Annotated in this window: 46 protein-coding genes and 4 tRNA genes (2 of these 50 running past the window's edge); 22 read left to right on the top strand and 28 right to left on the bottom strand. The window is 71.5% G+C overall.

Annotated features, from left to right (window positions below):
- The 4 genes from OG875_RS16180 to OG875_RS16165 form a co-directional block, all read right to left on the bottom strand.
- On the bottom strand, positions 1–1,603 hold the 5' portion of the coding sequence (locus tag OG875_RS16180) for an asparagine synthetase B family protein (RefSeq protein WP_330174942.1). Its footprint begins 158 nt before the window's first position; 1,603 of the gene's 1,761 nt are visible here — the first part of the coding sequence; the start codon lies at positions 1,601–1,603; its stop codon lies off the left edge, out of view.
- A gap of 265 nt (positions 1,604–1,868) precedes the next feature.
- Positions 1,869–2,396 (bottom strand): hypothetical protein, encoded by a 528-nt coding sequence (locus OG875_RS16175; protein ID WP_330174941.1) that lies wholly within the window; start codon positions 2,394–2,396, stop codon positions 1,869–1,871.
- A gap of 11 nt (positions 2,397–2,407) precedes the next feature.
- Complete coding sequence (locus tag OG875_RS16170) at positions 2,408–3,436, bottom strand: hypothetical protein (protein ID WP_330174940.1); 1,029 nt, start codon at positions 3,434–3,436, stop codon at positions 2,408–2,410.
- Between the two features lie 29 nt (positions 3,437–3,465).
- Entirely contained in the window at positions 3,466–4,530 is a 1,065-nt protein-coding gene (locus OG875_RS16165; protein WP_330174939.1) for a hypothetical protein, read from the bottom strand.
- Between the two features lie 104 nt (positions 4,531–4,634).
- Between OG875_RS16165 and OG875_RS16160 the strand changes: the two genes are divergently transcribed.
- The 3 genes from OG875_RS16160 (at position 4,635) to OG875_RS16150 (ending at position 7,594) form a co-directional block, all read left to right on the top strand.
- The gene (locus OG875_RS16160; protein WP_330174938.1) at positions 4,635–5,363 is read left to right on the top strand and encodes a hypothetical protein; all 729 of its coding nucleotides are present in this window, start codon (positions 4,635–4,637) and stop codon (positions 5,361–5,363) included.
- A gap of 331 nt (positions 5,364–5,694) precedes the next feature.
- Entirely contained in the window at positions 5,695–6,111 is a 417-nt protein-coding gene (locus tag OG875_RS16155) for a YciI family protein (RefSeq protein WP_330174937.1), read from the top strand.
- A gap of 211 nt (positions 6,112–6,322) precedes the next feature.
- Positions 6,323–7,594, top strand: a complete 1,272-nt coding sequence (locus OG875_RS16150; RefSeq protein WP_443079121.1) for an RNA polymerase sigma factor — start codon at positions 6,323–6,325, stop codon at positions 7,592–7,594.
- Positions 7,595–7,651: 57 nt separating this feature from the next.
- Here the strand turns inward: OG875_RS16150 and OG875_RS16145 are convergent, their stop codons facing one another.
- The 3 genes from OG875_RS16145 to OG875_RS16135 form a co-directional block, all read right to left on the bottom strand.
- Positions 7,652–8,557 (bottom strand): SDR family oxidoreductase, encoded by a 906-nt coding sequence (locus OG875_RS16145; RefSeq protein WP_330174935.1) that lies wholly within the window; start codon positions 8,555–8,557, stop codon positions 7,652–7,654.
- Between the two features lie 57 nt (positions 8,558–8,614).
- Positions 8,615–10,921 (bottom strand): TerD family protein, encoded by a 2,307-nt coding sequence (locus tag OG875_RS16140; RefSeq protein WP_330177762.1) that lies wholly within the window; start codon positions 10,919–10,921, stop codon positions 8,615–8,617.
- Positions 10,922–11,092: 171 nt separating this feature from the next.
- Positions 11,093–13,372: a terpene synthase family protein gene (locus OG875_RS16135; protein ID WP_330174934.1), complete on the bottom strand. Its 2,280-nt coding sequence runs from the start codon at positions 13,370–13,372 to the stop codon at positions 11,093–11,095.
- A 176-nt stretch (positions 13,373–13,548) separates the two neighbouring features.
- Here OG875_RS16135 and OG875_RS16130 point away from each other — a divergent pair, with 176 nt between their 5' ends.
- The 4 genes from OG875_RS16130 to OG875_RS16115 all read left to right on the top strand — a co-directional run bounded on the left by OG875_RS16130 (position 13,549) and on the right by OG875_RS16115 (position 17,416).
- Complete coding sequence (locus OG875_RS16130; RefSeq protein WP_330174933.1) at positions 13,549–14,169, top strand: HhH-GPD-type base excision DNA repair protein; 621 nt, start codon at positions 13,549–13,551, stop codon at positions 14,167–14,169.
- A gap of 199 nt (positions 14,170–14,368) precedes the next feature.
- Positions 14,369–15,931 carry a M28 family metallopeptidase gene (locus tag OG875_RS16125; protein WP_330174932.1) on the top strand — a complete coding sequence of 521 codons (1,563 nt, stop codon included), beginning with the start codon at positions 14,369–14,371 and terminating at the stop codon, positions 15,929–15,931.
- Between the two features lie 286 nt (positions 15,932–16,217).
- Positions 16,218–16,520 (top strand): type II toxin-antitoxin system VapB family antitoxin, encoded by a 303-nt coding sequence (locus OG875_RS16120; protein ID WP_330174931.1) that lies wholly within the window; start codon positions 16,218–16,220, stop codon positions 16,518–16,520.
- A gap of 263 nt (positions 16,521–16,783) precedes the next feature.
- Positions 16,784–17,416, top strand: a complete 633-nt coding sequence (locus OG875_RS16115) for a LytR C-terminal domain-containing protein (protein WP_330174930.1) — start codon at positions 16,784–16,786, stop codon at positions 17,414–17,416.
- A gap of 31 nt (positions 17,417–17,447) precedes the next feature.
- Here OG875_RS16115 and upp read toward each other — a convergent pair whose 3' ends face one another.
- Complete coding sequence (upp, locus tag OG875_RS16110; protein ID WP_330174929.1) at positions 17,448–18,083, bottom strand: uracil phosphoribosyltransferase; 636 nt, start codon at positions 18,081–18,083, stop codon at positions 17,448–17,450.
- A gap of 972 nt (positions 18,084–19,055) precedes the next feature.
- Here upp and OG875_RS16105 point away from each other — a divergent pair.
- The 3 genes from OG875_RS16105 (at position 19,056) to OG875_RS16095 (ending at position 20,430) form a co-directional block, all read left to right on the top strand.
- Complete coding sequence (locus OG875_RS16105; RefSeq protein ID WP_330174928.1) at positions 19,056–19,619, top strand: tRNA adenosine deaminase-associated protein; 564 nt, start codon at positions 19,056–19,058, stop codon at positions 19,617–19,619.
- A gap of 155 nt (positions 19,620–19,774) precedes the next feature.
- Entirely contained in the window at positions 19,775–20,314 is a 540-nt protein-coding gene (gene tadA / locus OG875_RS16100; RefSeq protein WP_330174927.1) for a tRNA adenosine(34) deaminase TadA, read from the top strand.
- Positions 20,315–20,345: 31 nt separating this feature from the next.
- A tRNA-Ser gene (locus tag OG875_RS16095) sits at positions 20,346–20,430 on the top strand.
- A 293-nt stretch (positions 20,431–20,723) separates the two neighbouring features.
- Here the strand turns inward: OG875_RS16095 and OG875_RS16090 are convergent.
- The gene (locus OG875_RS16090; protein WP_330177761.1) at positions 20,724–22,814 is read right to left on the bottom strand and encodes a discoidin domain-containing protein; all 2,091 of its coding nucleotides are present in this window, start codon (positions 22,812–22,814) and stop codon (positions 20,724–20,726) included.
- A gap of 567 nt (positions 22,815–23,381) precedes the next feature.
- Between OG875_RS16090 and OG875_RS16085 the strand changes: the two genes are divergently transcribed.
- The 4 genes from OG875_RS16085 (at position 23,382) to OG875_RS16070 (ending at position 26,537) form a co-directional block, all read left to right on the top strand.
- Positions 23,382–23,546 (top strand): hypothetical protein, encoded by a 165-nt coding sequence (locus OG875_RS16085; protein WP_330174926.1) that lies wholly within the window; start codon positions 23,382–23,384, stop codon positions 23,544–23,546.
- A gap of 203 nt (positions 23,547–23,749) precedes the next feature.
- Entirely contained in the window at positions 23,750–24,043 is a 294-nt protein-coding gene (locus OG875_RS16080; RefSeq protein WP_330174925.1) for a Dabb family protein, read from the top strand.
- A gap of 584 nt (positions 24,044–24,627) precedes the next feature.
- Entirely contained in the window at positions 24,628–25,431 is an 804-nt protein-coding gene (locus tag OG875_RS16075; protein WP_330174924.1) for an RNA polymerase sigma factor SigF, read from the top strand.
- Positions 25,432–25,652: 221 nt separating this feature from the next.
- Positions 25,653–26,537 (top strand): RNA polymerase sigma factor SigF, encoded by an 885-nt coding sequence (locus OG875_RS16070; RefSeq protein WP_330174923.1) that lies wholly within the window; start codon positions 25,653–25,655, stop codon positions 26,535–26,537.
- 338 nt (positions 26,538–26,875) lie between these two features.
- Here OG875_RS16070 and OG875_RS16065 read toward each other — a convergent pair whose 3' ends face one another.
- Positions 26,876–27,082 (bottom strand): hypothetical protein, encoded by a 207-nt coding sequence (locus OG875_RS16065; protein ID WP_330174922.1) that lies wholly within the window; start codon positions 27,080–27,082, stop codon positions 26,876–26,878.
- A gap of 254 nt (positions 27,083–27,336) precedes the next feature.
- Here OG875_RS16065 and OG875_RS16060 point away from each other — a divergent pair, with 254 nt between their 5' ends.
- The 4 genes from OG875_RS16060 to OG875_RS16045 all read left to right on the top strand — a co-directional run bounded on the left by OG875_RS16060 (position 27,337) and on the right by OG875_RS16045 (position 32,184).
- A complete protein-coding gene (locus OG875_RS16060; protein ID WP_330174921.1) occupies positions 27,337–27,777 on the top strand; it encodes a MarR family winged helix-turn-helix transcriptional regulator in 441 nt (146 codons plus the stop codon).
- A 154-nt stretch (positions 27,778–27,931) separates the two neighbouring features.
- Positions 27,932–30,550: an MFS transporter gene (locus OG875_RS16055; RefSeq protein WP_330174920.1), complete on the top strand. Its 2,619-nt coding sequence runs from the start codon at positions 27,932–27,934 to the stop codon at positions 30,548–30,550.
- A gap of 325 nt (positions 30,551–30,875) precedes the next feature.
- Positions 30,876–31,703, top strand: coding sequence for a YceI family protein (locus tag OG875_RS16050; RefSeq protein WP_330174919.1), 828 nt, complete (start codon positions 30,876–30,878; stop codon positions 31,701–31,703).
- Positions 31,704–31,713: 10 nt separating this feature from the next.
- The gene (locus OG875_RS16045) at positions 31,714–32,184 is read left to right on the top strand and encodes a PPOX class F420-dependent oxidoreductase (protein WP_330174918.1); all 471 of its coding nucleotides are present in this window, start codon (positions 31,714–31,716) and stop codon (positions 32,182–32,184) included.
- 414 nt (positions 32,185–32,598) lie between these two features.
- On the opposite strand, the gene OG875_RS16040 is transcribed toward OG875_RS16045, so the two are convergent.
- The 9 genes from OG875_RS16040 to OG875_RS16000 all read right to left on the bottom strand — a co-directional run bounded on the left by OG875_RS16040 (position 32,599) and on the right by OG875_RS16000 (position 40,013).
- A complete protein-coding gene (locus OG875_RS16040; protein ID WP_330174917.1) occupies positions 32,599–33,390 on the bottom strand; it encodes a response regulator transcription factor in 792 nt (263 codons plus the stop codon).
- Positions 33,391–33,492: 102 nt separating this feature from the next.
- Entirely contained in the window at positions 33,493–33,813 is a 321-nt protein-coding gene (locus tag OG875_RS16035) for a hypothetical protein (RefSeq protein WP_330174916.1), read from the bottom strand.
- Between the two features lie 168 nt (positions 33,814–33,981).
- Entirely contained in the window at positions 33,982–34,893 is a 912-nt protein-coding gene (locus tag OG875_RS16030) for an amidohydrolase family protein (protein ID WP_330174915.1), read from the bottom strand.
- A 174-nt stretch (positions 34,894–35,067) separates the two neighbouring features.
- On the bottom strand, positions 35,068–35,958 hold the full coding sequence (locus OG875_RS16025; RefSeq protein ID WP_330174914.1) for a DUF2797 domain-containing protein: 891 nt from the start codon (positions 35,956–35,958) through the stop codon (positions 35,068–35,070).
- Positions 35,959–36,194: 236 nt separating this feature from the next.
- Complete coding sequence (locus OG875_RS16020) at positions 36,195–36,434, bottom strand: hypothetical protein (protein ID WP_330174913.1); 240 nt, start codon at positions 36,432–36,434, stop codon at positions 36,195–36,197.
- Positions 36,435–36,855: 421 nt separating this feature from the next.
- Positions 36,856–37,857: a hypothetical protein gene (locus OG875_RS16015; protein ID WP_330174912.1), complete on the bottom strand. Its 1,002-nt coding sequence runs from the start codon at positions 37,855–37,857 to the stop codon at positions 36,856–36,858.
- 193 nt (positions 37,858–38,050) lie between these two features.
- The gene (locus OG875_RS16010; RefSeq protein WP_330174911.1) at positions 38,051–38,857 is read right to left on the bottom strand and encodes a hypothetical protein; all 807 of its coding nucleotides are present in this window, start codon (positions 38,855–38,857) and stop codon (positions 38,051–38,053) included.
- A 793-nt stretch (positions 38,858–39,650) separates the two neighbouring features.
- Positions 39,651–39,723 (bottom strand) — tRNA-Arg (locus tag OG875_RS16005).
- Between the two features lie 199 nt (positions 39,724–39,922).
- Positions 39,923–40,013: transfer RNA gene (locus OG875_RS16000), tRNA-Ser, on the bottom strand.
- Between the two features lie 231 nt (positions 40,014–40,244).
- Here OG875_RS16000 and OG875_RS15995 point away from each other — a divergent pair.
- Positions 40,245–40,703 (top strand): SSI family serine proteinase inhibitor, encoded by a 459-nt coding sequence (locus tag OG875_RS15995; protein ID WP_330174910.1) that lies wholly within the window; start codon positions 40,245–40,247, stop codon positions 40,701–40,703.
- Positions 40,704–41,096: 393 nt separating this feature from the next.
- Positions 41,097–45,470, top strand: a complete 4,374-nt coding sequence (locus OG875_RS15990) for a response regulator (protein WP_330174909.1) — start codon at positions 41,097–41,099, stop codon at positions 45,468–45,470.
- A 42-nt stretch (positions 45,471–45,512) separates the two neighbouring features.
- Here OG875_RS15990 and OG875_RS15985 read toward each other — a convergent pair whose 3' ends face one another.
- From OG875_RS15985 to OG875_RS15975, 3 genes are all read right to left on the bottom strand, one after another.
- Positions 45,513–47,165, bottom strand: coding sequence for a long-chain fatty acid--CoA ligase (locus OG875_RS15985; protein ID WP_330174908.1), 1,653 nt, complete (start codon positions 47,163–47,165; stop codon positions 45,513–45,515).
- 256 nt (positions 47,166–47,421) lie between these two features.
- Complete coding sequence (locus OG875_RS15980) at positions 47,422–48,006, bottom strand: SigE family RNA polymerase sigma factor (RefSeq protein ID WP_330174907.1); 585 nt, start codon at positions 48,004–48,006, stop codon at positions 47,422–47,424.
- 748 nt (positions 48,007–48,754) lie between these two features.
- Positions 48,755–49,060 carry a hypothetical protein gene (locus OG875_RS15975; RefSeq protein WP_330174906.1) on the bottom strand — a complete coding sequence of 102 codons (306 nt, stop codon included), beginning with the start codon at positions 49,058–49,060 and terminating at the stop codon, positions 48,755–48,757.
- 350 nt (positions 49,061–49,410) lie between these two features.
- On the opposite strand from OG875_RS15975, the gene OG875_RS15970 reads away from it, so the two are divergent.
- Positions 49,411–50,538: a bifunctional DNA primase/polymerase gene (locus tag OG875_RS15970; protein ID WP_330174905.1), complete on the top strand. Its 1,128-nt coding sequence runs from the start codon at positions 49,411–49,413 to the stop codon at positions 50,536–50,538.
- A gap of 193 nt (positions 50,539–50,731) precedes the next feature.
- Here OG875_RS15970 and OG875_RS15965 read toward each other — a convergent pair whose 3' ends face one another.
- A complete protein-coding gene (locus tag OG875_RS15965) occupies positions 50,732–51,187 on the bottom strand; it encodes a lamin tail domain-containing protein (protein WP_330174904.1) in 456 nt (151 codons plus the stop codon).
- A 187-nt stretch (positions 51,188–51,374) separates the two neighbouring features.
- On the opposite strand from OG875_RS15965, the gene OG875_RS15960 reads away from it, so the two are divergent.
- Positions 51,375–51,962: a shikimate kinase gene (locus OG875_RS15960; RefSeq protein ID WP_330174903.1), complete on the top strand. Its 588-nt coding sequence runs from the start codon at positions 51,375–51,377 to the stop codon at positions 51,960–51,962.
- 123 nt (positions 51,963–52,085) lie between these two features.
- Here the strand turns inward: OG875_RS15960 and OG875_RS15955 are convergent.
- From OG875_RS15955 to pdhA, 5 genes are all read right to left on the bottom strand, one after another.
- A tRNA-Ser gene (locus tag OG875_RS15955) sits at positions 52,086–52,172 on the bottom strand.
- 630 nt (positions 52,173–52,802) lie between these two features.
- Positions 52,803–53,978 (bottom strand): methyltransferase domain-containing protein, encoded by a 1,176-nt coding sequence (locus OG875_RS15950; RefSeq protein WP_330174902.1) that lies wholly within the window; start codon positions 53,976–53,978, stop codon positions 52,803–52,805.
- A gap of 113 nt (positions 53,979–54,091) precedes the next feature.
- Positions 54,092–55,540, bottom strand: a complete 1,449-nt coding sequence (locus OG875_RS15945) for a dihydrolipoamide acetyltransferase family protein (protein WP_330174901.1) — start codon at positions 55,538–55,540, stop codon at positions 54,092–54,094.
- A gap of 14 nt (positions 55,541–55,554) precedes the next feature.
- Positions 55,555–56,535, bottom strand: a complete 981-nt coding sequence (locus OG875_RS15940; protein ID WP_330174900.1) for an alpha-ketoacid dehydrogenase subunit beta — start codon at positions 56,533–56,535, stop codon at positions 55,555–55,557.
- A gap of 2 nt (positions 56,536–56,537) precedes the next feature.
- Positions 56,538–57,671, bottom strand: the 3' portion of a protein-coding gene (pdhA, locus tag OG875_RS15935) for a pyruvate dehydrogenase (acetyl-transferring) E1 component subunit alpha (protein ID WP_330174899.1). Its footprint extends 93 nt past the window's final position; 1,134 of the gene's 1,227 nt are visible here — the last part of the coding sequence; its start codon lies off the right edge, out of view; it ends in the stop codon at positions 56,538–56,540.

The raw sequence follows: 57,671 nt of genomic DNA, 5'->3' as shown, positions 1-57,671 counted from the left end.
GCAGGTCGTGGCCCAGGTCGCGCAGGGGTCCGTCCAGCCACTGCTGCACCGGCACCCGCATACCGCTCTTGGGGCGGTCCACGATCGTCGCCGGCAGCAGGTCGCGTACCGCCTCCTTGAGAATCCACTTCTCAGTCGTCCCGTGGAGCTTCAGCCGGGGCGGCACCCGGAACGCGTGGTCGACGACCGCCCGGTCGAACAGCGGGGCGCGGCCCTCCAGTCCCTGCGAGGCGGTGACGCGCTCCACCTTCGTGAGGATGTGGTGGGCGCCCTTGGTACGGAGGTTGGTGTGCAGCAACTGGTTGAGCAGGCTGGTCATCTGACCTTGCGTCAGATATGGCGCCAGCAGATCCGTCACCGGCGGGGCGTCCGCCAGTTCGGCCAGGACGCCGGGGGTGAGCAGCGTGGGCAGGTCGGCGTGGCACTTGCGGTACGAGTCGACGTAGGCCCGCGCCCGTGAGTCCACGCCCGGTTCGTCGCGGTGCAGTTCGTGGATCAGCATCGGCAGGTTCTTGGGGCCGCCGAAGACCGGGTCGCCGCCCTCCCCGTTGAGCACCACGCTCATGCCGTCCGCAGCGACGGCCTCGGCGAGCATCAGGTTGGGCACGGTCAGCGGGTCGCCGACCGGGCTGTCCAGCAGTGCGACGGTCTCGGGCAGCCGGGCCGCGACCGCCTCGCCGGGCACGGTGAGGACCTGGTGCTCGGTGTGGCAGTGGGCGGCGACCAGTCCGGAGTAGGCGAGTTCGTTGGGGGCGTCGCCGCCGAAGCTGATGGAGTACGACCGGACGGAGTGGTCGTGCAGTTTCGCGGCGAGCGCGGTGACGAGGCTGCTGTCCACCCCGCCGGAGAGCAGCACGCCGGCGGGTTCGGCGGTCGGCAGCCGGCGGGCGGTGGCGGACTCCAGCAACTCGCGCAGTTCTCGGGCGTGTTCGGCGGCCGGGCGCTCGTCGATCGCCTCGGCCGGCTCCCAGTACGTCTCCTCCACCGTGGAACCGTCCGGCTTCAGCCGTACGCACCGGCCCGGCAGCACCTCGTGGATCCCGCGCAACAGGGTGTCCCTGCCGGGGAGATACGCGAACGTGAGGAAGGACCGGACGGCCGGCAGATGCAGTCCGGTGTCCAGCGCGGGCCATCGCTGGAGCGCCCGCAGGGAGGTGGCCGCCGCCCAGGCGGTCCGGCCGCCCGTGCCGGTACGCGCGTGGAAGAGGGTGCGGGCGCCCATGTGGTCCCGTACGAGGACGAGTTCGTCGCGTTCGGCGATGGCCAGGGCGAACATGCCGTCGGCGGCGGCCAGTCCGGCGGCGCCGAACCTGACGTAGACGCGCAGCAGCAGTTCGCCGTCCGGGCAGTCACGGGGGTCCCCGGAGCCGCCCGGGGCACCGTCCGCGCCGAGCCGGGCGCGCAGTTCGGGCGCGTTGTGGAGGGTGACCTCGCCGATCGCGTACACGTCGCCCACCCGGTACGGCCCCGAGGCGGCGCCGGGCCCGTCGAGCAGCCCGAAGGCGTGGCCGCCGCCCTCCCGGGTCCGTACGGGACGGCCGCCCATGGCAGCCACCTGCCCGGCCGGGTCGTCGGCGGTCAGACTCGCGCACCAGCGGGACATCGCGTATCCCCTTTCTTCTCGCTCTTCCGCCACCGGGTGCGGGACAGGGCCTACGGCGTGCGGCGTGCGGCGTGCGGCGTGCGGCGTGCGGCGTGCGGCGTGCGGCGTGCCGCTTGTGGCGTGCCGCGTGCCGCGTGTGGCTTGTGGCGTGTGGCATGCCGCTTGTGGCTCGTGGCTTGTGGCTTGTGGCTTGTGGCTTGTGGCTTGTGGCTTGTGGCTTGTGGCGAGCGTCCCGCCCGGCGCGTGACGCCCGGTGCCCTTTCGCTCAGCCGAAGTCGTCGTCGCCACCGCCGGGGTCGTTGCCCCAGTCGCCGTAGCCGTCGCCGCCGCCGTCGGCGCTCCCGCCGCCGCTGCCGCCGTCGCCCGACGAGGTGGCCTCGGCCTGCCTGCGCAGTTCTTCCTCCTCCTCGAAGGAGAGGACGTCGGGCGGCATCGCCACCGACCCGATGACGACCCCGGCCGTCACCGCGCCCAGCACGGCGCCCAGCCGGCCGCCGAACGACGTCCGGTTGACCGTCAGCACGCCGTCGCTCCACTGCGTCCGGCCGTAGCCGCCCTCGCGGCCGTAGATCGTCCGGCGCCCGTCGTCGAACACGCGCTTGACGATCCGGCGCCCGAGCAGTTCGTCGGTGCCGGTGCGGCCCTGTTCGTCACGCCAGCGGACGACCCGGCGGTGCGGGCCGCCGCCCACGCCGCGCCACTCCTGGCGGCCGTCCGAGTAGCGCCGGTGGACGGAGTGGTCGGCGAGGAGCTCGTCGGTGTAGGTGATCTCCCGCCTCTGCGGCTGCGGCACTGCGGTTCCTCTCATCCGGTGGGCCAGGTCAGGAAACCGGCCCGGCGTGCCTCGCGGAGTTCGGCCAACGGCGAGCGGGGCGGGCGGACTTCCCGTACGAGGCGGTGCACCGTACGGATCAGCGACGCCGGATTCACGGCGGCCAGTTCCACGAATCTGCCACGCCGCAGCCAGTCGCGCTCCCGGCGGCCGAGCGCGAACCCGAGCCCGAGCCCCGGTCCGGCATCCGCTCCGGCGCCTCGTCCGGCACCGGGGCCCGCCTCCGAACCCGCGCCGGGCCCCTTGCCGGGGCTCTTGCCGGGGCTCTTGCCGGGGCTCTTGCCGGGAGCCGTTCCGCCGACGACGACCGGCGCCGGGCCTTCGACGGGCACGGCGGCGTACGCCCACCCCCGGCCGTGCACCAGATGGAGCGCGCCCGCCTGCCGGGGCCGCAGCCCCAGCGGGACGACGCGCACCCCGTCCGGCACGTCGACGGTCCCGGCGAACCGGGCGGGGAAGGTGAGCCCCCGCGCGCTCGCGTCGTGCAGCAGATAGACCGTCGCCCGTTCCGCCCGTGCCAGCATCCGCAACACCCCCTGTTCGAGAGGGAGTTCGGCGACCCCGTACACCGGGCACGCCGACTCCGTCGGCACCCCGTTGGCGCGGAGCATGCCGGCGATGTCGTCGGACTCGCAGACCAGCAGCCTCGGCAGGCCGTAGTCGAACAGGTCCGGCTCCGGGGTGTGCCGCCCCGCCGCCTCCCGGGGTCCCGGCACGACGGGCGGCAGCAGACCGGCCACCGTCCCGGGCCCGAGACGCGACAGCGCGGCCCGGTACGCGGGGTAGCTCAGCGGGGGCGGCGAGGTGAACCGCGTCCGCCGGGGCGCCCGGTGCCACGGCTGGAGCACCCGGCACACCTCGTAGTACAACTGACGTTCGGTGAAGCGCAGTCCGCCCGGTGCCGCGGCCCTCTCGGCCGCCGTCCGCAGGACGCGGTCCAGCACCGCCCGCCGTACCGGCCCGGCGGGCCGCCCCGGCTCCTCGTGTCCCGTCCCCGTCATCCCCCGTGCCCCCTCATGACGCCGTGCGCTCATGACGCCGTCGGCCAGGTGAGGAAGCCGACCTGCTGGGCCCGGCCCCGGTCCGGGTCGGCGATCCCCTCGGCCCGGTCCACGGCCCGGTCGAGCACCGCCAGCAGTTTCGCCGGCGGTACGGCGGCTATCGGCGACCACCAGCCCCGGGACAGCCAGTCGGCCTCCGCCTCGGTCAGCGCCGACGCCGTACGGATCGCTTCCAGGTCGCCCGCGACCAGCGGCTTGCGCAGCCGCAGCGCGGTCGTCCGGTCCATCACCGTGCGCGGCAGCATCCCGGCGACCACGACCCGGCCGCCGAGCGCGGACCTGGCCGCGGAGGCGAAGGCCAGACCCGCCGGGCTGGCGTCGTGGAGGACGATGCCCACCGGGGCCGGTTCCCCGGCCGTGCCGGTGGATATGGTGCCGAGCTGGTCCACCGACTGGGCCAGCGCGAGCGGATGGCGCCGGTGGGCGCCGTTCAGGGCGAGGAAGGCCAGCACCGTACGGTCCGGGCAGAGCAGCACCAGCTTCGGCGGCCGTCCGTCGGGGCCGATCGGGAACCGCAGGCCGCTCTCGTCCGTCAGTCCCGGCGGCGGGGCGCCGTACACCCTGGTCCAGCGGTCGATGACCGAGGTACGGAAGTGCTCGAACGCCATCGGCACCCTCACCGTGCCGGTCCACTTCGCGCGGCGGGCGGCGCGGACGGTCATCCGGAGGAGCAACGCCGTGAGGAGCACGGCGCCGACGAGGACGAACACCATGATGGCCGGATCGAAGCGGGTCACGGCGATGATCACCAGGGAGACCGCCGAGATCACCGCCGTCAGGAAGGCGCCGACGCAGCCGTACGACGTGCCCTTGACGGGGGTGCGGTTGCGCGCCGCCGCGTACCAGAGCTGGACGGGCGTGTAGCGCAGGCCCTCGCCGTTGCCGAGTTTCCAGATGAGCTTGCGCATCCGGACGTCGTGCAGGCGGAGCGGGTTGTCCTTCGGTTCGAGGGCGAACGCCCGCTTGCACTTCGGGCAGGTGCCTCGGACCCGCTCCCGGTGGAGAAGGTTTTTCTCACAGTGCGGGCAGATCACGACGGCCCCCTCCAACTGCCCCGACAAGCGCGTGGTTTCGTTGAGTCAACCGCACAGATCCTAGACGACGGAGCTTGATTCGGATGGACAATTCGCATACACGAATGAAACACGAGGCGAACGACGAGAACGAGGTCCATGACGTCGCCGAATTCACGGACGCGGCGAGAAATGTCGTCACGCCCGTCCTCCAACTTCCCGAAGAAATCGCCCTGGCCGTGGTGGACGCCTTCACCAAGGTCGTACGGGACGCGAAGAGAAGCGAATCGGCGACCACCCGGGACAAGGACGGGATAAGCCGGTTCCAGACCTTCGAGGAGGGCGACGTCTATATGCTCGAAGCGCCCTTCGACGATTTCTTCGCCGACCGCTATCTGATGGATTTCTACAATGTCGAGGAGCGCGGCGTCTGTTCCCGTATGCATATGCACACGGGTCTGCGATTCGTGCGGATGATGACCGGGCCGGACACCCGGATCCGGGTCAGCAGCCTCTCCCCGTTCGAGATCGCCGGTGTCGCCGGGGTGACGCCTTTCTCCCTGCGCGCGTTCGAGGACGTGCTGCCGGACACCCCGCCGGGGGTGGAGCGGACCCGGTACAACGTGGTCGTGCCGCCGTGCTCCTTCGTGGACATGCAGATCCCGCGCGGGGTGAGCCATCAGTTCAACGCCGTCGGCGAGCACGCCGTCATCGATTCCGTCCACCCCGAGGAGTCCGTGGAGACCTTCCGCGAGAAGATGTCCGGCTTCAAGATGATGGCGCAGACGATATTTCTCGCGGACGAGCTTCCCGCGTCGGACACCTGCGCGGATCTCCCCTCGGGACCTGCCTGACCCCTCCTGACCTGGCGGATCTCGTAGGGTCCGCCGGACCTGCGTGCCCCGGCCGGCCGCGTGTGATCCGCCGGACCCGCCGCCGGCCCGTTCCGTACGCGCCCGCCCCGGGGGCGCCCCCGGCCGGTGCCCCGCCCGCGCCCGCCACCCCCCCCCGTACCGTCACCCGCCCGCAGGCGTCATCCGCCCCTGCTCCGGAGCCGACCGGGTGATTCGCGAAAAAGTTTCACGCGAGCCGTCGTGAACTGTCGAGAACCCGCCACCCGCTCCGACGTCCCCTGTGAACGTTGCCCATGAGGGGCGACAGCAAGCCACACCGAGGAGTGACGTCATGAAGTATCTGGTGATGGTCCAGGGTTCGCAGGCCGACTACGACGCCATGAGCGGCAAGGCGTCCGAGCACAGCGCGGCCTGGAGCGAGAAGGACCTGACGGCGATGTTCGCCTTCATGGGAGAGATCAACAACGATCTGGCCGATTCCGGCGAGCTGGTCGACGCCAACGGTCTGGGCGCACCGTCCCAGACCCGCCTCGTCAGCGCGGGCAAGGACGGAAAGCCGGTGATCACGGACGGGCCGTACGGCGAGACGAAGGAGCTGCTGGCCGGCTACTGGGTGCTCGACTGCGCGAGCCTGGAACGGGTCACGGAGATCGCCGCGCGCGTCGCGGCCTGCCCGCAGCCCGAGGGGGTGCCGTCCTACCCGGTCGTCATCCGGCCCATCCCGGACGGTCCCGGGTCCGAGGGCTGACGCCAACGGTCCGGGGTCCGAGGACCGACACCCACGGTCCGGGGTCCGAGGACCGACACCCACGGTCCGGGGTCCGAGGACCGACACCCACGGTCCGGGGTCCGAGGACCGACACCCACGGTCCGGGGTCCGAGGACCGACACCCACGGTCCGGGGTCCGAGGACCGACGCCTGGCGCGCGCCGTGCGCGGCCCGCCCGCCACGGGGTGTAATGCGCGGTGTGGACGACGCGACGAAGGACGACCGTACGGGCACCACCCCGATCGAGGACCTGCTGCGCGAGCACGCGCCGCAGGTCCTCGGCGCGCTCGTGCGGCGCTACGGCCACTTCGACCTCGCCGAGGACGCCGTCCAGGAAGCCCTCGTCGCCGCCGCCCAGCAGTGGCCGGCCGACGGCCCGCCCGACAACCCGCGCGGCTGGCTCATCAGAACGGCCTCCCGCCGGCTCGTCGACCAGTTCCGCAGCGAGGAGGCCCGCCGCAGGCGCGAGGAGAACGCCGCCGCGCTCACCCCCAGGGACGCGTTCACCGCACCCGCGCCCGGCGAGAGCCGCGCCCCCTCGGAGGACGACACCCTCACCCTGCTCTTCCTCTGCTGCCATCCGGAACTGCCCGCCGCCGGCCGGACCGCCCTCACGCTGCGCGCGGTCGGCGGTCTGACCACCGCCGAGATCGCCCGCGCGCATCTGATGGCCGAGGCGACGATGGCGCAGCGCATCAGCAGGGCCAAGCAGAAGATCAGGGGACTGCCCTTCCGGCAGCCCGGCCCCGAGGACCGCGACCGCCGACTCGCCACCGTGCTCCAGGTGCTCTATCTGATCTTCAACGAGGGCTATACGGCGACGTCCGGCAGTGAACTGCACCGCGCGGACCTCGCGTACGAGGCGATCCGGCTGACCCGAGCGGTACGGCGGCTGCTGCCGGCGGACGGCGCCGTGACGGGCCTGCTCGCCCTGATGCTGCTCACGGAGGCGCGGAGCGCGGCCCGTACGGGACCGCACGGCGAACTCGTCCCGCTGGACGAGCAGGACCGGACCCGCTGGGACCGCGCCGCGATCGAGGAGGGTACGGCGCTGGTCGAGGAGGCGCTGTCCCAAGGACCCGCCGGTCCCTACCAGTTGCAGGCCGCGATCGCCGCGCTGCACGACGAGGCGGCGGACACCGACAGCACCGACTGGCTCCAGATCGTGGCCCTGTACGACGAGTTGCTGCGCCGCGCCCCCGGCCCGGAGCCGATGGCGGAACTCAGCCGGGCGGTGGCGGTGGCGATGGCACACGGCCCGGAGGCCGGGCTCGCGGAACTCGCCGGTCTGGAGAAGGAGTTGGCGGGCCACCACCGGCTCGACGCGGTGCGGGCCCATCTGCTGGAGCGGGCGGGGGACCGGGAAGGCGCCCTGGCCGCGTACCGTTCGGCGGCCGAGCGCACCCTCAGCGTCCCGGAGACCCGCTATCTGATGATGCGCGCGGCCCGCCTCCAATCCTGAGCCGCGCTCCACCTACCGGCGTACCGCCCTGCCCGCCCCGCCCTGCCCGCCCCCGCGCTACAACGGCTCCCCCAGCGGCCCGTGCTCCGCCACCAACTCCCTGGCCCAGTGCGCCGCGAAGTCCGGCTGCGTACCGTCGACGTCCGTGAAGCCGTACTCCTGATACAGCCCCCACGTCGCCAGCGCCCGGCCCGACTTGGCCATGACGTCAGGATCGGCGGCCAGCGCGGCGACCGCACGCCCCAGATACGCCGGGCTCTCGGAGTGGGCGAAGTGCGGGTCCTGGGCGATCGCGTCGCGCCAGTTGGCCTCGGTGACCCCGAAGCCGTCCAGCATCGCCTCGGACCGCAGAAAGCCCGGGGTGATCGCGACGGCCGCGACGCCGTACGGTCTCAACTCGGCTGCCTGCGCCACCGCGAGGCGGATCACCGAGGACTTCACCAGGTCGTAGAAGACACTGCCCCGATAGCGGGCGGTGTTCCCGTCCGTCACCTCCACGACCAGCCCGCTACGGCGGGCGACCAGCAGCGGCAGCGCGTAACGGCTCGTGATCACATGCGTGTCGACCGCCTGCCGCAGCAACCGGAAACCCGCGTCCAGGTCCTGCTCCCACAGCGGGGACTCCCAGTCGGTCAGCGGATCGCCGCCCCACACGGAGTTCACGAGGACGTCCAGCCGCCCGTCCTGCTCGGCGGCGATCCGCTCGACCAGCGCGCGTACCTCGTCCGGACGGCTGTGATCGGCCCGGACGGCGATCCCCCGCCCACCCGCCCCGGTGACCAGCTCCGCCGTACCCTCGATGGTCTCGGGCCGGTCCAGCCCGGAACGCCCGGCGGCGCTGCTGCGCCCGCTGACATACACGGTCGCCCCGGCCGCCCCGAGCTCGACCGCGACCCCGCGCCCACCCCCACGGGTCCCCCCGGCGACGAGCGCCACCCTGCCTGCCAGCGGACGCGACTCCACGACCCACCTCCACGTGAATTCAACGAGCGTCGGTCAACAATCGCCGCTCACCACACCTCAGCCACCGACCGGCACCGGCTCGACACCCTGCCGGTCCACCTGCGCCCGCCGCACGGGCCGCCGTTCGAGCGGCGCGACCACACTGGCACAGAAGCGGTCCACGGCGTCGTCGACACTGCGGATGAAACCGGACTCGGCGGTGCCCCGCGTGTTGCCCATGCTCTTGAAAAGGGACAGCCGGAAGCCGCTGATCACGATGTCGCTCCGGGCCTCGCCCCTGGGCAGCAGATCACCCGGCTCGGGCCGCAGCCGCTCCAGGGTGCCGCGCGGTCCGTCGCCGTCTCCGCCCGGTCCTCCGGACAGCAGCGTCTGCACGTGAAGATCCGCGGGTGCGTCGGCGAGTTGCCTGATCAGGCGCTTGACGGAGACCAGCGGGGAGCCGTGATCGGGGGCCGGCAGATCGATCGACGTGCGCAATTTTCCGGTCCGCAGATCGGCGGTGAGCGCGAGAATGCCGGGTGTGCCCTCGATGCGCAGCTCCGCGGTCAACCGGCCCTCGTGACAGAGCAGATCGGCCTGCGCGGCACGCACGGCCCCGGAGTCGGAGGTACGCCTCACCCGCCGCACCGGCAGCACCTTCTGTCCCAGCTCGCCACCCAGGCGCAGACACACCTGGCGTACGAGACGCTCCCAGCTCTCCACGACGTCGACGGCGCGCGGATCGCCCTGGCAGAGCGTCTCGTCGTCGATGCTCCTGCGCACCGGTACCCACGCGGGCCCCATGTTCTGGAAGCCGTGGCAGCCGGAGTTCTCGTGCTGGAGGTAGTGGAGCAGTTCCTGCAACAGCCAGGCGTGTGCGGCGTTGCCGACGCCTTCGTGGCGGATCAGCATCTGTGCCTGGTGGGCGACCTCGGCCCAGGAGAGGTGCCGGAGAACGACCTTGTGCTTGCGGCGGCCGTCGACACGGACGTCGACGAGCGGACTGCCTTCCAGGGCAACGTCGTTGCAGAGGGTGATGACCGCCTCGTAGCCGCGCCGGGCGGCGATGTCCATGTAGTCCTGGACCTGTTGCGTCTTGAGCGGATTGCCGTTGGTCTTCGTCTCGACCAGCGCGGTCCACAGCTTGCCGGCCCGTTCGACGCGTATGACCCCGTCGGGGCGCTTCGGCGACTCGCCGTGCGGCAGGGACACTTCGGTGAAGGTCTCCATCCGGCCGACCGGTGCGCCGAAGGGGGCGGTGAGCCGGCGCCCGAACTCGGGAACCTGGGTCATCACCGACAGCAGGACCGAAGTCGCCCGCGTCTCACGTTCCCGGTCGTTCTTGAGCGACGGTACCGGGAAGAGCCGGGCCGCTCGCCACGAGTCGTTCTCGGCGAGGGACTTCTTTGCGACCTTCGGGAGGGTCACCCTTTTCTTGACCGTGCGCGGCCGTCGTACGGACGGCGCCTCGGCGGATGGCGCGGTGGCGGGAGCGGTGGCGGGCCGGTGCTCCGTCGTACCCGGCGGCGTCGCCTCACGCGGCACCTGGGCCGGAACGGTGGCCGACACGGGGGCGGGCGCGCCGGTGGAGGCCGCCGCCAGGACGCTGTCCGCCGAGAGAGGTACGGGGGCGATCGTGGCGCTCCCCGGAGCGGTGTCACCAGCCGCCCCGGCCGCGTTCGTCGTACGGGCCGCCCGCGTGCCCGTGGCACTCTCCGCACCGGCCGTCCCGGCATCACCCGGGTCCGCGTCGGCGTTCCGGTCCGCCTCCGGCTCGGTTCCCTGCTCCGGCGCGGAGCCCGCCTCGGATTCCGGCGCGGACTCCGGTTCCTGCTCAGGCTCCTGCTCGGCGTCGTCCACGTCGATACCGAAGTCCGTGGCGAGCCCGGCAAGACCCGTCTCGTAGCCCTGCCCGACCGCCCGGAACTTCCATTCGGCGCCCCGCCGGTAGAACTCGCCGAAGACGAAGGCGCTCTCCGCGCCCGCGTCGTCGATGGAGAATCCGAGCAGGTCCTCGCCGGCGCCGTCGGCGACCGTCAGCCGTAAGTCGTGCAGGTCCCCGAACCGGCCGTTCTCGTACCGGCTCGCCGCCACGACGACGCGCTCGACGTCCGGCGCCACCGTGTGCAGGTCCAGGCTGATCCGGTCCTCACTGCCGCTGTCCGTGGGTGTCTTCCCCAGGAGTTGCACACTGCCGTCGGCGGCCACCGGGTTGTTGTAGAAGAGGAAGTCGGCGTCGCCGCGCACCTTCCCCCGGTCGCCGAGCAGCAGCACGGAGACATCCGCGTCCCCGTCGCCCTCCTCGCTGCTCCAACTCAGCCCCACCCGGACGGACTCGGCGTTCTCGCTCAGGGCCGCCAGGCCGGTGTTGGCTCCCTTGACCATTTCGTACACGCGCTCCACCCCCACAAAACGCACCGGACATCCACGGCGCGAGGAGTGCACCTTAGCGCCCGAAGTAATCACTTCGCGGCCCGCTTGCGGCAATTGGAACAGCCATTCGGATACGTGCTCCCGGACCCCCGCCCGACGGCTCCGGGAGCACCTGCGGGAGGGTCAGGAGAACACCCCCAGCCCCTGGAGCGAGGGGGACGCCGGGGAGCGGGGAGGGAAGCGGGTGGTTGACGTGCCGAGGCCCGTGGGGGTCGGGGGGAGCCAGCGGGTGAGGCCCGCGCGGTCGTGGAGGAGGTCCTCCTCCTTGTAGCGGTGGCAGCCGTGGTGCCAGGTCAGGATGCCCGAGAGCCAGTTCTCCAGCTCCTTCACATAGCCGTCGAGGACCGCGCGTACCTCCGGGTCGAGGCCGAAGTCGTCGTACAGGACCGGGAGTTCGTTGGCCGCCACGTGCTGGAACTGGCGCATGCGGCCCTTCATCAGGTCGTGGACGATCCCGACCGCCGTCGGGTAGTCGCAGTCGAAGAAGGACTGCACGACGAGGACGCCGTTGTGGACCTCGCCCTCGTACTCGATCTCCTTCTGGTACGAGAAGAGGTCGTTCATCAGACAGGCGTAGTCCTGGGCGGCGTTCTCCAGGGAGCGCATCGGGCCGCTGCGGTAGATCTCCGGGGGGACCGTCCGGCCGAGGCCGATGCGGCACAGGCTCATCGTCATGTTGGAGCCGAAGGTCCGGCGGCGCATCTCGATGTAGTCGACGGGGTCCGGGACGCGATTCTGGATCTGGTTGGCCAGCTCCCAGACCCAGCTCGCCGTCATCTCCTCGACGGCCTCGCGGAAGGTCCGGCGGGCGTCCGGGTCCATCGGGCCCGCCGTGCGGACCCACAGATCGGCCAGGCCGCGCTCCAGCGCGCTGTGCGGGGGCGGCGTCTCCAGTGTCTCGACCGGCATGAAGAGCGACAGCCGCTCGTTGCAGACCTTCGCGGCGGCCAGGTTGCGGGTCTGGCCGTAGACGACGGGGAACAGGTCGTCGCCGTACGTCCCCCAGGCCAGCCAGTCCGACGTCAGGTCGAGCCCGTCCCGGGTGGCGTCGGGGTGGATGCCGGCGGCGCAGAGGGGGAGGTCGATGCGGCGGATGCGCTCCTCGTCCCAGATGTCCGAGCCCGGGATGCCCGGCTCGCCCGCCAGGATGCCCATCCGGTGCGCCCACTCCACGACATGCTCGCGCGACGCCTCCAGATGAGGGCTGAGCGTCGCCTCGAACGGCATCTCGAACTCGGGCAGGATCGAGGGGCCCACCCGTTGGTACGGCACGTGGCTGTGGCCCCGGGTCCTCGCGGCGGCGCCGTGGCTGAGGCCCTTCAGGCAGGTGGAGGCCGCCGTCCAGCGCCCGACCGGTGTCAGCGAGAACAGCGGGCCCGCCGTCTCGCCCAGGGGCGCGCCGCCGCCCTCCTCCGCCCCGTTCATGTACCGGCTGGAGCGCATGTGCCACTCGTGGCCGCCGGACTGCCAGTCCTGGAGGCCCTTCACATACGCCAGGGTCCCCGCCGCCGCTGCCGGGTCGGTGCCGTTCTCCACGAAGAGCGGCCCCAGCTCGGTCAGGGCCGTGTTCTCGAACTGGTGGAGCCGTGACGTCAGCAGATCGTTGACCGCGTCGGCCGCCTCCTGCGTCGTGCAGCCCAGGAACGTCTCCAGGACGAGCACGCCGTTGCTCAGCTCGCCCTCCTCCTCGATCTCCCGCTGGTACGAGAAGAGGTCGTTGCGCAGATGGACCCCGTCGGAGAACGTGTCCCGCAGGACCCGCATCGGCCGGGACTCGGCGATCCCGGCCGGCACCTCCGCCCCCGCCGCGTACTCGATGAGTCCGGCCGACCACGGCGCGCCGCCGACCTTGCGGCGCATCTCGATGTACTCGACGGGATTGGCGATCCGCCCGGCGTTGATGTTGGCGAGCTCCCAGAGGGACTCGTACAGCAGATTCTCCGTGCTCTCGGCGAATCGCGCCCGCCAGTCCAGGGACATCGACGGCACCGTCCGCGTCCACAGGTCCGCGAGACCGGCCTCCACCGGATTCGTCGGCTCGGGGAATCCCGCCGCCAGATCCATCGGCATGAAGGCGGCGAGCCGGTCGAGGTACGCCTTGCCGCCCTCGCGGTCCTGGGTCCTCTTGAAGATCTCCAGGAAGTGGTCGTCGAAGAAGAAGACCCACACGTACCAGTCCGTGACCAGCGACAACTGCGGTGCCGTGCAGTCGGGATGGGTGTACGCGCACAGCAGCGCGTAGTCGTGGGCGTCGAGATCGCGCAGCTCCCAGATCCCGGAGCCCTCCAGCATCCCCATGTCCCGCGCCCACGTCCGGGAGTGCTCCCTGGCCTCCTCCAGGTGGGGATTGAGACGCGCCGGATACGGCATGTAGAAATCCGGCAGTTCGAAGGGCTGAGTCACTGGTGCGCGGCCTTTCCAGGGGGTTTCCGGGGCATTCCTGCGGTGTCCGGCGGCTGTCCGGTTCCAGCTCTACCCCACTCCCCGTACCGCCATTCGCGCCACAAAACAGTCATATGAACAGACCGTCAGGGCGTGGCCTCCCGGACATCTTCCGACTCACGGTCCACCATCGGCCCATGAGCACGACGATTCGCATCGCACAGCAACCCGAGGCCGACGAACTGCTCGGGCGCAGCCCGCTGGCCGCCCTGGTCGGCATGCTGCTGGACCAGCAGGTGCCCATGGAGTGGGCGTTCTCGGGGCCGTACACCATCGCCGTACGCATGGGGGGTGACGATCTGGACGCGCGCGCGATCGCCTCCTACCACCCCGAGGCATTCGCCGCGCTGCTCTCGGAGAAGCCGGCCGTGCACCGCTACCCGGGGTCCATGGCCAAGCGCGTGCAGCAGTTGTGCCAGTTCCTGATCGCGCACTACGACGGTGACGCCGCCGGGCTGTGGCGAGACGTCGCCACGGGCGCCGAACTGCTCAAACGGCTGACCGAACTCCCCGGCTACGGCAAGCAGAAGTCGCAGATCTTCCTCGCACTGCTCGGCAAGCAGTACGGCGTACGGCCCGAGGGCTGGCGCGCGGCGGCCGGCGCGTACGGCGAGGAGGGCTCGTACCGCTCGGCGGCGGACATCACCGGGCCCGAGACCCTGGCCAGGGTCCGCGCGCACAAGCAGGAGGCCAAGCGTGCCGCCAAGGAGGCGAGGACGACGGGCGCGGCGGACGGCCCGCGCCGGGCCGGAGCATGACGGGACCACAGGGCTGAGTGATCGTCAAGGGCTTCCGGAAAGTGATGACTTGTGGCACATCTGTTCCCCAACAGGCCTCAAGGTCGCTAGCTTTCCCTCACTCGATTCACTCAACTCTCTCAACTCGTTCGAATCGTTCCGCTCGACCGGTTCGACCGACTTCCCGTCGTCACCGCTCGTTCGCATCGGAAGGACCCCTGTGAACGCAACGTCCCGCAGACTCGTCGCCGTCGCAGCCGCCACCGCGCTCGCCGCCCCGCTTCTGCTGTCCGCATCCTCCGCCTCGGCGCACAACAGGCCCGACCCGGCGAGGGACGCCACGAAGCTCGCCAGGAAGCTCGTCAAGGAGGCGTCCGGCAAGGACGCGTACAAGCACCTCAAGAAGTTCCAGGACATCGCCGACTCGGCCGGCGGCCACCGCGCCGCCGGGTCGCTGGGCCACGACGCCTCCGCCGCGTACGTGTACAGCCTTCTCAAGAAGGCGGGCTACGACGTCAGTTACGACACCTTCGTCTTCACGAACATCGAGACGCAGGCCGAGACCCTGAAGGTCGTGTCCCCGGCGCCGCGGGACTCCGCGATCACCGCCATGTCGTACACGAAGTCCACGCCCAAGGGCGGCATCACGGCCCAGCTGGCCGTCGTACCGGTCGACGCGACCACCGGCTGCGAGGCCACCGACTACGCCGCCGGCGCCTTCACCGGCAAGATCGCGCTCATCCAGCGCGGCGGCTGCGACTTCGCCCTGAAGCAGCAGACGGCCGCCGCCGCGGGGGCGGTCGCCGCCATCGTCTCGAACAACGTCGCGGGCGCGCTCGCGGGGACCCTGGGCGACCCGGCGGCTGCCCGGATCCCCACCGGCGGCATCACCCAGGCCGAGGGCGCCAGGCTCGCCCAGGACGCCGCGGCGGGCCCCGTCACGGTCAACCTGGACCTGCGCCAGCTCCAGGAGCAGCGCACCACCCGCAACGTCATCGCCGAGACCAAGGGCGGCAACCCGGCCAACACCGTGATGCTCGGCTCGCACCTCGACTCGGTCACCGAGGGCCCCGGCATCAACGACAACGCGTCGGGCTCCGCCGGACTGCTCGAAGTCGCCCTGGATCTCGCCAAGTCGCGCGAGAAGCCCGCCAACAAGGTGCGCTTCGCCTGGTGGTCCGCGGAGGAGCTGGGACTTCTCGGCGCCGAGGACTACGTCCAGGGCCTCACCCCGGAGCAGGCCGAGCGGATCAAGCTCTACCTGAACTTCGACATGATCGCGTCGCCGAACTTCGGCCTGTTCGTGTACGACGGCGACGACTCGGACGCCGTGGGCTCGGGACCGGGCCCGGAGGGCTCGGCCCAGCTGGAGAAGGGCATCACCGACTTCCTCGACAGCCAGGGCCACCCGCACGAGGGCACCGACTTCTCGGGCCGTTCCGACTACGGGCCGTTCATCGCGGTCGGCATCCCCTCCGGGGGAACCTTCACCGGGGCCGAGGGCGTCAAGACCGCCGCGCAGGCGGCGAAGTTCGGCGGCGAGGCGGGGGTCGCGTACGACCCGTGCTACCACGCGGCCTGCGACGACCTCGACAACATCGACAAGAAGGCGTTCGACGTCAACGTGGACGTCATCGCCGACGCCGTGGGCCACTACGCCCACGACCTGAGCCCGCTCGGCGCGGCGGCCGGCACGAACGCGATCGCCAAGACGGAGCGCACCACCGGCGGCGACACGGGCGTGGGCGCGTCGAACGCCCACGAGCACGAGTCCCGCGCCTGACGGACCGGCAGGCGGGGAGCGGGCGTACGGGCCGACGGGCATCCTGACGTACGCGCCGACTTCCTGACGGTCCGGCGCAGGGCGAGTCGATGGCGGGCGCCGGGGGAGCGATTCCCCCGGCGCCCGCCGCACGTCCGCGCTCCTCCTCAAGAAGGCGGGAGGGCGGCGGGCCCCGGCGGACGGGACGGTTCCGGTCTTGCGCCGCCGCCCCTATGACCCCTATCGGCGGCTATGCCCCACCGCGCCATGGCTGCGCCCGGAGGCGCTCGCCCGGTAGGCTTTCCGTGTGATCTTCAAGCGCATCGGTAACGGGCGGCCGTATCCCGACCACGGCCGGGAAAGCACCCGGCAGTGGGCGGACGTAGCGCCGCGCCCGGTCCGCCTCGATCAGCTCGTCACCACGAAGGGCCAACTGGATCTGGAGACGCTGCTCGCCGAGGACTCGACCTTCTACGGAGACCTCTTCGCGCACGTCGTGAAGTGGCAGGGCGACCTGTATCTGGAGGACGGTCTGCACCGCGCCGTCCGGGCGGCTCTCCAGCAGCGGCAGGTACTGCACGCGCGCGTACTGGAGCTGGACCGGGCCTGACGGCCTGACAGGCTCGACGGGCCGCCGGTGCGACATGGCGGACGAGCCGCGCGGGCGACCGGTCGGCAGGACAGCAGGACAGCAGGACGGACAAGCCGACAGGACCGCAGGACGGCGGATTCACGGCCGTCCCGGCCGGGTGACGGGCTGATGGTCCCTCAACCAGCCGATGACTGAGCCTTTCGGGGTCTTTCCGGCTTCTCCAGGCCGTACCTGTTGATCATTTAGTAGGAATCACTACTCAAGCGCACTACGCTGCGCCCATGAGCATGCTCACCCCCCCTGGCATGGGCGGCCGATACCGCATCACCGGTTCCAAGTACCCGCGCATGCGCCGCCCCCGTAATCGCCGCAGGATCGTGCTCGCGGCCGTCGCGGCGGCCGTCGCCCTCGGTCTGCTCGGCTGGGGGACCGTACAGCTCATCGACGTGTTCACGGCGGACGACGACGGATCGAGGAAGACCACGACGGCCTCGGCGCGTGAGCCCGAGTGCAAGCCGTCGCCGTCGGCCGCCACCGCCGCGAAGAAGCTGCCCGCGCCGGCCAAGATCAAGGTCAACGTCTACAACGCGACGCCCCGCGCTGGACTCGCCAAGACCACCGCCGACGAGCTGAAGAAGCGCGGCTTCGTCATCGGCAAGGTGGGCAACGCCCCGGCCGAGTTCGACAAGAAGATCCCCGGCATCGGGATGCTGCTCGGCGCCCCGGCCGCCGCGGACGGCCCGTTCACGGTGCTCGGCGCCCAGCTGAACGGCGCGAAGACCCAGCACGACGCCCGTACCACCAAGGACGTCGACCTGCTCCTCGGCACGGCCTTCAAGACCCTGAACGTGCGGAAGGACGCCGACCGGACCCTGGCCGTCCTGACCAGGCCCACCCCCGGCGCCCCCTGCTGACCCGTCTCCGGCCTCCGGGCCGGACAGTGCCTCAGTCGACCGTCCCGTACATGCGGTCGCCCGCGTCGCCCAGCCCCGGCACGATGTACCCGCGGTCGTTCAGCCGCTCGTCGACCGCCGCCGTGACAACGGTGACCGGTGTGCCCGCCAGCTCGCGCTCCATCACCTCGACGCCCTCAGGGGCGGCGAGAAGCACCACGGCGGTCACGTCGTCCGCGCCGCGCTTGATGAGCTCGCGGATCGCCGCGACCAGCGTGCCGCCGGTGGCCAGCATCGGATCCAGGACGTACACCTGGCGGCCCGACAGGTCCTCGGGCATCCGGGTCGCGTACGTCGACGCCTCCAGCGTCTCCTCATTACGGATCATGCCGAGGAAACCGACCTCGGCCGTCGGCAGCAGCCGCACCATGCCGTCGAGCATGCCGAGACCGGCGCGCAGGATCGGCACCACGAGCGGGCGCGGGTAGGACAGCTTCACACCCGTGGTCGGCGTCACCGGAGTCTCGATGTCGACCTGCTCGGTGCGCACGTCCCTGGTGGCCTCGTAGGCGAGCAGGGTGACCAGCTCGTCGGCGAGGCGCCGGAAGGTAGGGGAATCGGTGCGCCTGTCGCGCAGCGTGGTGAGTTTGTGCGCGACCAGCGGGTGGTCGACGACGTGAATCCGCATGCCTCCACAGTAACCGCGGCCCGGTCGGGGGCATCCGTCGGCATCAATCCGCCGCCCGGGGGGAAGGTGTTGGGGCACGCACGGCGGACCGGGTCGCAGGGCCTGGTACGCGACCGGGCGTCGGTCGCCGTACGGGACCGGGGCGCCCGGACGTACGGGCCGGGACCGGGTATCCGCCGTCGTACGGAACCGAGCCGGGCACGGGGTCGGGCGGCCGGACCTCCTAAAGAGGTGACCGCCACCGGGTCCGCGCACGGGGAGACAGTCAACCGAGTCACGGGGTGGTGAGGCGGCGATGCCGGACCGGCAGCGGCGGAGTCCGCGGGGACGGGACAGCGGCGCCGGCTCGGCCGACGCGGAGCGGGACGGCACCGAGCCGGACGACACCCGCCCCCTCGCGGAAGACACCCGGCCCACCACGAAAGGTGCCCGATCCGTCGTTCAGGGCGTCCGGCCGCCGGCCGGCACGCGCGCCGGGGCCGCCCCCGGCCCCGCCCGGGGCTCCACTCCGGATCCCGCCCCGAGCCCCCTCCCGGATCTCGCCCCGGATCCGCCCCCCGACGAGAGCGACGCGGCCCGGCGACGGAGGCGGGCACAGTTCCTGAGGGAGTTGAACGAGGCGAAGGCCCTGCGCGAGCGGGTGAAACCTCGGCAGGCGCGGGCCGCCCGGATGCGGCAGCAGATGCGGATGCGGACCTTCCGCTGGTAGGCGCGGGCCGCCCGCCCGGCGGCCCTCCGGCCGTCGCGCGACCGCCACTTGGGCACCGTCCGGCACCCGCTCCCGCTCTCCTCCACGGCTCCCGGCCGCCCCCGTCCGGGCACTCGTGGGCCCCGGTCCAAAAAAATGCCTGCACGACGCAACGGCGGAAGACCTCTCGCAATCGCCGGGTTTCTGCCACGATTCCGAGTAGTGGGCGGGGCAGAGCGCAGCGCACCGCCGAATCGTCACCTCTGACCAGTGGGAGAGTCACGGTGTACTTCGCCGCACTGCTCGCGCGCACCGAAGACGGGTGGGAAGCGAGCGACACAGAGCTCGACGACGTGGAGACCTTGTCGGATCTGACCGATCTGGCCCGCGAAGCCTCGGTGGACGAGGACACGGTGCTCGTCTTCATCGAGCAGGAGGACGCCTGGTTCGGCGTGCTCCGCGTGGAGGGCGAGGAGGATCCTCGCATCTACGTCTCCGACGCGGCCATGGCCGCACGCTCCTCGTACGGGGAGATCCTCACGGACGAACTGCTCGGCGGGGACGATGACGACCTCGCCGACGCCCTGGACACGCTGGACCTCGACGGCACCGAGGACGGCGAGACTCAAGAGCAGGAGGACACGGAGGACACGGAGCACCTGGACGCGGATACCGGTCCGGTCGGCGTGACCGGAGCGGGAACGGTTCCTCCGGGACCGGCGGGCGACCGCTCGATCCTGGCCGACCTGGGTCTGTCGGAGGCGGAGCTGCTGGCGCTGGAGTCCGACGCCATGTCCGAGATCGCGGACGCGCTGGGCGCCTCCGAGGTGCTGGAGACCGCCCGCTAGTGACGGAGCACGACCCCCGGCAGGCCCCGGCGGACCACGGTCCGCCGGCCGACGACCCCCTGACCGACCCGAACCCCGACCCGACCTCAGATCCGAACTCCGATCCGGCCACCGGTTCAGGCACTGGCCCGGACACCGACCCGAACTCCGACCCCATGGCCGACGAGGACACCGCCTCGCCGCCCGACCCGGTTACTCACCCGGTGCGTGAACCGGGACCCGACCCGGTGCGTGACCGGTGGCGGGCGCCGATGCGCCTCGCCCTGGAAGAGGCCGCGCGCGCGGCGCCGTCCGGCGATGTGCCGGTCGGCGCCCTCGTGCTGGCCCCGGACGGCTCGGTCCTGTCCCGGGGCCACAACGAACGTGAGCTGACCGGCGACCCGACCGCGCACGCCGAGGTCCTGGCCGTCCGCCGGGCCGCGGCCGAGCTGGGCGCCTGGCGGCTGACCGGCTGCACGCTCGTGGTGACCCTGGAGCCGTGCACGATGTGCGCGGGCGCGCTGGTGCAGTCACGGGTGGCCCGCGTGGTGTACGGCGCGCTCGACGCGAAGGCAGGCGCGGCGGGCTCGCTCTGGGACGTCGTACGGGACCGCCGTCTCAACCACCGCCCGGAAGTGATCCACGGAGTGCTCGCCGACGAGTGCTCGCAGCTGCTGAAGGACTTCTTCCGGGACCGCCGGACAATCGATTTCTGACCACGGGCCACCTTGGGCTAAGCTTTCTCTCGGTAGCGTGTCCGAGCGGCCGAAGGAGCTCGCCTCGAAAGCGAGTGTGGGGAAACTCACCGAGGGTTCAAATCCCTCCGCTACCGCTCTCACACCCTCTTGATCTGCGGAAACGCGATCGGGAGGGTGTTTTGCGTGCGCCCAGGCACAGTCCGGCACACAGGCACGAGCACCGGCACGGTGGGGTCGGCCACCCGGGCCCTCCGGTGCGCTCGGGTCCCGATCCCCGTACGCGGGCCCCCGCCCCTCCCGTACGCCCGGCCCCGCCCCTCGCACGCGAGAGACCCCGCCCCTCCGCGAACTCCGTGGAGTCCGGGGAGAGACGGGGTCCCGAGGCGTCAGCCGCCGTGCCGCCGCACGGCGCTACCGCTTCACCGTGCTACGGGAAGTTCACGATGTTCGACGGGATCGTCGACGTGCCCGAGGTCGGTGCGCCGACGCTGTTGATCACATGGTTGTACTGGCCCATGCCGCCGAGTGAGACGACCAGGATGTTGTGGAACTTCACCCCTGGCTTCACCGGCGCCTGGAAGCCGTGCTCCTGACGGATGTTCGGGTCGGACGTGTAGTTGCAGTAGCTGCCCATGGCCCAGCCCTCATGGGTGACGACGGAGTCGTCCACCTTGTAGCCGGCGTAGCCCTGGATGCTGCCGTTCTGGATGGACGCCTGGTTCGGGGCGTCGTACGCCTTCTCGTTCTGGAAGAAGATCGTCCGGCCCCGCTCGCCGCTCCAGCGCACGTCGTACTTGTTGAAGTGTTCGACGAACAGACCCGTCGCGAGGACGTCGTCGCCGTTCACCTGGAGGCCGTAGTCGGCGCGGTTGGTCTCCCAGCCGACGCCCTCACCGTGGTCGGCCCGCCAGATCCAGGTGTGGTCGATGATCGCGTCGTCGCTGTTGACGACCATGCTGGTGGTGGCCTTGCCGGGGCCCGCGCCGCCGATGCGGATGAAGACGTCCTGGACCGTCGTCGGGTTGGCGGAGTGGTCGGCGGAGGCGTTCTGCGGGCCGACCTCCAGCAGGGTCGGGGAGTTCACCGGTCCGGCGTCGATCAGGAAGCCGGCCAGCTTCACGCCGTCCACGTCGGCGACCTTCATCGCGGTCACCCCGTTGTCCGGGATGATCGTGGCGTAGCCGAGGCCGAGGACCACGGTGTTCGCCCGGTTGACGTTGATCGACTGGTCGACGTGGTAGATGCCCGGGGTGAAGAGCAGGTGCAGGCCCTGGGCGAGCGCCGCGTTGATGGTGGCCGCCGTGGCACCCGGCTTGACCACGTAGAACTGGTCGAGCGGCAGGGACTCACCCTGCGGGGTGCCGTTCCAGGAGACGCCGCGCGCGTTGGTGCGCTTGGCCGGCACGAAGACCTTGTACGTGTTGCCGTCCAGGTAGAGGAACGGCTTCTCGCGGGAGGTCGGCGTGTTGGCGAGCGTGGTGTACGGCGGGTTCGGGAAGGACGTCGCGGGCGCGCCCTCGACCCCGGAGAACGCCATGTTCCAGACGCCGTTGCCCCAGCCCCCGATGGCGCTGTCACGCGTGTACCACTGCTGCTGCGAGTACGGCGTGATCTGGCCGTCGATCTTGCTGTCGGCGATGTAGCCGCCGCTGGCCCAGCCGTAGCTGGCAGGCGCCAGGTTGAGCCCGCCCTTGACGTGCATACGGCGGAACGGCGCCGCCTGCGCGACGGCCCAGCGGTTGCTGCCGCTGACCGGGGTGACGGCGAGGTTCTCGGCCGAGCGCCAGAAGTTCTGCGTGGCGTTGCCGTTGAACCAGCCGGCGTCGACGGTGATGTCACCGTTGATGTTGGTGTCGTCGGGCTTCAGGCCGAGACCGGAGATCGAGGTGTAGAAGCCGATCTGGGCGTTGAGGCCGCTGTACGTGCCCGGCTTGAAGAGGAGCTGGTAGCGCCCGGTGCCGAACTGGGCCGACTCCTGCTGGCGGAAGATCGTGTCCAGCGTGCCCTGGATGTTGGGCGTGGACGGGTCGAAGACCTTGACGTTCGGGCCGAGGTCACCGCCGCCCTGGATCGGACCGCCGGGGCCCGTGCCGCCGCTCTCGCCGAACACCTGGAACTCCCAGAGCGAGTGGCCGTACTGGGTGGCGCGGGTGGTGCCGGTGAGCTTCACGTAGCGGGCGCTGCCGGAGACGTTCAGCGTCTCGTTGCCACCGGGGCTCGTGGTGGTGGAGTACGCGGTCGTCCAGCTCGTGCCGTTGGTGGACAGCTCGATCCGGTACGCCTTGGAGTACGCGGTCTCCCAGCGCAGCAGGACCTGGCTGAGCGCGTAGGTGGAGCCGAGGTCGACCTGGATCCACTGCGGGTCGCTGGCGGCGCTCGACCAGCGGGTGCCGTTGTCGCCGTCGACGGCGGCCGACGCGGGGGTGCCTCCGTTCTCCGTGCTGGAGACCGTCACCGGCTTGCCCTGCGAGAGCAGGGTCGGCGCGGCGCTCGCGGCGGTGGTGGTGGGGATGAGCATCAGCAGGGAGGCGACCAGGGTCGCGGCGATGGACGCGGCGATGCCTCGGCGTCTGGCCGACGACGGTCTCCTGAGCACCGGAACTACGGACGGCGGAGCGTGCATGGGCAGGTCTCCTGAAGTCTCTTGCAACGGGGGTGAGTTCGGGACACGGACCGGAGAGATCGGGCAGAATCCCGGAGAGCGCTCTCTCGTTACGCCAGATGGTTCTATCGTGTTTCGTACACGTCAAGAGTTGTGCACGCACCGACCGTCTCGGGTTGCCTTCCGGTCAACAACTAACCGACCCTGCGGGGCTTTTGCCCCTCTTCGCGACGTGTCCCGCAGAGTATGCGTTCAGGTCCTGACGGAGCGGGGCAGTGGCACGGCGGGCGCGGAGCGACGGAGCGGGGCACTCGCGCGGCCGGTACGGCGGACCGCTCGGGGAGCGACCCGCACGCGTCGAGCGAGCCCGAATGCCGTCCGGCCGAATGCGGTCACATGAGTGATCGAAATCGGCCTCCGAACCGACGCATTCGTACGGTTAGACTCACGCGATCGCACGGGGACCGCAGGGAGGCAACGCTGATGGTGCAAACGAAGAAAATCGTGCTCTATCTGCTCATAGTCTTCGTGCTGTACACGATCATCACGTCACCCGAACGGTCCGCCGATCTCGTCCAGGTCGGGTTCGAGGGCATAGCCAGCGCGGCCGAGGGTGTCGGCGAGTTCATGACCGAGCTCGTAGAGTAGCCGCGACCGCGGGATCCGGGGAGCGGTGATCGCGCCCCTTTTCGCAGCCGCCGGTCCTTCCGCCGGTCGCCACCCGGCCCTGCCGCCCGTCGGGCGCCCCGTTCGCGAGGCCCGCCCTTCACCCGGCGGCCGTTCACCTCCCGGCGGCCCGTTCCTCGTTCGTCGGCCCGTTCTTCATTCCGCGTCCCCGTCAGGAGCCCTCCGTGATCCGGCATCTGGTCCTCTTCAAGCTCAACGAGGGCGTCTCGCGCGACGAACCCCGGGTCGTCGCCGGCGCGCGGGCCTTCTTCGGACTGGGCGGCACCATCCCGGAACTGGAGTTCTGGGAGTGCGGCTGGAACATCAGCGACCGGCCGATCGCCCACGACTTCGCCATCAACTCGGCGGTCGCCGACGCCGCCGCGCTCACCCGGTATCTGGAGCACCCCGACCATCAGGCGGGCGTCGCGCAGTGGCGCGAATTCGCCACCTGGGTGATCGCCGACTACGAGTTCTGACCGCTTCCGACCGTTTTCCCCGCGCCCGGCCTTCTCGGCGCCCGGCCCCACGCCCTCACGGCGTGGGGCTTTTCGCGTTCGAGGGGCGACTGCCGCGCCAACACGGAGCTTTCTGGTGCTTGCACACAGTGGGCATGTCTTGTGATGCTATGACCGCTTTTGACGGATGAGTTGACCGTAGTTGACCGCGAAGGGGTGGCGTGACCGTGCCGGCCAGTACAACGCCTCGTATGCCGCCCCAGAGCGATTCCAGATCCGAGCCCAGATCCGGACCGCGGGCGGAACCCGGATCCGAATCCACGCGTGAATCCACACGCGATGCCACGATCGACTCCAGGACCGGCCCCAGGACCGGCTCCAGGACCGACGCGGGGGCCGACTCCGGGGACGACTCAAGAACCGACTCAAGAACCGACTCAAGAACAGGCTCCAGGGCCGATTCCAAGGCCGGAGCGCCGTCCGTCGGGCCCCCGGCGGCCGGAACCCCGGCCGCGGCCACATCCGCCCGGAACGCCGCCCCCGGGAGCACTTCCGCCACAGGCGCCGCCCCCGCGGACACGTCCGCCGCGGCCCCCCTCGTCGAGGTGCCGGGAGAGGGCGAGCCACGGCCGTCCACACCGGCGACCCGGGGCGCCGACACCCGGGCGCTGACCCAGTTGCTCTTCTCGCAGATCAGGGACCTGGAACGGGGCAGCCCCGAGCACACCCGCGTACGCAGCGCGCTCATCGAGGCGAACCTGCCGCTCGTGCGGTATGCCGCCGCCCGCTTCCGCAGCCGCAACGAGCCGATGGAGGACGTCATCCAGGTCGGCACGATCGGCCTCATCAACGCGATCGACCGCTTCGACCCGGACCGGGGCGTGCAGTTCCCGACCTTCGCGATGCCGACCGTCGTCGGCGAGATCAAACGCTACTTCCGCGACAACGTACGGACCGTCCACGTCCCGCGCCGGCTCCATGAGCTGTGGGTCCAGGTCACCGGCGCCACCGAGGACCTGACGACGGCTCACGGCCGCTCCCCGACCACCGCCGAGATCGCCGCGCGGCTGAAGATCTCCGAGGAGGAGGTCCTCGCCTGCATCGAGGCGGGGAGGTCGTACCACGCGACCTCGCTGGAAGCGGCCCAGGAGGGCGACGGACTGCCCGGCCTGCTCGACCGGCTCGGCTACGAGGACCCGGCGCTGGCCGGTGTCGAACACCGCGATCTGGTCCGGCATCTGCTCGTCCAGCTGCCCGAGCGGGAACAGCGCATCCTGATGCTGCGCTACTACAACAACCTGACGCAGTCCCAGATCAGCCAGGAGCTCGGCGTCTCCCAGATGCATGTCTCACGGCTGCTGGCGCGAAGCTTCGCGCGTTTGCGATCCGCAAACAGGATCGAAGCGTAGCTCTTCCGGGTAGTAACCCGGCGGCGCACTCTCCAGCTGCAAATTCGCATACCCCCTCATTCCGGTGCAGATATGTCGACTTGGCGCTACAGCGTGTTGACGACATGTGACATTCTGCTGGAAGCGCGTTTGCCGCGGCCCCACCGCCGGTATTCAGGTGGAGGCTGCGTTCCTTCGACGGGAGCGGCCACCGCGACCGTCAGCGACCTCAAGGGGGTGGCATGTCCGTAGAACAGGGCAGCTCGAAGGTGCTCACGCTCAACAAGAGCGACCAGGCACCGGAGGCGCCGGAGGCGCAGAACGGCCTCGACACCGCGGCCGAACCGCGCGTGTCCCAGCCGGAAGCCATCGACACCCGCACTCTCTCCCGCTCCCTGTTCCTGCGGCTCGCCGTGCTCGCCCAGGACAGCCCGGAGCGCACCTATGTGCGTGACACCCTCATCGAGCTGAACCTGCCGCTCGTGCGGTACGCGGCGGCCCGGTTCCGCAGTCGCAACGAGCCGATGGAGGACATCGTCCAGGTCGGCACGATCGGCCTCATCAAGGCGATCGACCGCTTCGACTGCGAACGGGGCGTGGAATTCCCCACGTTCGCGATGCCGACCGTCGTCGGCGAGATCAAGCGCTTCTTCCGCGACACGTCGTGGTCCGTGCGCGTCCCCCGCCGGCTCCAGGAGCTCCGGCTGGCGCTGACGAAGGCCAGCGACGACCTGGCGCAGAAGCTGGACCGTTCGCCGACCGTGCCCGAACTCGCCCTGGTACTGGGCGTGTCGGAGGAGGACGTGGTCGACGGCCTCGCGGTCGGGAACGCGTACACGGCCTCCTCGCTGGACTCCCCGTCCCCCGAGGACGACGGCGGCGAGGGCTCGCTGGCGGACCGTCTGGGGTACGAGGACATGGCCCTGGAAGGGGTGGAGTACCGCGAGTCGCTGAAGCCGCTGCTGGCCAAACTCCCGCCCCGCGAGCGGCAGATCATCATGCTGCGCTTCTTCGCGAACATGACGCAGTCCCAGATCGGCGAGGAGGTCGGCATCTCGCAGATGCACGTCTCGCGCCTGCTGACCCGTACGCTCGCGCAGCTGCGCGAAGGGCTGATCGCCGACTGACAGCGGGCGTCACCGCGTGGACGGCCCCGGCGAAGGCCGGTGCCGGTCGCGGTGACGCCCCCCGAGGGGAGCGGAGCGCCACCGCCGGGTGACGAGTGTCGGGCGACGCGTGCCGGGCGACCGGCGCCGGCCCGGGTGTGGTGTGCCGGGTCCGACGTGACAAGCCTGATGTGACGGGCGGGACTGTCGTGACTGGCGGGACATAACCGCCTCGGGGTGACGAGTGACCGCGATCAGCGCCCCGGCGACCGACAACCGACGACTCATAACCGACGGCCGACGACTGACGACCGGCGATCGGTGCCCGACACCGGCACCCGGCACCCCGTGACGTACGGTCAGCCGAGCGCGAGCCAGGCGACCGCGCCCAGGATTACGATCACGGCCACGACGCCGATGATCAGACCGTTCTTCGATCCACTCCGCTGAGGCGCCTGCCGACGCTGCGGCTCACCGTCGTCGACGAAGGCGCGGAACATCTGAGTACTGCCCGCGGGGTCGGGATTTCCCTCGGGGCCCTGCGGGGCATGGGGGTTGTGTGCCATGAGCCAGGACCCTAGCGAACACCGCACCCCCACCCAACCCCCGGGGCGACTCCGGAGTCCCCCGGAGGACGTTCCGCACGCCTCCGGCGCCTCGTCGCGCCGCCCGAAACCGTTGACCCGGCGCAGGCGAAGCCTTTCCGGTTCCTTTACCGCCGGGGCCCTTCTTTCGTTTGCCTTCAGCAACCAACCGCTTCTATGGTTGCCCCAAGCAACGACATAGCGCCACGGGTGCGCGGGGTCTTCTCGGAGGGGTCATGGCCGCCCAGAGTCAGTACGCGGAACTGGCCCGCCAGCTCAGTGCCATCGGCGCGGTGAAACGGGGGCTCTCCCGGCTCCTGCCGCCCGACTGTCCGAGCGGCTCCGCCGCCGTACTGACCCTGCTGGAGCGGCACGGCGAGATGCGCACGAGCCGTCTCGCCGAGCTGCTGGCCGTGGACATGTCCGTCACCAGCAGACATGTGGCCCACACGGCGGAACGCGGCTGGATAGAGCGCGCGCCCGATCTCGCCGACCGGCGCTCGCGCATACTCCGGCTCACCCCCGAGGGCCGGGAGCTGCTCGACGAACTCGCGCGCCGGACGACCGACATCTTCGCCCGCGCGCTGTCCGACTGGACCGACGACGAGGTCGGCCGGCTCAACACCATGCTGGCCCGCCTGCGGAGCGACTTCGCCGACTGCCGGCCCGGCCGCTGACCCCGAGGCGGCCGACCTCCGCCGACCGGCACCCGGCCGCCGACACCCGGACCGGGACCGAAGGACCGGGACCGAAGAGTCGGGACCGGATCCGAAGGACCGGACCCCGACGCCGACCCCGACACCAGCCACACCACGCAAGACAAGGACTTCCATGGCTACGACCACCACACCAACGGGTGTACGGGGCGGCCACGCCAAGCACGGCGGCGGCACCCCCGCCACCGAGGCGGCACCCGGCACGCCGATGACCCACCGCCAGATCATGGAGGCGCTCTCCGGCCTGCTGCTCGGCATGTTCGTGGCGATCCTCTCCTCGACGGTCGTCACCAACGCCCTGCCCGAGATCATCTCCGACCTCGGCGGCGGCCAGAGCGCGTACACCTGGGTGGTGACCGCCTCGCTCCTCGCGATGACGGCGACCACTCCCCTCTGGGGCAAGCTCGCGGACCTGTTCAGCAAGAAGCTGCTGGTCCAGATAGCCCTGACCCTCTATGTGGTCGCCTCGGCGGCGGCCGGACTGTCCCAGAACGCGGGCACGCTGATCGTCTTCCGCGTCGTCCAGGGCATCGGCGTCGGCGGTCTCACCGCCCTCGCCCAGATCATCATGGCCGCGATGATCGCCCCGCGTGAGCGCGGGCGCTACAGCGGCTATCTCGGCGCGACCTTCGCCGTCGCCACCGTCGGCGGCCCGCTCATCGGCGGTGTCATCACCGACACCTCGTGGCTCGGCTGGCGCTGGTGCTTCTACGTCGGCGTGCCCTTCGCGATCGTCGCGCTGCTCGTCCTCCAGAAGACCCTCAAGCTCCCGGTCGTCAAGCGCAAGGTCACCATCGACTGGACGGGCGCGTTCCTCATCAGCGCGGCCGTCTCGCTGCTGCTGCTCTGGGTCACCTTCGCCGGTGACAAGTACGACTGGGCGTCCTGGCAGACGTACACGATGCTCGCCGGCACCGTCGCACTCGGCGGGCTCTTTCTCCTCACCGAGTCGCGGGCCGCCGAGCCGATCATCCCGCTCCGCCTCTTCCGCAACCGCACGATCACCCTCGCCTCGCTGGCGTCGCTGTTCGTCGGCATCGCGATGTTCGCGGGCACCGTCTTCTTCAGCCAGTACTTCCAGCTCGCGCGGGACAAGTCGCCGACCATGTCCGGCGTCATGACGATCCCGATGATCGGTGGACTCTTCCTCTCCTCGACCGTGTCGGGTCTCGTCATCACCAGGACCGGGCGCTGGAAGGCGTGGCTGGTCAGCGGTGGTGTGCTGGTGACGGCCGGTCTCGGACTGCTGGGCACCATCCGGTACGACACCGCGTACTGGCACATCGCGGCCTACATGGCGGTCATGGGCCTCGGCGTCGGCATGATGATGCAGAACCTGGTCCTGTGCACGCAGAACCAGGTCTCCCCGAAGGACCTGGGCGCCGCGAGTTCCGTCGTCACCTTCTTCCGCTCCCTCGGCGGCGCCATCGGCGTCTCGGCGCTGGGCGCGGTGCTGGGCAACCGGGTCGCCTCGTACGTCACGGACGGGCTGGCCGACCTCGGCCCCGAGGCCGCCGCGGCCGGTCACGCCGGTACAGGCGGCGGGGGCATCCCGAACCTGGACGCGCTGCCCGGCCCGATGCGGACCGTCGTGGAGGCGGCATACGGGCACGGTGTCGCCGATGTCTTCCTCTTCTCGGCTCCGGCCGCGCTGCTCGCCCTGCTGATCACCCTGTTCATCAAGGAGGTCGCGCTGAAGACGCGCGCCGCCGGTGACACGGCGGCGAGCGACACGGAGAACGGCGCGGAGAACGGCGCGGAGAGCCCGGAGGGCGCACCGGTCGCCGAACCGGTCGCGGCGCACATGGACGCCGGAGTGGTCATGGACGCGGGTGCGGGGACGTGGACGGAGACGACGTGGACGGAGGCGGGCACGGATCCCGATGCGCCGGCCACCGCCACGGCCGGGCCCGGCGCGCCGACGGAGACCACGCCGCCGGAGACCGTGCCCGCCGCCGCGACCCTCGTGGGCCCCGTGGTCCACGGCGTCGTACGCGGTGGCGAGGGCGGGACCGTGCCCCGGGCCGCCGTCACGCTCATCTCCCCGGCGGGCCGCCAGTTGGGCCGTACGGTCGCCGACGAACAGGGCGGCTACGCGGTGGACGCGCCGGAGCCGGGTTCGTACGTCCTGATCGCCTCGGCGGACGGTTTCCAGCCGCAGGCCACCACGGTGGCGGTGGGCGAGCGACCGCTGGCGTACGACGTCCTGCTCGCCGGTACGAGCGGCCTCACCGGCTCCGTGCGCGGCGCCGAGGGCGACACGCCTGTCGAGGGCGCACTGGTCATCGTGACCGACGTACGCGGGGACGTGCTGGCGACCGGCAAGTCGGCCGACGGCGGCGAGTTCGCCTTCGCGCAGCTGCCGCCCGGCTCGGTGACCGTCGCCGTGAACGCGGCCGGTTTCCGGCCGCTGGCGCTGCCGGTCGAGATCGCCGCGCAGGGCGTGGCCCGCGTCGAGGCCGTGCTGCGGGCGGGCGCGCTCGTCCAGGGCACGGTCCGGGCGGGTGCCGACCGGCGCCCGCTGCCGGACGCGCGTGTCACGCTGCTGGACGCGGCGGGGAACGTGGTCGCGACGGCGACGACCGGCGACGACGGGGCGTACGGTTTCGCCGACCTGGACACGGGCGAGTACACGGTCATCGCGACCGGCTACCCGCCGGTGGCCGGTGCCCTGACCGTGGCCGGGCGCGGAATCGACGGCCACGACATCGAACTCGCGCACACCGGCGACTAGTTCGGCGGGAAACCGCCGACGGGCCGGGACCACCGGCAGGCGGGAACCGCCGACAGGCGGAAACCACCGGCAGGCGGAAACCACCGGCAGGCGGAAACCACCGGCAGGCCGGTACGGCAGGCGCATCCGGTGCGACGACCGGCACCGGCACGCCGTCGATGTACGCGAGCAAAGCCCCCGGGCGGGGCGCGTCCCCAGCGGAGGCGCGCCCGGTCCGGTGGAGAGGGCCCCGGTGCGGGGGCGGCAGCCTGGGGACGGCTTGCCGCGACCACGCCGGGGCCCACCTCTTGGTCCGGACAACAGCGAACGAGGAGAGAGAAACGGGATGGGACTTCGCGCACAGGTACGGACCCCGGAGGGCTGGGCCGTCCAGCACGCCGCCGTCACCCTGACCGACCGGACCGGCCGGCAGGTGGCGCGCGCCGACGTCGACGCGGACGGGGCGGTGTCCGCCGAGGTGGCGCTGGTACCGGGGCCGTACACCGTGATCGTCACGGCCGCCGGCTACGCGCCCGCCGCCTCGACCGCGTTCGTCACCGGGGGCGGGGTCGCCGACGCCGGGACGGTCGTCCTGACCCGGCAGGCCGGTGCCGAACTGCCGCCGCCCGGCGTGTGGACCATCGACCCCGCGCACTCGTCGGTGGCGACGATCGCCCAGCACCTCGGGATCTCCAGCGTGCGGGGCCGCTTCACCGAGTTCGGCGGCCGGATCGAGGTCGCGGCGGACCCGGAGCGGTCGCGGGTGGACGCGATCATCGCGGCGTCGAGCATCGACACGGTGAACGACACCCGGGACAAGCACCTCAGGTCGCCGGACTTCCTGGACGTGGAGCGGTTCCCGGAGATCACCTACCGCAGCACGGGCGTCGTGCGCTCCGGTCCGGACCGCTGGACGGTACGGGGTGAGCTGGCGCTGCACGGAGTCGTACGCGAGGTGGCGCTGGACCTGTCGTACCTCGGCACCGGTCCCGACCCGTGGGGCGGCGTACGGACGGCCTTCCGGGCGACGACCGAGCTGAGGCGGGACGACTTCGCGATGTACTACAACCAGGTGGTACGGGCGGGGATGACGGCGATCGGTACGACGCTGCGCGTGGAACTCGACATTCAGGCGGTACGGGAGGTCGCTCCCCCGGCCCCCGACCAGTCGTAGGCTGCCGGGCATGGCACCCAACATCGCGACCAACACCACCGTGGCGCTCGACGAGTTGCTGGAGTTCGTCCGCCCCAGACACCGGGCGATCCTGCTGACCACCCGGGCCGACGGCCGCCCCCAGGGCTCGCCGCTGACCTGCGGCGTCGACGACTCGGGGCGGATCGTCGTCTCCACCTACCCGGAGCGCGCCAAGACCCGCAACGCGAAGCGGGATCCGCGCGCCAGTGTGATCGTCCTGTCGGACACCTGGGACGGGCCGTGGGTGCAGATCGACGGCACGGCGGAGGTGCTGGACGTGCCGGAGTCGGTGGAGCCGCTGGTCGAGTACTTCCGCAACATCTCGGGGGAGCACCCGGACTGGGACGAGTACCGCGAGGCGATGGTGCGGCAGGGGAAGTCGCTCATCCGGCTCACACCGGAGCGGTGGAGCCCGATCGCGACGGGCGGCTTCCCGGCGCGGCTGGCTCCGCCGGAGTAGCGGGGGCAGCCGGCTCCTCCGGAGCAGCGGGGCGGGTGGCTCCTCCGGAGCAGCGGGGCGGGTGGCTCGTCCGGAGCAACCCGGCGGGTGGCTCGTCCGGCGGGTGCGCCGCAGGTCCGCCGGGCCGCCGGGCCGCCGGGCCGCGCCTGCATCGTCGCCCGGATCGCCGGTGGGGACCCGCGCCCGCATCGACTCGATGCCCGCGACGAGGGGTTCGAGCGCGCACGTGCAGTCCCGTTCATGTGAAGTCCCGTTCGCGGAAGTCCTGTTCGCGCGGGGTCCCGTTCGCGCGGGGTCTCTTTCTCGCGGGGTTCCCTTTCTCGCGGGGTCCGACGCCGCTTCTCGGCAGGGGGCGGCGGTGGCGAGGACCCGCCGCACCCGTGGGGATACGCGCGCGGGGAACCGGCAGTTCGGTCAGGGCTGTTCGCCCGGCCGGATCAGATATCCCGCTCCCCGCCGGGTGTGGATCATCGGGGGGCGGCCCACGTCGATCTTCCGCCGCAGGTAGGAGATGTACAGCTCCACGATGTTCGCCTGGCCGCCGAAGTCGTACGACCACACCCGGTCCAGGATCTGGGCCTTGCTCAGCACACGGCGCGGATTGCGCATCAGGTAGCGCAGCAGGTCGAACTCCGTCGCCGTGAGACGGATGGACCGCCCGGCCCGCCGGACCTCGCGGCTCTCCTCGTCGAGCGTCAAGTCGCCCACGACCAGCAGCGGTTCACCGCTGCCGCCGCCTCGTACGAGGGCCGTTCCGGAGCGCCGTACGAGCGCGCGCAGCCGCCCCGCGACCTCCTCCAGGCCGAAGGGTTTGGTGACGCAGTCGTCGCCGCCCGCCGTGAGCCCGGCGATCCGTTCCCCCGCGCCGTCCTTGGCGGCGAGGAACAGGACGGGTACGCGGGGCAGTTCGGCGCGCAGCCGCCCGAGGACGGTCAGGGCGTCCATGTCGGGCAGCGCCGTGTCCAGGACGACCGCGTCGGGCCCGAAGTCCCGCGCCGCGCGCAGGGCGCCCGCGGCGTCGGACGCGCTGCGGACCTCCCACCCCTCGTGGCGCAGGGTCATGGACATCAGCTCGGCGAGTGTGGCCTCGCCGTCCACGACGAGGACCCGGACGGGGTTCCCGTCCGGCCTGAGCGTCTCGGTGCGCCGGCGGGACGCGGTGCGGGGCGCGGTGTGGGGCGCGGTGTGGGGCGAGGTGAGGGTCATGGTGCCCACAGTGGCGAACGCCTCTGAGAGCGGCCTTGCCACTTCCTGTGAATTGCCTGAGAACGCGCCCCGCGTCCGCGACGATCCGCCGGACGGGTTCCTCTACCGGCCGTCGGCCTCCCCGGCCCACTCGGCAGCGGCGAGACGGCGGGCCTCACGCCGGCCCGCGTACCGCTGCTTGCGGTTGCCGGCCTTCGCCCACTCCTGCCGTTCCCTGACATGGGAGCGCACCTTGCATCCGGCGCAGCAGGGGCGACCGATCAGGGTCAGCAGTGTCCGGGCCCATCGGCAGCGGGTGTCCGGGGCCTCCCGTACCGGCGCGGGCGGCAGGTCGCAGGGGCCGTGGCGGTGGTCGTGGGCAGGCAGGGGGTGGTGCTCCGCGTGGCGGACCCACGGCGGCTTCGTCTTGTCCGTACGGGACATCTCGTTCCTCTCGGAACCCGCCGCCCGGACTCCCGGATTCTCCGGGCGGGCGGCTGGGGCATCCGCTTCACGACGTCACGCTCCCCTCCCGGGTCTCTCCGCTCCTGGTGGCCGTCGCGCGTGCGCTGCCAACGCCCTGCCAACGCCCTTGAACAGCACACCAGTTCATCACTGGGGCCGGGGGGTGTCCAGACCGAAGAGGCGGACACCGTTCCCGTAACAGACCGCGCGCGTCCAGTCGTCGCCGAGTCCGAGCCCGTCGAGGACCTCCAGCTGGTGGAGGTACGGATAGGGGATGTTGGGGAAGTCCGAGCCGAGCAGGATCCGGTCCCCCAGGTCCGCGAGCCGGGCCCTGGCCTCCGGGCCGGGCGGGAAGGGCGCGAGTCCCTCGCTGAAGTCCGTGAACGCCATGGTCGTGTCGAGGAGTACCCCGCCGTACCGGTCCGCGAGGTCCATGAAGTCCGTGTACTCCGGCATCCCCATGTGCGCGACGACCAACCGCAGTCGGGGGTGGCGCGCGAGCAGCCGCCCCACGTGCTCGGGCCCGGTGAACTTGCCCGGCTGCGGCCCCGAACCGCAGTGCATGACGATCGGCACTCCGGCTTCGGCGAGCAACCCCCAGGTGCGGTCGAGCTGTTTGTCGTTGGGGTCGTAACCACCCACCTGGAGATGGGACTTGAAGATCCGCGCACCGCCTTCGACCGCCTCGCGCACATAGGTCTCCACGCCCTCCTCCGGGAAGAGGGTCGCGGTCTGGAGGCAGTCGGGCGTGCGGGCGGCGAACCCGGCGGCCCAGCCGTTGAGCCAGTCGGCCATGCCGGGCTTGTGCGGGTAGAGCATCGAGGTGTACGCGCGCACGCCGAACGCCCGCAGCAGAGCGACGCGTTGGTCCTCCTCCTGCCGGTAGGTGATGGGCCACTCCCTGCCGGTGAGCGGTCCGGCGTTGTCGAAGTACGCCCACACCTTCCGCAGGACGCGGTCGGGCATGAAGTGCGTGTGCACGTCGATGAGTCCGGGCAGCGAGAGCCGTTCCCGGAACTCCCGTACGGCCTCGATCTCCGCCGCTGCTTGATCATCCATCCCTCCACTGTCGGAGGCGGAGGACGTACTGTCCAGCGCCGCCCGGAGGTTGACGCACCGGGGACGGAGGCATCGGGGGCTGGGGAAGGGGTGGTCCGGGGGCGCGCGCGAGGTTGGAAGCGACTTCGGAAGATACCCGACGGAGGGGCAGGCGGGTCGGAAGGGGCAGGCTGGTCAGAAGAGGCCGTCCTGTACGGCGGGGTCGGTGCCCGCCAGGTCCCGTACGGGCACGGTCACCTCACCGTCCCCCGCCGCCGCGAGTTCCCAGCCGCGCACGAGCCGGGTGTCCAGCACGAGCACCGCGCCGTCGCCCCGGTCCAGATGCAGATCGGGCCCGGCGGCGGCCACCAGCCGCCCGGCGACGCGCCCGCCGTCGACCAGTTCACCGATCACCCCGGTCGCGGGCGGGGCTCCGGCCAGCCCGAACACGTGCACGTGGTCGACCGGTTCGAGCGCCGCGCGCTCCAGCGACTCCGGCCAGCCGCTGAGCGCGACTGCCCGCCCGTACAACTCCCTTACCTCCGCCGCCCGTTCGACCGGGTCCGCCGGCAGCGTGGCGCGTACGGCCCGCTTCGCGGCGTACGGCACCCGGTCCGGCACGTCCAGCGCCGTACGCAGCAACTCCTCGGTCCGCCGCGCCGCCATCAGCGGGCCGCGCCCGAGGAGGGTGAACACCACGGCGCCCTGTTCGAGGAGCCGCGCCGATCCGCGCGCCTCGGCGGTGATCCCGACCTTGACCATGCCGGGGCCGAACCAGGCCAGATAGACGGTGTACGGCCGGGGGTCGTCCGCGACGGTGTCGGCGGCCACCGACCGCGACCGGTCGAGCCGCGCGCAGTCCGGGCACTGCCCGCCGGTGCTGCGCCCGCTCACGGAGGCGCCGAGGGGGCCGAGGGGACAGTCCAGCCCGCGCACTCCGGCGCAGTGCCGCGCGCCGATGGCCCGGAACGCGAGCTCCCGCCCGTACGCGAGCGCGCTGATCCTCTCGCGCGCGCCGTCACGCCACACGAGCGCGGCCCCGTCGGGGCTCCACCGCAGCCCGGCACACCGCCATCCCCGAGGCACTCGGCGCTCTCCCCACTTCGTCGTCCGCGGTCGAGTACGTGTGTCGGCGTCAACGTCCCCGGGCTCCGCCGTACCCGCGGCCCCTGCCGTATCCGCCGTATCGTCCGCCGGTCACGCCCCGGGCTGGTCACCGGCGGAGTACAACCGTACGCGTTCATGCGAAAAGGGCAGGTCCGCCACCATCCTGGCCGGGGATGGATGCGGCCTGCCCTGTCGCGTAAGGGGGTGGAGCTGGATCACTCACCGCCGCCGAGGATCTCTTCCACGGTGGTGGTCAGGCCGTCGGCGATGGTCTCGTCCACACCGGTGCCGACGATGGCGGCGATGATCAGGGCGACCAGGACGATGACGCCGACGTACTCGACCGCGCCCTGGCCCTTGTCGCTGCGGCGCTTCATGGCGGTGACAGCGGTGTTCGCCCAGGAGCCGACGTAGAGCTTGGCGTTGGTGGCGGCCTTCAGCGTGACGTTCGACATGAGATTCCCCTTTATGTGTCGGCCGGCCGATACCGGCCGACTCCTTCAAGTCTTTGGTGTCACCCGCTTCTTCGGCCTTCCGGCTGGCCGGTCTCGCTGGCGACATGAGAAACATATGGCGGCCACCACCCCCCGGGCATGGGCCCCAAGGCCCAACCCCGGACCCAACCCCACGCGTGGGCCCACCCCTTGTCCTCCGCCGCCCGCTCGCCGGTACGGCGGTCTCGCGGCCGACTCCCGACCGGCTCCCGGGTCCCCGCCGTACGGCCGTCACGTGGGCGCCGGCCTCTCGACACCACGCCAGAGGCCCCGGACGGTTGTGTCCGGGGCCTCTGGCTCAGTTCAGTTCAGTTCGGCTCAGCTCGGTTCAGTTCAGCTCAGCTCAGCTCGGTTCAGTTCAGCTCAGCTCAGCTCGGTTCCCTCAGCCGCGCCGTACCGGGAACGGCACCACCCAGTCGGAGTCCCGGTAGTGCGTGGACACCCCGTTGCCGACCTGGGACTTGTCGGGAGGCCCGGCGCTGGGGAAGACCGACGGTGCGACGGCGCGACCGAGTCGTTCCTTCCACACGGTCGCCCACCGAGCCAGGTCCGGGAACGCCTCCCGAACCGCCGTCCGGTTCACGAAGTGGTACTTCTGGTGGAAGAACCCCGTGCGGAGATCGGCCTCGGAGAGCTTCCCCGCGTTCTTCAGCTCGTCCCACTTCCGCCGGGCCGTTTCGACCATCACATCGGACGAGAGGTGGAAGTCACCGTCACTGGGTCCGACCGGCATCCCCTTCTCGTCGAGCGCTCCCAGCCGGTAGAGGCTGTCGAACGGACGGCGTGCCGGACGCTCGGCGGGAGGTGCGGCACCCATCCACTCCCGGAACCTCTCAAGCGCCACAGGCTGTCCCGCCAGCTCCTGCTCGGTCGGGAAGTCCTTGTGCCGCCCGGAGAAGAAGAACGCCCACGAACCCTGGAGCCGTACGTCGTACTCCTCCGGGCGCTCACAGCCGCCGCACAGGGCCCGGTACAGCGAGGACGACATGTCCTTGAACTGCCGCGGAGTCGTACCGAGCGGCGCCTGGAAGCGGCGCCACCAGTCGACCTGCCGCCGTGTCAGCCCGAGGAACGCCAGGTCCCGCTCCTGGACGCGGTAACCCGTGTCATCACGCGGCCACGCCCGGAGCCCCAGGCGCTGACTCCCCGGAACCCGCCCGTCCGAGTCGATGAGCCCCTTCGCCTGGGCCTCCTGGCGCCGCTTCGCGAAGCCGGGATCCTCGTCCACCGCCGGGGCTGCCGCCCGCCCCTGGACGTTCTTCCCGACCGACCAGGAAGCCGCCCCGGCGACCGAGGGAACAGAAGCGGCCGACGGGACCGAGGGCCCCAACAGAATCAGTGCCGCGACGGCAAGTACGCCGAGTTTCTGTCGCTGACGTGACACCCTCAAACCTCCACCGGAAAGCCCCCCGTGGCCCGCGACTCTCGCGTTCCTGACAGAGAGTTAGGCACAGCTCCGCTTTCCGTAGCCCCAGCCACGCCGGTGGAGGGAACAGCACCACCCCACGTGCCCTCGTCGGCTCGAACCCGAAACGGTGCCGGCCGCTCCGGCGGGCTGTGTGGGCTCCGGCTCGGACTTACTTGGGTTGCAAGAAGTCCCTGAGACCCGCGGAGAGGTCAAACTCGTGCCCTGCGATGAACCCCTGGCCGGTGGCGAGGACTTCATTGTTCCGCAAAGCCCCTGCGGAGAAGTACTCAGCGAACGGCAGCAAGTGGTCGGTGAAGTACTGGGCGGCGAAGTCCTTGTGGACGACGTCGACCGCGAGGTGCCTTCCCACTTCTCCTAAGAACTCGCCGTAGTCCTTGGGCTCGTGCCGGAAGAGCCTGCACCATGGCCTGGCTTCGAGCTCGAGGCCGGAGGGGCCATTCGTAGTGACAATCATCGGCGCGTCCACGACGGCAACCGCGCAGACCAGATAGGCATCGAACCAATGGGCGGTCGACGGTGGTCGCGAAGCTTCGATGAAGTGAGTCGTGGCGCTGATGAGTGGCATGACTATGCCGTTGTAGGCGTCGGTGCCCGAGAGTTCGAGGCGCGGCCCCTTCCTCGCACACTTGCTTACGATCGAAAACCCTTCGACCCCGTGAAACGAATGTCCGGTGAGATCCAGGGCCTCCATGGCGGAAAAATGCCAGGACGTGGGATTGCTGTCTGTCGTGACGACCACCTCTTGGGCTCCCAGGCCGCACACCGTGGGGAGATCCAGTCGCCAGGGCGCCGAACTGGTCGAAAAGAAGACGTACGGGAGATCCGACTGCTTGCATTCGATCATCACGGTCAGAGTCGGTCGAATGCGGGACTCTTCGGGGGCGGGCTGGGACAGTTCCCTTGTGGCGACCAGATCGATCGCATGTCTCCCGAGATCCGATCCCTGAATCCCCATTCCTGCTGCACCTTGAAATTCTGCTGAAGCAGCTGAAATATGGTGCTCTGAAGAGGGTAGCCGGACTTTTCCACCGCCTCCCGCAAGGCATCAATGGTGAGCCCGGCCCTGAGCTGCCCCCAGGCTGGTGCGCCAGATTCCTCGGTCGGCTCCATTCCGCCCCCTGTGTCGTCGCCGCCGGTCACCGAAAAGGATAGGGGCAGATCGTGCACTTGGTCCGGGAATTCTTCGACCGGCGCGACGATCCGCAGTGGACTCCGATCCGACGGAACCAGCCGCACGGCCGCCCACGCCCGCACCGCTCGGCGCCCGACGCGCGAACCCCGCCGGCTCGACCGGCCTTCGGACGCCCGGCCGCCACCGGAGGACTGAACGGCGATGCGGGAGGACTCCTCCTGGACCGAGCAGACCGCACCGACCGGCCTTACGCACCCGAGCCGACGACCCTTCCGGGGCCGACCTTGGCGGGAATATCCAAAACGCCCCGATTGCGACTGCATTGGCTCTGAGCACCTCGAGCCGGACCACGGGCAAGCGCACGAGGCGAGACGCCCGCCGGCCGCGCGGCCTGGACCGTGCACCCGCCACCTCGCTCGTGGGGCGCACACAATCACGAAGTCGGCAGTGCGCCTGGAGGAGTTGACTCGCGGAATCGCCATCCCCACGGGCGTACCCCCGGCCGACCGCACACCACCGGCGAGTGGCTCCGCCACCCGGGTGCGCGACCGCGCCCTGCGGTCATGGCATACGCCGGAGGCCCCGTGGATTCCTCCACGGGGCCTCTCGCCTGCTGTGCACTCGGCAGGATTCGAACCTGCAACCTTCTGATCCGTAGTCAGATGCTCTATCCGTTAAGCTACGAGTGCTTGGTGTGCTACCGGGCTTTTTGGGCCCGTCTCCGTTGCGAGAACAACATTACATGACCTGCGGCGCCAGGTGAAATCCATTGGCCGGACCGCGTCTGAGCTGCGGAAACTTCCCGAAAGCTGCCCGAGTGGCGGTCGGCGCAGTGGTCGGTAACGGCCGAAGCCCCGGCCGGTGGCCGAGGCTTCGGTGATCGGTGCGCGGAGGCGGAGGGATTTGAACCCTCGATGGGATTTAAGTCCCAAACCGCATTAGCAGTGCGGCGCCATAGACCGGACTAGGCGACGCCTCCAGCACACCCGCGCGGGCGCGGGTGGTGCGTGTCAGATGATGACACAGCCGAGTGCGGTGTCACCAATCGCCGCCCACGGTACTAGGCGGGAAGCCCGCAGGGCAAAGCACTTCTTCGCGCTCATGCGCCCGTGCGCCCCGTGCCGGCGCGCAACGAGTCGGCCTCCCGGGCGTTAGTGATACCGGGCGCGCACCGTCGGGCCCCCGGAATCATCTGCCGTCAGGAGCTCACGTGTCGCGTCGTCCCTCGCTCACCGCCATCGCCACCGCCGCCCTCGCCGTCTCGCTCGCCGCCGTCACCCTCGCCCCCACCGCGATCGCCTCTCCGCTGCCGCTGCCCCTGCCTTCCTTCCTGGAGCAGGAGGACCGGCTGATCGTGACCGTCGCCAACACGGGCGTCGCCCGCGCCGACGGGACGTACGAGCTGAGCTGCGCGCCCGCCGGCGGTACGCACGCCGACGCCAGGTCCGCCTGCGCGCGGCTGGACGAGATCGCCGCCGAGGGCGGGGACCCCTTCGCGCCGGTGCCCGAGGGCCAGATGTGCACCATGCAGATGGGCGGGCCCGCGACCGCCCGGATCACCGGAACGTGGCAGGGGCGGAACATCGACGCGACCTTCAGCCATAAGAACGGCTGCGAGATCTCCCGCTGGCAGAACCTCGTCCCCGTGCTCCCGTCCGCCCGGGGCTGAGTTCCCGTACACCCCGCCGTCCCTGGGGCTGGATCCGCGCACGCCCGTGACTGGGGCTGGATCCGCGCACGCCTGCGGCCGGGGCTGGGCCCGCGTACGCCCCGCCCCTGTCCTCACGACCGCGCCGGGACGCGGGGCCCGGAGCGCAGGGCGCGGGCAGCGGGCATACGCGCGGGCCGCCCGGCGCGCGCGCCGGGCGTGGGCGGGGCACGCGCGGTGCGCAGGGGGGTGCGTACCGCCTTCGTACACAACCTTGGTGAGAGCTCCCCCTCATCCGCTGCTCCGCCCCCGCTCCCAGCCCTTAGACTCCCTTCAGTGACAGGCTGAGAATCCGAGGGGCAAGATGGGACCGGCCGTCCGCAAGGTGCAGTGGGTCAGGGAGGAAGCGTCGTCGTGAGCAGCAGGCCATCCCGAGGCGCTGCTCGCCTCGCGGCGATACTTGACGCGCTTCCCGACGGGCTGGTGCTCGTCAACAGCAACGGCACCGTCGTCAACGCGAACACCATTGCCCTCGAAACCTTCGAGACTCCCGGTACGGCCCTGGTCGGGCGCGGTCTGCTCGATCTCCTGCCGGAGTTCGACCCGCGCCTGATCCCCGGTTCGATGCGCCGCCCGGAGGCGGCCGACGAGCGCGGTCTCACGAAGCCGACCCGGATGGTCGCGCGGCGTACCGACGGCACCGAGTTCCCCGTCGAGGTCACCAGCGCCAATCTGGAGGACGGCCGGCAGGCGTACAACGACCTGCACAACTACACCGGCGACGAATTGCTGATGCTCGTCGTCCGCGATCTCTCCGGGACCGTGGACACCGAGGCCGAGCTGGCACGTTCGCAGCGGCAGACCGAGATGATCCTGCGGGCCGCCGCCGAGGGCGTCGTCGGTACGGACACCGACGGCCGCGTCGTTCTCGTGAACCCCGCCGCCGCGCAGATCCTCGGCTTCCGGGCCACCGATCTCGGCGGCCGGGAGCTGCACCCGCTGATCCTGCACTCGCGCGCGGACGGCGAGCCGTTCCCGTACGACGAGTCGCCCCTCGCCGACACCCTCAGGTCGGGCCGCAAGCACCGGGTGCGCGGGCAGGTGCTGTGGGCCAAGAACGGCAAGCAGGTTCCCGTCGACCTGACCACCGCGCCCGTACGGGACGGGGAGCAGCTGGTCGGCGCGGTGATGACGTTCACCGACCGGCGGCCTTACGAGGAACTGGTCGAGGCGCACACCAGCGAGGCCCAGCAGACCGCAGCGCGGCACGCGGCGGAGCTCAAGGAGGCGGTCGAGCGTCACGAGGCGCAGATGACCGAGACCGTCGAACGCCATGAGGCGGAGCTGGCCGAGGCCGTCGAGCGGCACACCGCCGAACTCGCGGACCGCAGTGACCGTTACGCGGCCGAGATCGAGGAGCTGGCGGAGCGGTACGACGACACGGCCCGCCGTCATCACCAGCTGACGGCCGTGCTGGGCGGCGCGCTGCGCGGCCCGCTGGAGGAGCTGCGCGGTGAGCTGTCGACGCTCGCCGCCGACCCGGCCGGGCAACTGTGGCCCGAGGCCAACCAGATGCTGCACCATCTCGCGGCGGGCTACGCGCGGATGACGACGCTGGTGGACAACGTCCTCGGCTACCAGCGGCTCGACGAGGGCCTGGAGTCGCTGACCAAGGTCAAGGTGCTGCTCGACGGGGTCGTTGCCGCCGGTGTCGAGGGCGCGATCGAGCTGATCGGTCCGGGCCGGGCGCAGTTCGCGGTGCACGCGCCGCCGATCGAGGCGGAGGTCGACCCGGTACGGCTGGCGACGGCGCTCGCGCACCTCACGGCGGACGTGGCGGGGGTCGACTCGACGGGCCGGACGCGGGTGGTCGCGGGCGGCGGATACGTGGATTCCACGATCGTGGTCGCGGCGGCGCAGCGCGGGGATGTCGTACGGATCGAGGTGCGCGGGCCGTTCGCGGGCGGCGATCCGGTGCACGAGCCGATCGTGCGCGGGATCGTACGGGCGCACGGCGGCGTGTTGCAGACGCACGAGATGCCGGGCATGGGCGGCAGCGCGTACGTGCTCGAAGTACCGCTCGGGGAGGGGTCGGGCACGTTCCATCCGCCCGCGCCCGAGGAGGGTCAGGCGCCCGCGCAGCAGGAGCCGGTGGCCGAGGCGGCCGGCGATTCCGGCCGGCCTGGCGGCGGGCGGCGGCGGGCGCGGCGGTCGTCCACGGACGCGTTCCTGGGGGCTCCGGGTGAGGAGCCCGCGGAGCCGACGGGGCGGCGGCGGGCCAGGCCGGAGGCGGCTCCAGGGAACGGCGGTTCCGACGGATCCGGCACGGACCAGGGTTCGGACGCGGTTACGGGCGCGGGACCGGGCTCGGCTTCGGGTGCGATTGCGGGCTCGGCTTCGGGTGCGGTTGCGGGCTCGGTTCCGGGCGAGAGCATCGGCGGAGGTGTTCCCGGCGGGGGTACGGGCCGCAGGCGCGGCCGGCCCAGTCCGGCGGAGAGCGCGGCCGGAGCCGGGGCCGGACCGGGCGCCGAACTCGCGGTGGCCGGCTCCCCGGTGGCCCCCGCGTCCCCTGTGCCTCCCACGTCCCAGGTGCCTCCCGTGTCCCGGAACACCCCCGCCGTCGCGCCCGTTCCTTCCGAGGGGTCGGTCGTGACGGCCGCCGAGGGCGCGCACCCGACCGGGCGCGCGGCGCTCGGCCAGGCGGTGCCGCCCGGCGGCGTACCGCACCCCGCGCAGCAGGCGGCCGGTACGGGCCGCCGGGCCCGGCACGGCGGCCAGAACGCCCTCCCGGCCCTGCCCTCCGGACCCTCCTCGGCGGGCACCGCCCCGCAGGCCCCGGTGCCTCCGCAGGCGGGGCACCCCGTGCCCGCCCAAGGGCAACCGGCCGTTCGCCGGCCCCGGCGTGCGCTGGCGCCTACTCAGCAGCGGCCCGCGCCCGCGCAGGCGCCCGCCGGTGAGGCCGCGCCCGCCCGCGCACAGTTCGCGCTCCCGCCCGCCGACGCCGACCGCGCTCCGGTGCCCGGCCCCCGGGGCGGACCGGGCGGGCAGGGCACCTCACCGGCGGAGCGGCACGAGTCCGTACGGTCGGACCCTCACGCGGATCACACCCCGCTGAAGCCGCATCCGATCACGGCACCGGCGACGGACCAGCGCCGTGCCGGTACGAGCGCTCCGGCGCACGCCGGTCCCCCGCGCCGGGCGCTCACGCCGGAGGCCCCGGGCGGCATGCCCGCCCCCTCCGCCCCCGTGGACCCCAACAGCTGGGCGCCCGCCATGCCGACGGCCTCGGCGGTCGGCGTGATGCCGGACGCGACCGGAGTGGTCGGCACTCCCGGTGCCCAGCCGTCGTGGCCGGTGCCCGGAGCCGTACCGCAGGCCGAGAACGGACACGCGAACCCGCACGCCCACGCCGCCCATGCGGGCGGACACGCGAACGCGCCGGAGCACGCCCAGGACGGCGGAGGCTCCGCCCCGGAGACGGCCGGTGCGGAAGGTGCGGCCGGTGTCGCCGGTACGGCCGCCGGGAGCGGGCCGGGCGAGGCCCGCGTGGCGCAGCCGCTGCCCCCGGCCCAGCCGATGCCGGAGGAGGAGCCGGTTCCGGCGGACTCCACGCAGGGACGGGCGTTCAGTGTCCGGACGCTCGGGCAGGGCGTGCCCTTCTCGCAGCAGATCACCAAGCAGCAGAACCAGACGCTCGGCGCGGGCCGCCGGCGCAGGCTGTCCGCACCGCAGGAGCCGGACGACGCCACCCCCGACACCAGGTCCGAGGCGCACGCCGATGCCCGTACCGGCGTACGCGCCGACGGTCGCGCCGGAGCGGGTACGGGCTCCGCGCCCGCCCCCGGTGGCACCGCCCCCGCACCCCCCAACGGTCCGTCCGGCCCGTCCGGTCCTTCCCACGGCGGCCAGGGCGGCTCACTCGGCCACGGCCCCCACTCCGAGGGCCGCGCCTACGCCATAGGGGCCCCGGACGACGGCGCCGAAGGACCTCAGCCGCTGGACGGGCCCGGCGGCGCGGTCGAGGTCGCCAACCGCCCCCAGCCCCGGCCCGTCGACGACGAACTGCCCCCCGAGCCGCTGGACAACCCGCGCCGGCTGCTGGTCTGGCCCGCCCCCGACGTCTCCACCCAGCAGGCCCTGAGCGACCGCGGCTACCGTCCGGTGATCGTGCACTCCCGCGAGGAGGTCGACGCGCAGATCGCCGCCTTCCCCGCGGCACTGTTCGTGGACCCGCTGACCGGCCCGATCACCCGTACCGCACTCCAGTCGCTGCGCCAGGCCGCCGTCGCGGCCGAGGTGCCGGTTCTGGTGACGGCCGGGCTCGGGCAGGCGACGCGCGAGGAGGCGTACGGCGCCGACCCCGCCGTACTCCTCAAGGCCCTGGCCCCGCGCGACAGCGAACAGCACCCGTCGCGCGTGCTGTTGATCGAGGAGAGCGAGGAGATCGCGCTCGCGCTGACGGCGACGCTGGAACGCCGCGGCATGCAGGTGGCGCGCGCCGGGACGGACAGCGACGCGGTCACGCTGGCGAGCCAGATGCGGCCGAACCTGGTGGTCATGGACCTGATGCAGGTACGGCGCCGGCGCGCGGGCATCATCGACTGGCTGCGGGCGAACGGCCAGTTGAACCGGACGCCGCTGGTCGTCTACACCTCCACCGGCATCGACCGCGCCGAACTGCCGCAGCTCTCCTCCGGCGAGACGGTGCTCTTCCTCGCCGAACGCTCCACGAGCGAGGACGTACAGGCCCGGATCGTCGAACTGCTCGCGAAGATCGGCACCAACTGACCCTCCCCGAGGGTCGGTTGGTGCGACGTCCGGAGCCCGGTCTCAGAGCCGGGTGATGTCCAGCTCCCCGTCCGCGTACTGCTTCCGGATCACCTTCTTGTCGAACTTGCCGACGCTCGTCTTCGGCACCGCGTCCACCACCGCCCACCGCTCCGGCAGCTGCCACTTGGCGATCCTCCCGGCGAGGAAGGTCTTCAGCGAGTCGTAGTCGGCGCTCGCGCCCTCCTTCAGCACGACGGTGGCCAGCGGCCGTTCGCCCCACTTCTCGTCGGGCACGGCGACGACGGCGGCCTCGGCGACGTCCGGGTGCGCCATCAGCGCGTTCTCCAGCTCCACGCTGGAGATCCACTCGCCGCCCGACTTGATGACGTCCTTCGCGCGGTCGGTGAGGGTGAGATAGCCGTCCGGGCTGATGACGCCGACGTCGCCCGTCTTCAGCCAGCCGTCCTCGCTGAACTTGTCCTCGGGCTTGAGCGGTTCGGCGCCGGCGCCGCCGTAGTAGGAGGCGGCGATCCAGGGGCCGCGCACCTCCAGCTCACCGGCCGACTCGTTGTCCCACGGCAGCGTGTCGCCGCCGGGGCCGGTCAGCCGGGCCTCGACGCCGACGGGGAAACGGCCCTGGGTGACCCGGTACGGCCACTCCTCCTCGGGGGTGAGTCCGGCGGGCGGGTTGGACGTCGTGCCGAGCGGCGAGGTCTCCGTCATGCCCCAGGCGTGGCAGAGCCGTACGCCGAGCTTGTCGTACGCCTCCATCAGCGCGGGCGGACAGGCCGAGCCGCCGATGGTGACGCGGGTCATCGACGACAGATCGCGCGGTTTGGCGGTGACCTCGGCCAGCAGTCCCTGCCAGATGGTCGGCACGGCGGCGGCGTGCGAGGGCTTCTCGCGCTCGATCATGTCGGCGAGCGGTCCGGGCTGGAGGAAGCGGTCGGGCATGAGCATGCTGATGCCCGACATGAAGGTGGCGTGCGGCAGGCCCCAGGCGTTCACATGGAACTGCGGTACGACGACGAGGGTCGTGTCCTTGTCGGTCAGCCCCATCGACTCGGCGGAGTTGACCTGCATCGAGTGCAGATAGATCGAACGGTGCGAGTAGACGACACCCTTGGGCTCGCCCGTCGTGCCGGAGGTGTAGCACATGGCGGCGGCGGCGCGTTCGTCCAGCTCGGGCCAGTCGTACGCGGTGGGGCGGCCCGCGATCAGGTCCTCGTACTCGTGCACCTGGGCGGCGGTGTCACCGTCGGCGAGCAGGCTCCGGTCACCGGGGCCGGTAACGACGACGTGCTCGACGGTCGGCAGATGGGGGAGCAGCGGCGCGAGAAGCGGCAGAAGGGAACCGTTCACGATCACGACGCGGTCGGCGGCGTGGTTGACGATCCAGATCAACTGCTCGGGCGGGAGGCGCAGATTGAGGGTGTGGAGGACGGCTCCCATGGAGGGAATCGCGAAGTACGCCTCGACGTGCTCGGCGTTGTTCCACATCAGGGTTGCCACACGGGTGTCGGGCGTGACGCCGAGTTCGTCGCGCAGGGCGCCGGCGAGCTGCGCCGCGCGTGCCCCGATCTCGGCGTAACTGCGGCGCTGTGGCTCGCTCTCCCCGGTCCAGGTGGTGACCTGCGACGTCGCGTGGATGGTCATCCCGTGGCGCAGGATGCGGGTCACAGTCAGCGGTACGTCCTGCATGGTGCTCAGCACGGCGTCCTCCCGATGGGCGCCGGGGCGCCGGCGCGGAGCGACGGCGGCGCGGCGTGGGCAGAAAGGTTTGCGGAGATTCTGCGCACATACCGCGCGGTATGTCACTACCCGGGAGTAGAAAAGACGGGCTGCGGAGCGGACCGCCGGTCCGTCGCCTCGCCCGCGGGTCGGCGAACGGGGCTCTGCGGGTCGGCGGGAGCGGCTTGTCGGGCCGGCCGCCGGAGCCGACCGACCGGGTCGGCGGAGAGCGACGGGGTCAGCGGACGGGCACCAGCTCCGGGTCCTCGCGGAGCTTCCCGAGTGCGCGCGACACCGCGCTCTTGACCGTGCCGACGGACACCCCGAGCACCTCGGCGGTCTGGACCTCGCTCAGGTCCTCGTAGTACCGGAGGACGACCATCGCCCGCTGCCGGTCGGGCAGCTTCATCACCGCGCGCCACATGGCGTCGTGGAGGACCCGCTCCTCGGCGGGGTCGGGCGCGGGCAGACCGGCCGGCTCGGGCAGCTCGTCGCAGGCGAACTCGTCCACCTTGCGCTTGCGCCACTGCGAGGTCCGGGTGTTGACGAGCGCCCGGCGGACGTACCCGTCGAGGGCGCGATGGTCCTCGATCCGGTCCCAGGCGACATACGTCTTGGTGAGGGCGGTCTGGAGGAGGTCCTCGGCGTCGCTCGGATTGGCGGTGAGCGAGCGCGCGGTCCGCAGCAGCACGGGCCCCCGCGCCCGTACGTACGACGAGAAGGACTTGTACGGCGCGGGTGGGTGCGCCGGTGGGTACGAGTTCGGGTGATACGGCGGATACGAGGCGGCCTTGGAGGCGCTCGTGCAGACAGGCGTGGTCATGGCTCCACGCTAGGAGCGGGCCCAGGTCGGGGGATCGGCCCCAGGTCCCGAAGCCACGTCCGCCTCAGGGAGTAGAAGTGGTGGTGGCTCCACCTCCTGAAGATGGAGGAACAGAGGTTTCTCGTCAGGGTCGGCCCCCGGGGCGGGTGGTCGCTGCTCGACGGCGGATGGCGGACGGCGGACGGCGGTGGGCGGAGGGTGGAGGGTGGACGGAGGTCGCGGTCGTGCGGAGAGAGGTGGCCGCCGCCGATCGTCGACGGCGTCGCGCGGACGGGCGGGAGCCGTGGGTAGGTGGGTCGCCGCTCGACGGCGGGCGGTGGAGGGCGGACGGAGGTCGCGGTCGTGCGGAGAGAGGTGGCGGTCGTAAGGACGCTGGGTGGAACGAGGTGGACCCGGTGGACCGGTCGCTCCCGCAGGTGGGAACGGGGCGGGCCGCGCCACGGGAGGGCGGGGGTGTTCGGAGCCGTACACCTTGATGGGACGGAGCGGCATGGCGCCGCGTGCACGACGGCGGAGACCGGCACGGCGGTCGGGCCCGGTGCCCCGCCGACGAGCGGCGGGCCGGGCGCCGGCCGTCCCCTCCCCCGTGCCGTCGGCACGGGCCGCGCAGCCCCCGGCATCGGCGCCGGAAGCGGAGGCCGCGAGGCCGCGAGGCCCGAGTGTGCTGACGTTCCGCGCGGCAGCCCCGAACTGCCGTCGCGCGGAACGCTATTCACCCCTCGATCGGATCCCCCCGTCGGGCCGCGTATCAGAAGAGATCGACGAAGTTCACCGCGATGTCGTCGTCGGACTGGTCGATCGCCGTGAATCCGGAGTCGTTCACATTGGCCGTGCTGTTGTGGTTGGACGCGCCGGGACCGGTCGCCACCTGCTGAGTGGTGGTGGAATTGCCGGAGTTGTCGCCACCCACACCGCTGCCGACGATCGCGGCGACGCCGACGTTCGATCCGTCGTCCGCGAAGTCGTCGGCCGACGCCGAGCCGGTGAATAGCGCCACGGCAAGAGGCAGAGCGGCGACGGCGGCGAAGACGCGGGCGGTACGGAAGCTTGCCATGTCAGTTCCTCCAGGAACGAGAGCTGCTGATCGCTTATCGCTTATCGCTGAACGAGAAGTACGGCCTTCGGCGGAGCAGTTGGCCGACCGCCCCGACGTTGTGCTCGACGTCGCGGAACAAGAATTGCCCACCGAATCTCCGGCGAACCAGCCCTGAGGGGGCGATTCCCTCGCAAGCGTGAGGACATGTCGATAAACCACCTACATGACATCAACAGGCCAGTTCGTCAGGTATCCAGCCGTACGGACCTCGCCACCGCCCCGCCACCCCAAGGGGTGAAGCGTTTCGGCACACTTTCGGCCAATCTTTCCCACTGCCTTTATTCGAACGTAAGTGCGAACATAGACCCATGGCCACCACTGCCCGGCACACGACAACCCTGGCCCTCACATACGCCCTTTCCGCAGCTGAGAGCGGGTTCCCCGTCATCCCGCTGTCCCCGAACAAGCTCCCCGCCCTCCGCTCACCGCACCGGGGCGAGCCGGGAGTCGGGGCGGGCGCCGACGTCGGTGCGGGGGCCGGGGCGGGGGCGGGCCCTGGCGGCCATCCCTGCCGCGGCGAGTGCGGTCGCCCCGGCCACGGCGTGTACGACGCCACGACCGATCCGGCGGGCGTGCGGGCGCTGTTCGCCGCCGCGCCCTGGGCAACGGGTTACGGCATCGCCTGCGGACGCGCGCCGCACCACCTCATCGGCATCGACCTGGACGTCACACCGACGACGGGCGCGACGGAACGTACGGGCGGAGCCGGGGGCTGGTCCGGGGGCGAGTCAGGGTCCGGGGCCGGATTCGGGTCCGGGGGCGGGTCCCTGTCCGGATCCGGGCACGTGAGCTGGGGCGGGGCCGGGGATCCGGTCGCGGATGCGGCGGGGAACGGGGCCGAGTACGCGCCCGCGATCGTGGCCGGTCCGACGCCGGACTCGGTGGCGGCGCTCCAACAACTGGCCTTCCAGCACCTGTTCACCCTGCCGGATACCGTCGTCGTCCTCACCCCGAGCGGCGGCCGGCACATCTGGCTGTCCGGCCCGGCCGGGATCACGGTCCCCAACTCGGCGAGCCGGCTGGCACCCGGCATCGACGTACGCGGCGCGGGCGGCTATCTCGTCGGGCCCGGCTCCGTCAGCGCCCGGGGCGCGTACCGCCTCGCCCCCAGCTCGGCCGGAATCACCCCCGCGCCCTGCCCACGCGCCCTCCTGCGCCTGCTCACGCCCCCCGAACGCGGCCGTCCCGCAGGACCGGGAAGCCACCGGGGCCGCCCGGCGCAGGGCCACGGCCTGGTGCAGTTCGTCCTCGCCGCGCACGCGGGCCAGCGCAACACCCGGCTGTTCTGGGCGGCCTGCCGGGCGTACGAGCACGGCTTCGGCGACTCGCTCGCGGAGAAACTGGTCGACGCCGCCGTACGGACGGGCCTCACCGAACACGAGGCGCGCACGACGATCGCCTCCGCGGCCCGCCTGACGACCCCACCGCGCGCGTAGGGAGCCCCGCAGATACGCCGAGGGGGGCGTACGCCGCAACGCTCCGCTCCGGCGTACGCCCCCGTCTGTCCCCCCGCCCGTCCCGCTCTGCGCGTTGGGACTGCCGCACATCGATGCCCGACGCGCCGACGGTCATTGGCTATGTGCGGTACGGGCGGTACGGGCGTAAACGCACTACGTCACTACGGGCCGGTCAGCACATCTTGTAGTCGACGCGGGTCGAGTTGTACGAGCAGGTGTCCACCTGGGTACCGGTCGATTTCTTGAGCGTGGCCACGTCCCGGTCGTTGTTCCAGACGTACGCGCCCCGCCCCTGGTAGCGGGTGGTCGCGGAGTTGGTGCCCGAACCGGTGCGTACGGTCACGGTCTTGCCGCGGCCGAGGGAGTAACTGCCGAACGTGTAGCGGTGGTTCGCCGAGTCGGTCACCGTCCAGCCCGTGAGGCTGACCGTGCTGGTGGTGGTGTTGCGGATCTGGATGTACTCACCGTTGAGACTGGCGTTGGAGCGGCTGTCGGTGCCGGGGCTGTCGTAGTAGACCTTGTACAGATGAACCGACCCGGCGGCCTGGGCCTGTGCCGGAAGCAGAACCGTTCCGGTGACCACCGCGGCCGAAGCGACGACGGTGGAAAGTGTGCGGGAGTAGCGCATGTACGTCCTCTGATCGTTCCCGGGCACCCCCCAAAGGGCCCGGCAGGCGCTCAGAGTATGACCATCTCTCTATAACTCGACCGGTTTTCCCGAAACAAGGACATACCGACTGGTAGCGCGCTCAACTCCCGTACAGTGAGCCCCATTTCGGACGACCCGGCCCCGACCCGAGAAACACGGCGACAACATGCCCCGGCCCCGGCCCACCACCGCCCGCACACCGTGGATGGTCCTCACCGGCCCGGCCGGCGCGGGAAAGACCACCATCGGCCACGAGATCGCGGCGCGGACGGGACGACCGTTCGTCGACCTGGACGCCACGGGAGAGGAGTACTACGCGGAGGCGGGCTGGAGCCTCACCCGGCTCCGCGACCGCATCACCGCGGTCGGCCGCCTCACGGCGGAGGCGGAGTGGGAACCGGCCCGCGCCCACGCTGTGGCCCGCGCCACCACCGACCACCCGGACGCGGTACTCGCCCTGGGCGCGGGCCACACCACCTACACGGACCACCGGCACACGGCCACCGTCCGGACCACGCTGCGCCGTTGCCCGAACGTGGTCCGCCTCCTGCCCTCGCCCGACCGCGAGACCTCACTGGCCGTCCTACGCGAACGCTGCTGGGCGACCAAGGGCCACTCCTGGCTCATCGACGGCCACGACTTCCTGGCCCAGTGGCTCGACGACCACACCACGGAACGGATCGCGACCCGCACGCTCTACACGGGCGACGAGACACCCACCGAGACCGCGGCACGCCTGCTGCGAAGCAGCTGATGAGCTGACGACGACGGGACGGTCGGCTCCCGGTCGCCGGCACCGACCACAGGTCGAAGGGCGGGTCCCCGATTCGGGGACCCGCCCTTCGACCTGCTGATGCGCCGACCTGCCGTGATGCTGCGGTGGGTGTGGGATTTGAACCCACGGTGACATCGCTGCCACGACGGTTTTCAAGACCGTTCCCTTAGGCCGCTCGGGCAACCCACCCACGCCCCGCCCGACCAGCAGCGGAGCGGGTACAGCGTACCGGCTGTGGCTCTTTGGTGCTTCTGCCTGGCCAGAGGATGGGCCACGGCGGCGAGCGCGCGAGCGTGATGATATGAGCCCCCCTTCGCGTCGGGCAGCAGACAGCTGCGAGTTCCGCCCGGGGGACTTCTCGCCGGTGACGCCGCCGAGGACGCCGAGGTCGGCACGAGCGGCTTCGTGGAAGTCACCACACCCTGGGGGTCTTCGGCCTGATCGGCGCTGCCCCGGCGACTGGCGTCACCCCGTGATTCTCGGCCGGCTGCCGCCGTCCGAAGGCGGACAGCGCCTGGCGCGCCATGTTCAGGCGCCGCGACGCGGTCGCCGCGTCCCGTCACTTCCGCACGGTCGCCAAGGTCGAACCGGCCCTCGCCCTGCTCGAAGCCCACGGTCACCTCCGTGCCGACTCCTCGGCGAGGTCCGGCCGCGGGGGCCGGCCGGCCTCGGTGACGTACCGCGTCGACCCCTCGCTGCCTGGAGGGGGTCACCGGTGCGAGCTGACCGTCCGCAGCGTCAACGCGCCACCGCGACTGCGAGAACACCTGCGGGCGGGGTGGGGCGACGAGGCGCCCGCCGTCGGCGGCTCCGGTGTCGTCAGTTCTCCGGTGTGGCCGGGTGGTCGGGGGTGTTCAGCCAGAGTTCCTGGCGGTCGTCGGGGGTCAGCGTCAGGCCGAAGCGGGTCAGTTCGGGGCAGCCCTGTTCCTCCCACCAGCGTCGGGCCATCGTGATCTCGTCCCAGAGGCGACGCGGGCCCCACTGGCGGACCGCGTCGGGGGCGTCCCATGCCTCGTAGCGGGCCGACGCCCAGGAGCCCTCGCCGTCCGAGAGGACGATGCGGTAGGTCGCCGACGGGTCCGGGGTGTCGTGGATGTGGACGTAGCTCGTGTCCGGGACGCGGAGGCCGATCGTGAAGGCCACGTCCACGTTCCACAGGGCCAGTTCCGGGTTGATCGCGGACGGACCGCACACGTCGGGCTCCGTGGAGGGGAACAGCACGGCGTCGTGCGGGCGCTGCGCGCGCATCCACATGAAGCCGGCGTTGCCCACGAAGCGGCCGTACGAAGGGCCGCCGGGCCGGCCCGTCACCAGCCGCAGCAGGCCCACGTTGGCGTACGGCGTTCCCCACGGCGTGACGATCGTGCCGCCGGGGCGGGTCTGGTCCAGCCAGGCGCGGGGCACGTGGCGTACCGCCGCCGTCGAGTGGACGTGGTCGTACGGCGCTCCTTCCGGCCGGCCCGCCAGCCCGTCGCCGACGACCAGACGTCCGGGCATCAGACCGGCCGCCGCCAGACGGGTCGCGGCCCGCGCCGAGATGCGGGGATCGATCTCCACCGTCGTCACGGCCTCGCCGCCGAGTCGGGCCGCCAGCAGCGCACTTGTCCAGCCCGTGCCCGTGCCGATGTCGAGGACCCGGGCGCCGTCGGTGACGTCGAGATGCCGGAGCATCGAAGCCACCAGCGTGGGCTGGGAAGTGGACGACGTGGCGACGCCCCGACCGCCGTCGGCTCCGTCGTCCACCTGCGTGACGACCACGTCGTCGGCGTCGACCAGTGCCCGCCACCGCTCGGGCTCGGCCGACCGGACAACCCGCCGACGGCCGCCCGGCGCCCCTTCCTCCCGCACCCATACGGCCTCCGGCACGAACGCCGCACGCGGGGCGCGCTCGAACGCGCCCCGCCAGTCGTCCGCCAGCGCGCCGGACGTCGTCAAGTCGGCGAGCAACCGCCCGTAGCCGTCGTTCAGTTCGGTCGGTTCCGTCAGCTCCGTCACTCAATGAGGTATATCAGTCGCGTTCCGTGAGCGGAGGGAAATGAAGCCCGCACCAACCCCCAAGGGCCGCAACTCCTCGCGGGGTTGCGGCCCTTGGGGGTTCAGTGAAGACGTCAGCCCCAGGTGATCAGCCGTTTCGGCTGTTCCAGGACCGCCGCCGTGTCCGCGAGGACCCTGGAGCCCAGTTCGCCGTCGACCAGGCGGTGGTCGAACGACAGTGCCAGGGTGGTGACCTGACGGGGCTTCACCTTGCCCTTGTGGACCCACGGCTGGAGCTTGATCGCGCCGACCGCCAGGATCGCGGACTCGCCCGGGTTGAGGATCGGCGTACCCGTGTCGACGCCGAAGACGCCGACGTTGGTGATGGTCACCGTGCCGCCCTGCATAGCCCCCGGGGTCGTCTTGCCCTCGCGGGCCGTGGACACCAGTTCGCCCAGGGACTGGGCGAGTTGGGGCAGGGTCTTGTCGTGCGCGTCCTTGATGTTCGGCACGAGCAGGCCGCGCGGGGTCGCCGCCGCGATGCCGAGGTTCACGTAGTGCTTGACCACGATCTCCTGTGCGGCCTCGTCCCAGGTGGCGTTGATCTCGGGGTTGCGCTTGATGGCCACCAGCAGCGCCTTGGCGATGAGCAGCAGCGGGTTGACCCGTACGCCCGCCATGTCCTTGTCGGACTTGAGCTCGTCCACCAGGCGCATCGTGCGGGTCACGTCGACCGTCACGAACTCCGTGACGTGCGGCGCGCTGAACGCGCTGCCCACCATCGCCGCCGCCGTCGCCTTCCGTACGCCCTTCACGGGGATACGGGTCTCCCGGCCGGCAACCGCCGTGCCGGGTGCGGCGGACGGTGCGGAAACCGGAGCCGGAGCCGATACGGCGGCGGGCGCCTGCGGCGCGGAGACCGCCGCGTGCACGTCCTCGCGGGTGATGATCCCGTCCGGGCCCGTCGGCGTGATCGTCGCCAGGTCCACGCCGAGGTCCTTGGCGAGCTTGCGTACCGGCGGCTTCGCCAGTGGACGCGCGAGCCCCTCGGCGGCGACCGGCCGGTGGCCGTTCATCTCCGCCTGGATCGCCGCGCCGGCCGACGCCGCCGGGACGGCCGCGCCCTGCTCGGGAACAGCAGCCGCCGGAGCGGCCCCCCGGCGCGGGCGCCGCTTCGTGGACGCCTCCGAGACGCCGTAGCCGACGAGCACCGGCTGGCGCCCCTTCGGCTCGGCGTCCTCGGCGACGGGCTCGGCGACAGCGGGAGCGGGAGCGGGAGCGGCGGTGTCAGCGGCAGCGGGCGCCGCCCCGTCGTCGCTCCCCGGCGCCACGTCGACCGTGATGATCGAGGCGCCGACGTCGACCGTCGTGCCCTCCGCGAAGCGCAGCGCGTGCACCACCCCGTCGTAGGGGATGGGCAGTTCGACGGCCGCCTTCGCCGTCTCCACCTCGCACACCACCTGGCCGTCGGTGACGGTGTCGCCGGGCTGTACGTACCACTTGAGGATCTCGGCCTCGGTGAGTCCCTCGCCCACGTCGGGCATCTTGAACTCCCGGTAGCGGGCAGAAGTGTCTGCGGTCATGGTCACGGCACTCCTCAGTACGCGAGCGAGCGGTCGACGGCGTCGAGCACCCGGTCCAGGCCCGGAAGGTACTCCTCCTCCAGGCGCGCCGGCGGATACGGGGCGTGGAATCCGCCGACCCGCAGCACCGGAGCCTCCAGGTGGTAGAAGGACCGCTCGGTGATCCGGGCGGCGATCTCCGCGCCGGAGCCGAAGAACACCGGCGCCTCGTGGACCACGACCAGCCGGCGCGTCTTCTCCACGGACGTCTGGATCGTGTCGAAGTCGATCGGGGACACCGAGCGCAGGTCCAGGACCTCCACCGACTTGCCCTCCTCGGCGGCGGCGTCCGCGGCCTCCAGGCACACCTTCACCATCGGGCCGTACGCCGCGAGCGTCAGATCCGTGCCGGTCCGGGTGACCCGCGCCTTGTGCAGCGGGCCGGGGATGGCCTCGGTGTCGACCTCGCTCTTGTCCCAGTAGCGCCGCTTGGGCTCGAAGAAGATGACCGGGTCGTCGCTCTGGATGGCCTGCTGCATCATCCAGTAGGCGTCCGCGGACGTCGACGGGGAGACGATCTTCAGCCCCGCCACGTGCGCGAACAGCGCCTCGGGCGACTCGGAGTGGTGCTCGACGGCGCCGATGCCGCCGCCGTACGGGATCCGGACGACGACCGGCATCTTGATCTTGCCGAGCGCGCGGGCGTGCATCTTCGCGAGCTGGGTGACGATCTGGTCGTACGCGGGGAAGACGAAGCCGTCGAACTGGATCTCCACGACCGGGCGGTAGCCGCGCAGGGCGAGCCCGATGGCCGTACCGACGATGCCCGACTCGGCGAGCGGGGTGTCGATGACGCGGTCCTCGCCGAAGTCCTTCTGGAGACCGTCGGTGACCCGGAAGACGCCGCCGAGCTTGCCGACGTCCTCGCCCATGATCAGGACCTTGGGGTCGGTGTCGAGGGCGACGCGCAGCGACTCGTTGATCGCCTTCGCGAGGGGAAGTTTCGTTACTGCCATGGTTACTTGCCCTCCTCGGCGGAACCCTCGAAGCCGGTGCCGGAGCCCGTACCAGTCCCCATGCCGGCGTCCGCGAAGGACGCCTGGTACGCGGCGAACTGCGCGCGCTCCTCGTCGACGAGCGCGTGCCCGTCCGCGTAGACATGCTCGAAGATCGCCAGGTGGTCGGGGTCGGGCATCGCCCGTACCGCCTCGCGCACCCGCTTGCCGAGCGCCTCGCTCTCCTCCTCCAGCGCGGCGAAGAACGCCTCGTCGGCGGTCGACTCACGCTCCAGATACGCGCGCAGCCGCAGGATCGGGTCCTTGGCCTCCCACGCGGCGCGCTCCTCGTCCGCCCGGTACTTCGTCGGGTCGTCGGACGTGGTGTGCGCGCCCATGCGGTAGGTGAACGCCTCCACGAGCATGGGGCCCTCGCCGCTGCGGGCGCGCTCCAGCGCGGCACGTGTCACGGCCAGACAGGCCAGGACGTCGTTGCCGTCGACGCGGACGCCGGGGAAGCCGAAGCCCTGGGCGCGCTGGTAGAGCGGCACCCGCATCTGCTTCTCGGTCGGCTCCGAGATGGCCCACTGGTTGTTCTGGCAGAAGAACACGACCGGCGCGTTGTAGACGGCCGAGAAGGTGAACGCCTCCGCCACGTCGCCCTGGCTGGAGGCGCCGTCGCCGAAGTAGGCGATGACGGCCGAGTCCGCGCCGTCCTTGGCCACGCCCATCGCGTAGCCGGTGGCGTGCAGCGTCTGCGAGCCGATGACGATGGTGTAGAGGTGGAAGTTGTTGGTCTTGGGGTCCCAGCCGCCGTGGTTCACACCGCGGAACATGCCGAGCAGGTTCGTCGGGTCGACGCCCCGGCACCAGGCGACGCCGTGCTCCCGGTAGGTCGGGAAGACGTAGTCGTCGTCGTTCAGCGCGCGTCCGGAGCCGATCTGGGCGGCCTCCTGGCCGAGCAGCGAGGCCCACAGGCCCAGCTCGCCCTGGCGCTGGAGGGACGTGGCCTCGGCGTCGAAACGGCGGGTGAGCACCATGTCGCGGTACAGGCCGCGCAGGGTCTCGGGGGTGATGTCGGCGACGTAGCCGTCGTACTCGTCGTTCTGGACGCGCTCGCCCTCGGGCGTCAGCAGCTGTACGAGCTGGGGCTCGGT

Origin of the sequence: Streptomyces sp. NBC_01498 (assembly GCF_036327775.1) — a bacterium.
Taxonomy (GTDB): domain Bacteria; phylum Actinomycetota; class Actinomycetes; order Streptomycetales; family Streptomycetaceae; genus Streptomyces.
This window is presented reverse-complemented; position numbering and strand designations above follow the sequence as displayed.

Coding starts and splice junctions, on each gene's coding strand:
- OG875_RS16070 (WP_330174923.1), top strand. CDS start 25,653: ATGTCCGTAGAACAGGGCAGCTCGAAGGTGCTCACGCTCAACAAGAGC.
- OG875_RS16055 (WP_330174920.1), top strand. CDS start 27,932: ATGGCTACGACCACCACACCAACGGGTGTACGGGGCGGCCACGCCAAG.
- OG875_RS16045 (WP_330174918.1), top strand. CDS start 31,714: ATGGCACCCAACATCGCGACCAACACCACCGTGGCGCTCGACGAGTTG.
- OG875_RS16170 (WP_330174940.1), bottom strand. CDS start 3,436: ATGACGGGGACGGGACACGAGGAGCCGGGGCGGCCCGCCGGGCCGGTA.
- OG875_RS16030 (WP_330174915.1), bottom strand. CDS start 34,893: ATGGATGATCAAGCAGCGGCGGAGATCGAGGCCGTACGGGAGTTCCGG.
- OG875_RS16090 (WP_330177761.1), bottom strand. CDS start 22,814: ATGCTCATCCCCACCACCACCGCCGCGAGCGCCGCGCCGACCCTGCTC.
- OG875_RS16065 (WP_330174922.1), bottom strand. CDS start 27,082: ATGGCACACAACCCCCATGCCCCGCAGGGCCCCGAGGGAAATCCCGAC.
- OG875_RS15960 (WP_330174903.1), top strand. CDS start 51,375: ATGCCCCGGCCCCGGCCCACCACCGCCCGCACACCGTGGATGGTCCTC.
- OG875_RS16060 (WP_330174921.1), top strand. CDS start 27,337: ATGGCCGCCCAGAGTCAGTACGCGGAACTGGCCCGCCAGCTCAGTGCC.
- OG875_RS16085 (WP_330174926.1), top strand. CDS start 23,382: ATGGTGCAAACGAAGAAAATCGTGCTCTATCTGCTCATAGTCTTCGTG.
- OG875_RS15940 (WP_330174900.1), bottom strand. CDS start 56,535: ATGGCAGTAACGAAACTTCCCCTCGCGAAGGCGATCAACGAGTCGCTG.
- OG875_RS16050 (WP_330174919.1), top strand. CDS start 30,876: ATGGGACTTCGCGCACAGGTACGGACCCCGGAGGGCTGGGCCGTCCAG.
- OG875_RS15980 (WP_330174907.1), bottom strand. CDS start 48,006: ATGACCACGCCTGTCTGCACGAGCGCCTCCAAGGCCGCCTCGTATCCG.
- OG875_RS15975 (WP_330174906.1), bottom strand. CDS start 49,060: ATGGCAAGCTTCCGTACCGCCCGCGTCTTCGCCGCCGTCGCCGCTCTG.
- OG875_RS16115 (WP_330174930.1), top strand. CDS start 16,784: ATGAGCATGCTCACCCCCCCTGGCATGGGCGGCCGATACCGCATCACC.
- upp (WP_330174929.1), bottom strand. CDS start 18,083: ATGCGGATTCACGTCGTCGACCACCCGCTGGTCGCGCACAAACTCACC.
- OG875_RS15945 (WP_330174901.1), bottom strand. CDS start 55,540: ATGACCGCAGACACTTCTGCCCGCTACCGGGAGTTCAAGATGCCCGAC.
- OG875_RS16040 (WP_330174917.1), bottom strand. CDS start 33,390: ATGACCCTCACCTCGCCCCACACCGCGCCCCACACCGCGCCCCGCACC.
- OG875_RS16035 (WP_330174916.1), bottom strand. CDS start 33,813: ATGTCCCGTACGGACAAGACGAAGCCGCCGTGGGTCCGCCACGCGGAG.
- OG875_RS16150 (WP_443079121.1), top strand. CDS start 6,323: ATGCGCGGTGTGGACGACGCGACGAAGGACGACCGTACGGGCACCACC.
- OG875_RS16130 (WP_330174933.1), top strand. CDS start 13,549: ATGAGCACGACGATTCGCATCGCACAGCAACCCGAGGCCGACGAACTG.
- OG875_RS15965 (WP_330174904.1), bottom strand. CDS start 51,187: ATGCGCTACTCCCGCACACTTTCCACCGTCGTCGCTTCGGCCGCGGTG.
- OG875_RS16160 (WP_330174938.1), top strand. CDS start 4,635: ATGAAACACGAGGCGAACGACGAGAACGAGGTCCATGACGTCGCCGAA.
- OG875_RS16010 (WP_330174911.1), bottom strand. CDS start 38,857: ATGGGGATTCAGGGATCGGATCTCGGGAGACATGCGATCGATCTGGTC.
- OG875_RS16155 (WP_330174937.1), top strand. CDS start 5,695: ATGAAGTATCTGGTGATGGTCCAGGGTTCGCAGGCCGACTACGACGCC.
- OG875_RS16140 (WP_330177762.1), bottom strand. CDS start 10,921: ATGGTCAAGGGAGCCAACACCGGCCTGGCGGCCCTGAGCGAGAACGCC.
- tadA (WP_330174927.1), top strand. CDS start 19,775: ATGGCCGACGAGGACACCGCCTCGCCGCCCGACCCGGTTACTCACCCG.
- OG875_RS15970 (WP_330174905.1), top strand. CDS start 49,411: ATGGCCACCACTGCCCGGCACACGACAACCCTGGCCCTCACATACGCC.
- OG875_RS16020 (WP_330174913.1), bottom strand. CDS start 36,434: ATGTCGAACGTCACGCTGAAGGCCGCCACCAACGCCAAGCTCTACGTC.